General features: G+C 42.8%; 46 protein-coding genes and 1 tRNA gene (2 of these 47 running past the window's edge). 42 read left to right on the top strand and 5 right to left on the bottom strand.

The features are described from left to right. Positions 1 to 290, top strand: the 3' end of a protein-coding gene (locus ABMY45_RS06610; protein WP_193522304.1) for an alkaline phosphatase. 1,375 nt of this gene lie to the left of the window's left edge; the window shows 290 of its 1,665 coding nt (coding positions 1,376–1,665); the start codon falls outside the window, past its left edge; the stop codon is at positions 288 to 290. Between the two features lie 30 nt (positions 291 to 320). Here ABMY45_RS06610 and ABMY45_RS06605 read toward each other — a convergent pair whose 3' ends face one another. Beyond that, on the bottom strand, positions 321 to 3,314 hold the full coding sequence (locus ABMY45_RS06605) for an EAL domain-containing protein (RefSeq protein ID WP_349288619.1): 2,994 nt from the start codon (positions 3,312 to 3,314) through the stop codon (positions 321 to 323). A gap of 429 nt (positions 3,315 to 3,743) precedes the next feature. On the opposite strand from ABMY45_RS06605, the gene mraZ reads away from it, so the two are divergent. The 16 genes from mraZ (at position 3,744) to lpxC (ending at position 21,414) form a co-directional block, all read left to right on the top strand. Next, entirely contained in the window at positions 3,744 to 4,202 is a 459-nt protein-coding gene (mraZ, locus tag ABMY45_RS06600) for a division/cell wall cluster transcriptional repressor MraZ (protein ID WP_010368661.1), read from the top strand. 14 nt (positions 4,203 to 4,216) lie between these two features. Then, positions 4,217 to 5,149, top strand: coding sequence for a 16S rRNA (cytosine(1402)-N(4))-methyltransferase RsmH (gene rsmH, locus ABMY45_RS06595; protein WP_039494187.1), 933 nt, complete (start codon positions 4,217 to 4,219; stop codon positions 5,147 to 5,149). Beyond that, entirely contained in the window at positions 5,149 to 5,472 is a 324-nt protein-coding gene (gene ftsL, locus ABMY45_RS06590; protein ID WP_010368658.1) for a cell division protein FtsL, read from the top strand. Before rsmH ends, ftsL begins: the two co-directional genes overlap by 1 nt. Then, positions 5,469 to 7,283 (top strand): peptidoglycan glycosyltransferase FtsI, encoded by a 1,815-nt coding sequence (locus ABMY45_RS06585; protein ID WP_017217169.1) that lies wholly within the window; start codon positions 5,469 to 5,471, stop codon positions 7,281 to 7,283. Before ftsL ends, ABMY45_RS06585 begins: the two co-directional genes overlap by 4 nt. After that, positions 7,276 to 8,739 (top strand): UDP-N-acetylmuramoyl-L-alanyl-D-glutamate--2,6-diaminopimelate ligase, encoded by a 1,464-nt coding sequence (gene murE / locus ABMY45_RS06580; protein WP_349288618.1) that lies wholly within the window; start codon positions 7,276 to 7,278, stop codon positions 8,737 to 8,739. The genes ABMY45_RS06585 and murE overlap by 8 nt, the downstream gene beginning before the upstream one ends. Further along, positions 8,736 to 10,130, top strand: a complete 1,395-nt coding sequence (murF, locus tag ABMY45_RS06575) for a UDP-N-acetylmuramoyl-tripeptide--D-alanyl-D-alanine ligase (protein ID WP_349288617.1) — start codon at positions 8,736 to 8,738, stop codon at positions 10,128 to 10,130. Before murE ends, murF begins: the two co-directional genes overlap by 4 nt. Continuing rightward, positions 10,124 to 11,206 (top strand): phospho-N-acetylmuramoyl-pentapeptide-transferase, encoded by a 1,083-nt coding sequence (gene mraY / locus ABMY45_RS06570; protein WP_010368649.1) that lies wholly within the window; start codon positions 10,124 to 10,126, stop codon positions 11,204 to 11,206. Before murF ends, mraY begins: the two co-directional genes overlap by 7 nt. Next, complete coding sequence (gene murD, locus ABMY45_RS06565; protein WP_349288616.1) at positions 11,206 to 12,528, top strand: UDP-N-acetylmuramoyl-L-alanine--D-glutamate ligase; 1,323 nt, start codon at positions 11,206 to 11,208, stop codon at positions 12,526 to 12,528. Before mraY ends, murD begins: the two co-directional genes overlap by 1 nt. Beyond that, positions 12,525 to 13,700, top strand: a complete 1,176-nt coding sequence (gene ftsW, locus ABMY45_RS06560; RefSeq protein ID WP_010368646.1) for a cell division protein FtsW — start codon at positions 12,525 to 12,527, stop codon at positions 13,698 to 13,700. The genes murD and ftsW overlap by 4 nt, the downstream gene beginning before the upstream one ends. Then, on the top strand, positions 13,697 to 14,764 hold the full coding sequence (gene murG / locus ABMY45_RS06555; protein ID WP_349288615.1) for an undecaprenyldiphospho-muramoylpentapeptide beta-N-acetylglucosaminyltransferase: 1,068 nt from the start codon (positions 13,697 to 13,699) through the stop codon (positions 14,762 to 14,764). The genes ftsW and murG overlap by 4 nt, the downstream gene beginning before the upstream one ends. A gap of 8 nt (positions 14,765 to 14,772) precedes the next feature. Then, positions 14,773 to 16,206, top strand: a complete 1,434-nt coding sequence (gene murC, locus ABMY45_RS06550) for a UDP-N-acetylmuramate--L-alanine ligase (protein WP_349288614.1) — start codon at positions 14,773 to 14,775, stop codon at positions 16,204 to 16,206. Next, the gene (locus ABMY45_RS06545) at positions 16,203 to 17,114 is read left to right on the top strand and encodes a D-alanine--D-alanine ligase (RefSeq protein ID WP_010605800.1); all 912 of its coding nucleotides are present in this window, start codon (positions 16,203 to 16,205) and stop codon (positions 17,112 to 17,114) included. Before murC ends, ABMY45_RS06545 begins: the two co-directional genes overlap by 4 nt. Position 17,115: 1 nt before the next feature. Continuing rightward, positions 17,116 to 17,901 (top strand): cell division protein FtsQ/DivIB, encoded by a 786-nt coding sequence (locus ABMY45_RS06540; protein ID WP_010368642.1) that lies wholly within the window; start codon positions 17,116 to 17,118, stop codon positions 17,899 to 17,901. Further along, entirely contained in the window at positions 17,898 to 19,130 is a 1,233-nt protein-coding gene (gene ftsA / locus ABMY45_RS06535) for a cell division protein FtsA (protein WP_010605798.1), read from the top strand. The genes ABMY45_RS06540 and ftsA overlap by 4 nt, the downstream gene beginning before the upstream one ends. 21 nt (positions 19,131 to 19,151) lie before the next feature. Beyond that, positions 19,152 to 20,402 carry a cell division protein FtsZ gene (gene ftsZ, locus ABMY45_RS06530; protein WP_206471224.1) on the top strand — a complete coding sequence of 417 codons (1,251 nt, stop codon included), beginning with the start codon at positions 19,152 to 19,154 and terminating at the stop codon, positions 20,400 to 20,402. A gap of 88 nt (positions 20,403 to 20,490) precedes the next feature. Then, positions 20,491 to 21,414: a UDP-3-O-acyl-N-acetylglucosamine deacetylase gene (lpxC, locus tag ABMY45_RS06525; protein ID WP_010368639.1), complete on the top strand. Its 924-nt coding sequence runs from the start codon at positions 20,491 to 20,493 to the stop codon at positions 21,412 to 21,414. Between the two features lie 44 nt (positions 21,415 to 21,458). Here the strand turns inward: lpxC and ABMY45_RS06520 are convergent, their stop codons facing one another. Beyond that, positions 21,459 to 21,944 (bottom strand): DciA family protein, encoded by a 486-nt coding sequence (locus ABMY45_RS06520; RefSeq protein WP_227387496.1) that lies wholly within the window; start codon positions 21,942 to 21,944, stop codon positions 21,459 to 21,461. A 483-nt stretch (positions 21,945 to 22,427) separates the two neighbouring features. Here ABMY45_RS06520 and secA point away from each other — a divergent pair, with 483 nt between their 5' ends. The 5 genes from secA (at position 22,428) to ABMY45_RS06495 (ending at position 32,348) form a co-directional block, all read left to right on the top strand. Beyond that, on the top strand, positions 22,428 to 25,136 hold the full coding sequence (gene secA, locus ABMY45_RS06515; RefSeq protein WP_102056081.1) for a preprotein translocase subunit SecA: 2,709 nt from the start codon (positions 22,428 to 22,430) through the stop codon (positions 25,134 to 25,136). A 63-nt stretch (positions 25,137 to 25,199) separates the two neighbouring features. Beyond that, positions 25,200 to 25,598: an 8-oxo-dGTP diphosphatase MutT gene (gene mutT, locus ABMY45_RS06510; RefSeq protein ID WP_010605794.1), complete on the top strand. Its 399-nt coding sequence runs from the start codon at positions 25,200 to 25,202 to the stop codon at positions 25,596 to 25,598. Positions 25,599 to 25,869: 271 nt separating this feature from the next. Beyond that, a complete protein-coding gene (locus tag ABMY45_RS06505; RefSeq protein ID WP_174170435.1) occupies positions 25,870 to 27,942 on the top strand; it encodes a M13 family metallopeptidase in 2,073 nt (690 codons plus the stop codon). Between the two features lie 325 nt (positions 27,943 to 28,267). Further along, on the top strand, positions 28,268 to 30,859 hold the full coding sequence (locus ABMY45_RS06500) for a family 20 glycosylhydrolase (RefSeq protein ID WP_174170434.1): 2,592 nt from the start codon (positions 28,268 to 28,270) through the stop codon (positions 30,857 to 30,859). A gap of 247 nt (positions 30,860 to 31,106) precedes the next feature. After that, positions 31,107 to 32,348, top strand: coding sequence for a sugar MFS transporter (locus ABMY45_RS06495; RefSeq protein ID WP_171039497.1), 1,242 nt, complete (start codon positions 31,107 to 31,109; stop codon positions 32,346 to 32,348). A 1,136-nt stretch (positions 32,349 to 33,484) separates the two neighbouring features. Here the strand turns inward: ABMY45_RS06495 and ABMY45_RS06490 are convergent. Then, positions 33,485 to 33,560 (bottom strand) — tRNA-His (locus tag ABMY45_RS06490). A gap of 201 nt (positions 33,561 to 33,761) precedes the next feature. Here ABMY45_RS06490 and ABMY45_RS06485 point away from each other — a divergent pair. From ABMY45_RS06485 to ABMY45_RS06400, 18 genes are all read left to right on the top strand, one after another. Continuing rightward, positions 33,762 to 34,580 (top strand): mechanosensitive ion channel domain-containing protein, encoded by an 819-nt coding sequence (locus ABMY45_RS06485; protein WP_010605790.1) that lies wholly within the window; start codon positions 33,762 to 33,764, stop codon positions 34,578 to 34,580. A 14-nt stretch (positions 34,581 to 34,594) separates the two neighbouring features. Further along, positions 34,595 to 35,386 (top strand): DUF481 domain-containing protein, encoded by a 792-nt coding sequence (locus tag ABMY45_RS06480; protein WP_010605789.1) that lies wholly within the window; start codon positions 34,595 to 34,597, stop codon positions 35,384 to 35,386. Between the two features lie 85 nt (positions 35,387 to 35,471). Further along, positions 35,472 to 38,147, top strand: a complete 2,676-nt coding sequence (locus ABMY45_RS06475) for an SLBB domain-containing protein (protein ID WP_206471503.1) — start codon at positions 35,472 to 35,474, stop codon at positions 38,145 to 38,147. Between the two features lie 62 nt (positions 38,148 to 38,209). Next, a complete protein-coding gene (locus ABMY45_RS06470; protein WP_349288613.1) occupies positions 38,210 to 39,259 on the top strand; it encodes a nitroreductase family protein in 1,050 nt (349 codons plus the stop codon). Positions 39,260 to 39,305: 46 nt separating this feature from the next. Beyond that, positions 39,306 to 40,418 (top strand): polysaccharide pyruvyl transferase family protein, encoded by a 1,113-nt coding sequence (locus ABMY45_RS06465; protein WP_211200835.1) that lies wholly within the window; start codon positions 39,306 to 39,308, stop codon positions 40,416 to 40,418. Positions 40,419 to 40,527: 109 nt separating this feature from the next. After that, the gene (gene gspG / locus ABMY45_RS06460; RefSeq protein WP_211867732.1) at positions 40,528 to 40,923 is read left to right on the top strand and encodes a type II secretion system major pseudopilin GspG; all 396 of its coding nucleotides are present in this window, start codon (positions 40,528 to 40,530) and stop codon (positions 40,921 to 40,923) included. Continuing rightward, positions 40,920 to 42,581 (top strand): GspE/PulE family protein, encoded by a 1,662-nt coding sequence (locus ABMY45_RS06455; protein ID WP_349288612.1) that lies wholly within the window; start codon positions 40,920 to 40,922, stop codon positions 42,579 to 42,581. The genes gspG and ABMY45_RS06455 overlap by 4 nt, the downstream gene beginning before the upstream one ends. Continuing rightward, on the top strand, positions 42,581 to 43,780 hold the full coding sequence (locus ABMY45_RS06450; RefSeq protein ID WP_211867736.1) for a type II secretion system F family protein: 1,200 nt from the start codon (positions 42,581 to 42,583) through the stop codon (positions 43,778 to 43,780). Before ABMY45_RS06455 ends, ABMY45_RS06450 begins: the two co-directional genes overlap by 1 nt. Further along, the gene (locus tag ABMY45_RS06445) at positions 43,764 to 44,174 is read left to right on the top strand and encodes a type II secretion system protein (protein ID WP_227387493.1); all 411 of its coding nucleotides are present in this window, start codon (positions 43,764 to 43,766) and stop codon (positions 44,172 to 44,174) included. The genes ABMY45_RS06450 and ABMY45_RS06445 overlap by 17 nt, the downstream gene beginning before the upstream one ends. Continuing rightward, a complete protein-coding gene (locus tag ABMY45_RS06440) occupies positions 44,110 to 44,556 on the top strand; it encodes a prepilin-type N-terminal cleavage/methylation domain-containing protein (protein ID WP_349288611.1) in 447 nt (148 codons plus the stop codon). The genes ABMY45_RS06445 and ABMY45_RS06440 overlap by 65 nt, the downstream gene beginning before the upstream one ends. Next, complete coding sequence (locus tag ABMY45_RS06435) at positions 44,550 to 45,245, top strand: prepilin-type N-terminal cleavage/methylation domain-containing protein (RefSeq protein WP_211867742.1); 696 nt, start codon at positions 44,550 to 44,552, stop codon at positions 45,243 to 45,245. The genes ABMY45_RS06440 and ABMY45_RS06435 overlap by 7 nt, the downstream gene beginning before the upstream one ends. Position 45,246: 1 nt before the next feature. After that, positions 45,247 to 46,137 carry a hypothetical protein gene (locus ABMY45_RS06430; protein ID WP_349288610.1) on the top strand — a complete coding sequence of 297 codons (891 nt, stop codon included), beginning with the start codon at positions 45,247 to 45,249 and terminating at the stop codon, positions 46,135 to 46,137. Then, positions 46,134 to 47,240 carry a hypothetical protein gene (locus tag ABMY45_RS06425; protein WP_349288609.1) on the top strand — a complete coding sequence of 369 codons (1,107 nt, stop codon included), beginning with the start codon at positions 46,134 to 46,136 and terminating at the stop codon, positions 47,238 to 47,240. Before ABMY45_RS06430 ends, ABMY45_RS06425 begins: the two co-directional genes overlap by 4 nt. Next, the gene (locus ABMY45_RS06420; RefSeq protein WP_211867750.1) at positions 47,230 to 47,787 is read left to right on the top strand and encodes a hypothetical protein; all 558 of its coding nucleotides are present in this window, start codon (positions 47,230 to 47,232) and stop codon (positions 47,785 to 47,787) included. Before ABMY45_RS06425 ends, ABMY45_RS06420 begins: the two co-directional genes overlap by 11 nt. After that, on the top strand, positions 47,784 to 48,251 hold the full coding sequence (locus ABMY45_RS06415; RefSeq protein ID WP_227387490.1) for a hypothetical protein: 468 nt from the start codon (positions 47,784 to 47,786) through the stop codon (positions 48,249 to 48,251). The genes ABMY45_RS06420 and ABMY45_RS06415 overlap by 4 nt, the downstream gene beginning before the upstream one ends. After that, on the top strand, positions 48,244 to 50,304 hold the full coding sequence (locus tag ABMY45_RS06410; protein ID WP_349288608.1) for a secretin N-terminal domain-containing protein: 2,061 nt from the start codon (positions 48,244 to 48,246) through the stop codon (positions 50,302 to 50,304). The genes ABMY45_RS06415 and ABMY45_RS06410 overlap by 8 nt, the downstream gene beginning before the upstream one ends. A gap of 393 nt (positions 50,305 to 50,697) precedes the next feature. After that, a complete protein-coding gene (locus ABMY45_RS06405) occupies positions 50,698 to 52,131 on the top strand; it encodes a hypothetical protein (RefSeq protein WP_349288607.1) in 1,434 nt (477 codons plus the stop codon). 67 nt (positions 52,132 to 52,198) lie between these two features. Continuing rightward, positions 52,199 to 52,729: a hypothetical protein gene (locus ABMY45_RS06400; protein ID WP_211867760.1), complete on the top strand. Its 531-nt coding sequence runs from the start codon at positions 52,199 to 52,201 to the stop codon at positions 52,727 to 52,729. 185 nt (positions 52,730 to 52,914) lie between these two features. Here ABMY45_RS06400 and ABMY45_RS06395 read toward each other — a convergent pair whose 3' ends face one another. Both ABMY45_RS06395 and ABMY45_RS06390 read right to left on the bottom strand, forming a co-directional pair. Then, positions 52,915 to 54,171, bottom strand: a complete 1,257-nt coding sequence (locus tag ABMY45_RS06395) for a flippase (protein WP_349288606.1) — start codon at positions 54,169 to 54,171, stop codon at positions 52,915 to 52,917. Continuing rightward, positions 54,168 to 55,067, bottom strand: coding sequence for a hypothetical protein (locus ABMY45_RS06390; protein ID WP_206471486.1), 900 nt, complete (start codon positions 55,065 to 55,067; stop codon positions 54,168 to 54,170). Before ABMY45_RS06390 ends, ABMY45_RS06395 begins: the two co-directional genes overlap by 4 nt. Before the next feature lie 199 nt (positions 55,068 to 55,266). Between ABMY45_RS06390 and wecA the strand changes: the two genes are divergently transcribed. Continuing rightward, positions 55,267 to 56,361 (top strand): UDP-N-acetylglucosamine--undecaprenyl-phosphate N-acetylglucosaminephosphotransferase, encoded by a 1,095-nt coding sequence (gene wecA / locus ABMY45_RS06385; RefSeq protein ID WP_206471485.1) that lies wholly within the window; start codon positions 55,267 to 55,269, stop codon positions 56,359 to 56,361. A gap of 56 nt (positions 56,362 to 56,417) precedes the next feature. Continuing rightward, positions 56,418 to 57,671, top strand: the 5' portion of a protein-coding gene (locus ABMY45_RS06380) for an oligosaccharide flippase family protein (protein WP_206471484.1). 9 nt of this gene lie beyond the right edge of the window; only the first 1,254 of its 1,263 coding nucleotides appear in the window; it begins with the start codon at positions 56,418 to 56,420; its stop codon lies off the right edge, out of view.

Raw genomic sequence — 57,671 nt, 5'->3', positions numbered from 1 at the left:
ATGCAGAGAAGGTTGGTCAAAGTGTTTATGACGACAAAGATGCAACGATGATCCCTGCGTTTGAGGACTTCGGTGACTTCTATGTATACGCTAAAGAAGATTACACTGGAAAAATCGCTCGCGCGATTGCCTCAGAGCAAAGCGTAGTGTGGGGTACTGGTACGCATACGGCTGCGCCAGTACCGGTTTATACTTTCGGTCCTGCGGGCGTAACTAAGCAGTTCTCAACCATGCAGCACCATGTGGACGTTGCAAACAAAATGATGACTGCGCTTGGTTTAACTGAATAAGCCAAGCACCTAGATTTTAAGTAACTTCAGTTAAGCCACAGCAATGTGGCTTTTTTCTGTCATTAAGGTCAGAAACTCGCGTTGTGGTAGCGGCTTTGAATAGTAATAACCCTGACCAAAATCACATCCAGCCTGTTTTAACAGCTGATGCTGAGTCGCGGTCTCAACGCCTTCAGCGATGACTTTTAAGCCTAGGCGGTGAGCCATCAAAATAATGGTTTCACATAGGGTTAAATCGTCTGCATTGGTTGCAATGCCATCGACGAAGCGTTTATCAATTTTCACAAAGTGACAATCTAATTGTTTTAGATACGCAAGTGACGAGTAACCCGTGCCAAAGTCATCTAACGCAAATTGAAAACCTTGCTGCTTTAAGCGTTCAACCCGCTGTTTTGTGCGGCTATCATTGTGCATCATCATTCCCTCTGTGACTTCTAAAACCACGTGCTCAGGGGGGATCTCAAGCGTCGTGAGTTTGTCACTCCAACTTGCTAAAGTACAATTTTTAGCAGCAAATTGGACCGGTGACACATTGATGCTAATTTGTGTTGTATGGCCTAAGTGCTGTAGTTGTGTCAATGTATCAACAGACTGCGAAAATGCTAAATCACCAATATGATGAATGAGCTGGGTTTCTTCGGCTAATGGAATAAACTCGGCTGGACTCACCATGCCTTGCTCTGGGTGTCGCCAGCGGATCAAGGCCTCGGCTTTGGCGACGCGATTATCGTCAAGTGATACGATAGGCTGGTAGTGCATTTCAAATTGATTGTTATGCAGTGCAGTACGAATACCTTTGAGCATGTGCATTCTAGATTCTGCGACTTTGCGTAAAGCGTCATCAAAAATCACATAGCCGTTACGACCTTGCTGCTTTGCTCGATACATTGCTTGATCGGCAGCCTTTAATAGGGCTTCTGCACCATTACCATCTGTTGGTGCGGTGGCAATCCCCATACTTGCGGTGATATGGCATTGTTCATCTTGGATCTCAAAAGGCTGTTTGAATGCGGACTGGATCTGAGCTGCTAGTGCTTTGCACTTTGCTTTATGTTCGTCATCCTCCAACACAAAGACAAACTCATCACCTCCAATGCGGGATAAAAACGCATGCGGAGCCATACTCTTTAAACGTTGTGCGACTAACTTCAAGAGTAAGTCGCCGTAATAATGGCCTAATGTGTCGTTAATATCTTTAAAATTGTCGAGATCGAGTAATAACACGGCGGTTTGTTGTTGTCCGCTGGCAACCTGTTTTTTTAAGTGTTTTTTAAGTCCCACACGATTATGAAGATCGGTTAATTCGTCAAAATGTGCTTGTTTCCAGATCAGCGCATCTTTACGCTTTACTTCGGTTATATCGGTGAAGATCGCGACGCGGCGGTAGATCTCACGGTTGCTATCGTAAACGCTATCAATAGTCAGCCATTCGGTGTAAAGCTCGCCATTTTTCTTACGGTTGACAATCTCACCTTGCCAACGGCCGTGTTCGTTGAGCTGCTGCCACATCAATTCGTAAAAGCTACGGTCATGTTGACCCGATCCTAACATGGCAGTGGACTTACCCAGCACCTCTGAGCGTGAGTAACCAGTTACACGCGTAAAGGCAAGGTTGACGTCCAAGATAAAGCCATTGGCATCCGTGATGATCATACATTCGCTGCTATTGTTGTACACCAATGCTGCAAGGTTTAGTGCTTCTTCTTGATGCTTACGTTGGCTAATATCACGGAAAATCAACAACGCCTGTGGATGTGACTCAATGGCACATAGGCGACATTCAACCACTTGATTACTGGTTGGTGAAAACTCAAGTTGCACATAGGTTTTGTCATTCAACAGCGCAAGCTCTGCGCGGATCCGTTTATAGATATGTTCTGGGAGCAATTCCCTAAGCGTTTGTGCTTTGTCTGTGTAATCGCCATAACGAGATAAGATCTGAGCCTGTTGATCTAAGCGCACATAGCTATCGGGGAGTGCATTAATCAGGGCTTTTACAACGGCAAGTCTATGATTTGCATTGTCTTCAGCGGCTAAGCGTGTTTGCGCCATATGAGCAAAACGCTCGGCGATATGCTCAAATTCACTGGGCACTTTGGTTGCGTTAAAACGGCGATCTTGCTTGCCCGATTCAAGTTGTGCAATAGCATGCTTGAGTGCGCCAAGCGGTTTTAAAAGTTGTTGCTTTAATTGCCAATGTGTTTGCCAAAACAAAATAGACACAAGCGCCAAAAATATTCCTAGAAAGAGTGCAAAACGCTTATCTATGCTGCTCAACTGGGACTCAAAATCGAAACTAAAGTAGATTTGTAACGCTCGGTTGCTGTTATTGAGTGATTGCTTTACATACACCAAGCGATTGCCTTCTGGGGTGTTTAGTAGCGTCGCCTGTGTGCCTAAATTGCTTGGCCAAGAACTGCTAACAGCACGGCCAAGTTCTGCATTTGCTGCTGGATATTGCGCAATGATTTGCGCTTTAGCGTCGGCAATCATTACCCGAGTACCAACAGGAAGAGGCAGTTTTGCAAGGGTCTGGCTCCAATGCGTTAAGCCTTTGACCGCGACAAGCATAAATAAAAATTGCTGTTTATCATCGTAAATTGGTAGCGCGAAGTTGACTGTTGCACGCTGCATGCTGCGGTCAATTTGATACTCACCAATACTAAACTGGGCAGTGCGCATTGCGGTTTTAAAGTAACCACGATCGGCGATATTGATCTCGCGTTGATCTGCTTGATGCGTAGTACAAAGTACGTTCCCTTGTGCGTCAACTATGCCAAGGTTAGCTAGGTTGGGGCTGAGCAGCATCGCGTGATAAAGCAGCGGCGGGCATTTGCCGTGCTCTACGGTAAGATGATCAATACGGGTCGACAGTTGCTGTAAGACTTGTTCTGTATCTGCGAGCTCTACCTGCTGGATCGCCGCAACTTGTTTGGCGTAATGCAGCGCCTGTTGTGACTGTTGTGTTAATGCCTGCTGACGTTGCTCACATAATAGAAATAAAATAATGATCAGACATGGCAAGCACAGTAGAACGAGTAAGCGATAAAATCGAAACTGTATTGAAGATTTCAGAATAATCCCACCTATGGAGCTGATCAGAGAGCGCGAATGATACCGAATCGAGTAGGGACAACCAAGCTAATTTGCATAAATAATTCAGCTGCAAAAGCATCCTTAAACAAGGGTTAACAAATGGAATTTTTAATTTCTAATTTGAAAGTATGACGTGATTATCCGGCCAAAAAATATGGCATTTTTTCATCTCTCCACTTTTTTCCACAAAATTCATGATCTTCCACAAATCCCGCGATTTTTCTGGCTTTCAAAGGCGTTAAAGGTACCGACTGAGCTTGACAAAAGTGCTTGTCAAGCCCTAGACTGTTCTTCTGTGGTAAAAAGTGGGTTTTAGTGGATCAAACTGGATCAACCAACTTAGAAATAGGATCACGCATGTTTCGAGGTGCAAGTTCGCTAGCTTTGGATGACAAAGGGCGTTTTGCGGTACCGACTAAGTACCGTCAACCGCTGCTGTCCGAAGATCAGGGAACTGTTATTTGTACTATTGCGATCAACGAACCGTGCTTGTGGCTCTACCCACTCTCCGAATGGCTAGAAATTGAGACCAAACTAAGTCGCATCTCTAATACCAATCCCAGAGTGAGACGTTGGCAGCGGATGTTGCTAGGTCATGCTACAGAATACCAACTAGACAAAAATGGCCGAATTTTACTGGCGCCTTCATTGCGATCCCATGCGCAATTAGGCAAAAAGATCATGCTAGTTGGGTTACTCAATAAATTTGAAATTTGGGACGAAGAACGCTGGTATCAGCAAATGCAGGCAGATACCGAAATTGAACACTCAGGAAACTTTGAGGAAAGCCCTGAACTGGAAAACTTTTCCTTGTAGGGGTAAACAAATTAATGAGCGAAGAGTTTAAGCATATTTCGGTATTAATGACCGAAACCCTAGATGCCCTAGCAATTAACCCTGAAGGTATATATATCGATGGGACGTTTGGTCGTGGTGGGCATTCAGGTGAAATCCTCAAAAGGTTGTCGACTGGGCGTTTACAAGCCATAGATCAAGACCCTCAAGCGATTAAAGCGGCTGAAAAGTTTGCTGATGATACACGTTTCTCTATAGCGCGAAGCCGCTTCTCGCAAATTAAATCTGTCGCGGAACAAGCCGGTATCTTAGGTCAGGTTGATGGCATCTTGTTGGACATTGGTGTGTCTTCACCTCAGCTTGATGATGCAGACCGTGGCTTTAGCTTTATGAAAGACGGGCCACTGGATATGCGTATGGATCCCGACTCAGGTCGCAGCGCTGCACAGTGGCTAGCTGAAGCTGAACTTGAAGAAATGGTATTCGTGATCAAAAAGTATGGCGAAGAAAAGTTTGCTACTCGTATTGCTCGTAAAGTCATTGAAGTGCGCGAGCACACCGCGATTACTACGACAGCGCAATTAGCACAACTGATTGATGAAGCTGTGCCTGTCAAAGATAAACACAAGCATCCTGCAACACGTACTTTCCAAGCTATTCGTATTTATATTAACAGTGAGTTAGAAGAAATTCAGACTGCATTGCAAGCGTCGCTTGAGGTGTTAAAACCTGGTGGTCGGTTAGTGGTGATCTCGTTTCATTCTCTAGAAGATCGCATTGTAAAGCAGTTTATCAAGAAGCAGAGTAAGGGAGAGGCGATACCCAGAGGTCTGCCTTTAACGGATGAACAACTTAAACAAAATCTCACCTTAAAGGCAGTGGGTAAAGCCATTAAGCCTAGCGATGCAGAGATTGCACAAAATCCACGCTCGCGAAGCTCAGTATTAAGAGTGGCGGAGAAGCTCTAATGAATGCAAGTAAGCAACGTCAACCGAATCTATTTGTAGAAATAGGCTATTACATCATTGCGAATAAGTTGACTGCATTCTTGCTACTTACGATTTTGATTTCTGCACTCGCCGTAGTGCAAATTACCCATTTAACTCGCCAGCAACTGATACAGCAGGATGAGTTATTGCAACAGCGCGATGAGCTAGACCTACAATGGCGATATCTCGTTGTGGAAGAAGAGTTTTACTCCCAGCATGCAAGGATTGAAGAGATAGCCAAGATGCAGTTAGAGATGAAACGCCCAACCAGTAAAGATGAACAGGTGATTGTGCTGCCATGAATAAACAAAAGCAAAAAACTCAATCTATTATCACCTGGCGCTTTGCTCTAGTTTGCGGCGTAATGCTCACCGTTTTTATGACGCTGGTTGCACGCGCTGCATTTTTGCAAGTAATTGAGCCTGATAAGGCCATTGAAGAAAACGATAAGCGCACCGTACGGGTTGAGAAACTCAATGTCCAACGAGGCATGATCTTCGACCGTAATGGCAAAGAGCTGGCAGTGAGTGTGCCGGTTGTGAGCGTTTATGCAGATCCCCTTGCCATTGATAAGGCACTTGCCAAAAAAGTGTTACGTAAAGCCCGTAAAGAAGGTGAAGATTATAAAGCGTTAGAGCAAAACGATGCTGAGCTGAAAATACGGAAACAAGCTTGGTACGATGATGAGCTCAGGTGGAAAGAGCTTGCAGATGTGCTCAGACTTAAACCAGAAAATGTCGATGAACGGCTTAGGGGAGACCCAAGCCGTCGTTTTGTCTATTTGAAGCGTCAAGTGACGGCGGTTGTTGCCAACTATATTCGTCAAATGCGCCTGCCGGGCGTGCACTTGCTTGACGAGTCCAAACGTTTTTACCCAAGCGGCGAAGTAACGGCGCACATGATTGGCGTAACCGATATTGATGGCAAAGGTATCGAAGGCGTCGAGCGTATGTTCGACTCTGCATTAACCGGTACGGCTGGTAAACGCACCATTCGAAAAGATGCGCAAGGTCGTGAAGTACAAGTACTTTCAGAAGAACAGCGTGTCGAGCCAGAAGATGTTTACCTGAGTATTGATTTACGGATCCAAGCCATTGCCTACCGCGCGTTAAAGTCGGCGGTACTGAGCTATAAAGCTACCTCTGGTTCGGCGATAGTTGTTGATGTACACACTGGCGAGATTTTAGCTTTGGTGAATAGCCCAAGCTTTAATCCTAACGACCTAAGTACTGCTGCACCTTATAAACGTCGTAATCGTGCTATGACTGACCTATTTGAACCCGGTTCAACCTTAAAGCCTTTAGCGGTATTGGCTGGTTTAAATTATGGTGCAGTTAAGGCAACAGACACGATAGATACTTATCCGGGCTGGATGAACTTAAGCGGTGGCTTGGTGAAAGACACTCGCAACAATGGTGAGCTGAGCTTAAGAGAGATCCTTAAAATCTCCAGTAACATGGGGGTTGCGAAGATCTCGCAAATGTTACCAAAGGAATACTTTATCAATTTATACCAAGAAGTGGGCTTTGGTGAGCCAACGGGCTCAAACATGATTGGTGAAAGCGCAGGTTTGTTTTATCCAAACCGCCGTTGGTCTAACTTTGAAATCGCAACACTATCCTATGGTTATGCGGTATCAGTAAGTACCGCACAAATGGCGAGACTTTACGCCATGTTTGGAGCCGGTGGTATCTTGCGACCACTCACTATTGTGAAGCAAGATGAAATTCCTGAAGGTAAGCGTATTTTTAGCGAGCAAGATACACATGCCGTGGTAGAGATGATGGAGTCAGTATTTGAACGTGGTGGTACAGCCCACAACGTAAAAGTTGATGGATACCGTGCCGCTGGTAAAACAGGTACTTCAGAAAAAGCCGTGGCGGGTGGTTATGGTGATGAGTACGTTGGTTACTTTGCGGGCGTTGCACCGGTAAGTGACCCAAGGCTTGCGGTTGTGGTGATGGTTAATGAACCGGCGGGAGATGTTTACTATGGCGGTCAAACCGCAGGGCCTGCTTTTGCTGAAATTATGTCTAATGCACTGAGAATTCTAAACGTAGCACCTGATAAAGAGCGTGTAGCTTATATTTCGGGAGCAGATAACGATGCGTGATCTGGCTCAGGTACTCAGTGATTATGGTGTCAATATTGTCGCTGTTGAGGTTGAGCACCTACGCATAGATAGTCGAGCGATTGAGCCGGGTGATTGTTTTGTTGCACTGCAAGGCCATGCCCAAGATGGTGCTAAATATGCCGCTAGTGCCGTTGCGCAAGGCGCTAAATGTGTGCTTGCAGAAACGGGAAGCGAGCTTAATATTGCCCCAGAGCAAGCGATTTTTATCGATAATCTTGCCGATAAGTTGGCGGCAATTGCAGCGCAGTTTTATGCATACCCGAGTAAAAAGCTCAAACTCACAGGCGTTACTGGCACCAATGGTAAATCTACCACGACAGCAATGATTGCCAATTTAGCTAGCCTAACCGGTAGTGCAGGGGCTGTGATAGGTACGCTTGGTTATGGTCAACCAGACAGTCTTATTCCGCTGGCAAACACCACGCCGTCAAACGTAGATTTACAACGTATTTTGGCGTTTTTACAGCAACAGTATGATCAAGTCGCGATGGAGGTCTCTTCCCATGGCTTGGTGCAAGGTCGAGTTGACGAATGCGACTTTGATGTGGCTGTTTTCACCAACTTGACGCGCGATCACTTAGATTATCACGGTGATATGCAAAGCTATGCAGAAGCTAAGAAACTGCTATTCACTCGCTGTGCGCCAAATCACAAAGTCATCAATATTGACGATGAAGTGGGTGCAAGTTGGGCCGCTGAGTTTAATGACGATACAGTGGTTGTTTACGGTCGCTGGAGTGAAAAAAATAGCTACCAACAATATGTATTCTTTGATGCCGTGTCGGCACACCCAAATGGTTTGACGGCGACATTAAAAACCAGCTGGGGTGAATGTGAAGTCAGTGTGCCACTGTATGGTGAGTTTAATCTTTATAATTTAGCTGCTGCGATTGCGACTTTACTATTGCAAGGCGCAAGTCTTGAAGCATTAAGCGAAGCTTGCAGCCAGCTCGCGCCAGTTGCAGGCCGCATGCAGCCATTTAGTGCCCCTGAAAAGCCTACGTGTATTGTTGATTATGCCCATACCCCAGACGCTTTGGCACTTGCACTACAAGCCTTGCGAGCACATGTTCCGGGCAATCTTATCTGTGTGTTTGGTTGCGGTGGTGATAGAGATAAAGGTAAGCGTCCTGAAATGGCGCGAGCTGCAGAGAAATATGCAGATAAACTGGTGATCACCAGTGATAATCCACGAAGCGAAGATCCCAATTTAATCATTGACGACGTTAAGGCAGGACTCATCCACCCTGAGTATGCTGTCTGCCAGCCAGATAGAGGGCTAGCCATTCAACACGCGATAGACCTAGCTGATGAAAACAGCGTGGTGCTGATTGCGGGGAAAGGGCACGAGGATTATCAAATTATAGGTACTGAGCGCATTGATTTTTGTGATAGGCAATGCGTTGCAGCGATTTTACGAGGGGAAAAGGCATGATCAAGATGGATTTTTCTTGGCTTGCAGCAGTCTTAAAAACCCCTTACGACGGGGAGAATTTGGCAGTCGCCAATATTAATACTGATACCAGAACAATACAGTCTGGAGAGGTATTTCTAGCACTTAAAGGGCCTAACTTTGACGGCCACCGTTTCTTGGGTGTGGCCAAAGCACATGGTGCTATCGCAGCTATTGTTTCTGAGCACGATGAAGATATCGATTTACCACAGTTTGTTGTTACAGATACGCGCATTGCTTTAGGCCAAATTGGCCGAGCAGTGATTGAAACTGTCGCCCCTAAAACCATTGCAATTACCGGCAGTGTCGGTAAAACCACAGTGAAAGAAATGTGTGCGGCGATTTTGGCGCAAAAAGGCAAAGTCCTTGCGACGAAAGGTAATTTTAATAACGACATCGGGGTACCGTTGACGCTATTGCGCTTAAGTGAAGATGATGAATATGCGGTGATAGAACTCGGCGCTAACCACTTGGGTGAAATTGCTTATACCACTGCATTAGTAAGTCCAGACGTGGCGACAGTATGTAACGTCGCACCAGCCCACATCGAAGGGTTTGGTTCAATTGATGGCGTAGGAAAAGCGAAAGGTGAGATTTTCTCAGGCCTAAAAGCTGACGGTGTCGCAGTCATCAATGCGGATAGCGATTATGCTCAGATGTGGCAGGAAAACTTAGCTGTTTCTAAAGTGAAACGTTATAGCTTAAATGCTCAGCTTGATATTTGGGTGGAAGCAATTGAGTTGGATGAGCTAGCTCGCCCTACCTTCACGCTATGCCTGGGAGAAGAGCGCACCACCATTAGTTTACCGCTTAGTGGCCAGCACAACGTTGGCAATGCGTTGATTGCGGCTGCATTGACAACCGAGCTTGGCGCAAGCTTAAGTGAGGTGGCAACGGGTCTTGGAAAAATGGCTGAAGTAAAGGGCCGTGTCAACATGATCCAAGTCTCGGACACGTTGCGTGTCGTCGATGACACCTACAATGCAAACGTGAAATCTGTCAACGCGGCGATTGATTTACTGGCGTCTATGTCTGGCTATAAAGTATTGGCGTTGGGCGATATGGCAGAACTGGGTGAAGATGCTCGCGAATATCACCGTGAAGTCGGCGAGTATGCTAAGCAGCAAGGCATTGATGAATTGTTTTCATTGGGGGTGCTGAGTAGTAGCGCAAGCAATGTATTTGAAAAGCCAAATCGTCATTTCTCGACTCGCGAGAATTTAATGAAGGCGTTACGGGTTGTATTGGCCGAGCAATCAGGACAATGCACCGTTATCGTTAAAGGATCACGTAGTGCGCGGATGGAACTGCTCGTTGAAGAATTAGTAAACGCTGGCCAGTCGGATAGCGAGACAGGAGAAGTATCATGTTAGTTTGGCTAGCCGAGTATCTTACCCAATATTATTCTGGGTTTAACGTATTTTCTTACCTTACCCTGAGGGCGATTTTAGGCATTTTAACGGCCTTAATGATTTCGTTGTATTTTGGCCCTAAACTCATCGCTGCATTACAGCGCATGCAGATTGGTCAGACCGTACGTGATGATGGCCCTGAATCGCACTTGTCTAAGTCGGGTACCCCAACTATGGGTGGACTGTTAATTCTTGCTGCGATCTTTACCAGTACGCTACTGTGGGGCGACCTTAGCAACAAATATGTATGGGTGACGTTATTTGTCATTGGCAGCTTAGGTATTGTTGGGTTTGTGGATGATTACCGCAAGGTGATCAGAAAAGACAGTAAAGGCCTAATTGCACGTTGGAAATACTTTTGGCAGTCGGTCATTGCGATATCTACGGCGGCATTTTTGTACTTTACGTCTACCAGCGCTGCGGAAACCACGCTAGTCGTGCCATTTTTGAAAGATGTATTACCACAACTTGGTTTGTTCTATTTGGTCATGAGTTACTTTGTGATTGTGGGTACGTCAAACGCAGTTAACCTGACTGATGGTTTGGATGGTCTTGCCATTGTTCCGACCATTTTGGTTGCCTCAGCTCTCGCTATTATTGCTTACGTTACTGGTAACGCGAATTTCTCAAGCTACCTGCATATTCCTCATTTACCACTCACGAGTGAACTGGTTGTGGTATGTACGGCGATTGTTGGTGCAGGCCTTGGTTTCCTATGGTTTAACACCTATCCGGCACAAGTTTTTATGGGCGATGTGGGTTCATTGGCGTTGGGTGGTGCACTCGGGATCATCGCTATTTTAGTACGCCAAGAGTTAGTGCTGATCATTATGGGCGGTGTATTTGTGATGGAGGCATTATCCGTGATTTTACAGGTAGGGTCTTACAAACTCAGAGGTCAGCGGATCTTTAGAATGGCCCCCATTCACCATCATTACGAATTAAAAGGATGGCCTGAGCCGCGCGTGATAGTCCGTTTTTGGATCATCTCGATTATCTTGGTTTTGGCCGGTCTTGCGACGTTGAAGATTAGATAATGACGTATATTGAGCAATTACAGAAAAAGCATGTCACGGTACTGGGACTTGGAGTCACAGGACAGGGGATTGTGCGTTTTCTGCTGTCGCACGGTATTAATCCAAAAGTGGTTGATAGTCGTCCAGTGCCTCCGGGCTCGGACTGGCTAAGTCACAACGCACCTGAATGTGAAGCGGTATTTGGCAATCTTGCTGATGCCGCTTTGGCGCAAACGGATCTGATTATCATCAGCCCAGGGATCCCGTTATTTGAACAAAGCGTTGCCGCTGCCATTGCCGAAGGCGTTGAAGTCATCGGCGATATTGAGCTATTTGCACGCCTTAATACCCGTCCGGTGATTGCCGTTACGGGCTCGAACGGTAAGTCCACCGTTGTTACGCTCGCGACAGAAGTATTGAAAGCCGCAGGCTTAAAAGTTGGGCTTGGCGGCAATATTGGCACGTCTGTGCTGTCGTTGTTAGAGCAGCCGCATGATGTTTATGTACTTGAGCTGTCTAGTTTTCAGCTTGAAACTACTCATAGCTTGGCTTGTTTGTCGGCAATGATCCTCAATATTACTGAAGATCACATGGATCGCTATCCTGATTTTCAAGCTTATATTGAAGCGAAGCAACGTATTTACCAGCATGTTGAACATATTGTCTTTAATGCTGAAGATCATTATACCTTTGCGCAGCATGGGCAAGGCAGCAGTGTATCTCTCACTGAGGGGGATTATCACTTAATGACCTTTGACGGTGAGGCGTATTTCGCACACAAACAAACACCACTTCTAGCGGTAAAAACGTTGGCGATGGTGGGGCGACATAATCAATTTAACGCCTTGGCGGTATTAGCATTATTAGCGCCGATGCAATTGTCTATGCAGGCATTTGCCAGCGCGTTTGCGAGTTTCACGGGGTTACCTCATCGTTGTCAGTTGGTTGCCGATGTTGCTGGGGTTCGCTACTTCAACGATTCGAAGGCAACGAATGTTGGCTCGACGGTCGCTGCTATTGATTCTTTAGCTTCAGGTCGCAAAAATATTATTTTGATCGTGGGTGGTGATGCGAAAGGGGCAGATCTTTCTCCACTCAAGACGTCACTCACTACGCATTGCAAAGCGCTATTTTGTTTCGGGCAAGACGGTGCACAGTTTATGCCACTGCTGCGCAATAGCCATCAAGTCAACAATCTGGAAGAAGCCGTGTTGGCGGCAAAAACGATAGCGACCAATGGTGATATTGTGCTATTAGCACCAGCCTGTGCCAGCATAGACATGTATCCAAACTATATGGCGCGTGGGGATGAGTTCGTCCGTTTAGTGGGGGAACATGCTTGATTAACGTCGCTGATATCAAAGAGGCGCTAACGCCTCGCCAGTCCGAGAGCTTATTTGACGTACCTTTGATGTACTGCATGCTCATGCTTATTGGAGTGGGATTTGTGATGGTGACAAGTGCTTCTATGCCGGTTGCCGAGCGACTATTTGATAACCCTTTTCACTTTACCATTCGCCACGTTATCTTTTTAGTGGGCTCGTTTATTCTCTTTTGGTTCGCGACAAGTGTGCCAATGACTTGGTGGAAACGCAGTAATCCATATTTGCTGCTTTTTGGCTTGGTACTGTTAGTGGCGGTACTCATTATTGGTCGCGAAGTAAATGGTGCAAGACGCTGGATCCCGCTTGGTCCTTTTGGTTTGCAAGTAGCAGAGGCATCTAAGCTATTTTTCTTCAGCTATATTGCCGGCTACTTGGTACGTAAACGCGATGAAGTACAAGAAAACATCAAAGGCTTCGCCAAGCCAATGATTGTGTTTGCGGTGTATGCGTTCTTAATTTTGATGCAACCAGATTTAGGTACTGTGGTAGTCATGTTTGTGACGACCGTTGGCCTGTTGTTTTTAGCCGGTGCAAGGCTTTGGCAGTTTTTTACCTTAATGCTTACCGGTGTCTCTTTGGTGGTACTGCTTATCATCATTGAGCCATATCGTATGAAGCGTGTCGTGGGCTTTTTAAACCCTTGGGAAGATCCATTTGGCGCCGGTTATCAATTGGTACAATCCCTAATGGCATACGGCCAAGGTGGCTGGTTTGGTCAAGGCTTGGGTAATAGCATACAAAAGCTACAGTATTTGCCGGAAGCACATAATGACTTTATTTTTGCTGTAATAGCGGAAGAACTGGGCTTTATTGGGGTATTTAGCATTATTATTGTACTCGGCGTATTGGTTACTCGAGCGCTTTTTATCGGGCAAAAGGCCCTTAAAGCAGGTAAAGAATACGAAGGGTATTTTGCCTTGGGCATTGGTATTTGGTTTGCCTTTCAGGCAGTCGTTAATATTGGTGCGAGCGCTGGCATTTTACCCACTAAAGGTTTAACACTGCCATTTGTTTCTTACGGTGGCTCTAGCCTTTGGGTGATGACAATTGCGGCAGGCATTCTACAACGTATAGATTTTGAGACAAAAATGTCGACAAGGCAGGCAACATCCCGTGGAGGTAGGCGATGACAAAACGTCTTCTAGTGGTCGCGGGCGGTACAGGTGGACATATTTTTCCAGGTATTGCAGTGGCACAATTTTTACAGGCGCAGGCTTGGCAAGTGAGCTGGGTTGGCACTGCGGACCGAATGGAAGCCGATGTGGTGCCGCGTTACGGTTTTGAAATTGATTTTATTGCCATGAAAGGCGTCCGTGGTAACGGGGTCAAACGATTACTAACCGCACCATTTATGGTTTTAAAAGCGATACTTGCAGCAAAGCGTATTTTACAACAGCGCAAACCTGATGTGGTGTTAGCCATGGGCGGTTATGTAACTGGCCCTGTAGGTGTTGCTGCGAAACTGCTTGGGATCCCTTTGGTGATCCATGAGCAAAATGCGGTTGCGGGTATGAGCAATAAGTTGCTGGCGAAAATTGCAAGTCGCGTATTAGCGGGTTTTCCCGGCGCATTCAATGAAAAGCTCGCTCAGGTTGTGGGGAATCCGGTACGTGCAAGTGTTGCTGAGATTAGCGATAAACCCGTTTCAGTGCCGTTAAATCTATTAATTGTCGGTGGTTCATTGGGAGCAAAAGCACTGAATGAAACCGTGCCAGAAGGACTCAAGTTACTAAAGCTACAGGTGGCCAGTATCGGATTAAATATTCGCCATCAAAGCGGTAAACATAACCAAGACGATACACAACAACGATATGAAAGTGCAGGCATTAATGCTGAGGTCAGCGAGTTCATTCATGATATGGATGCCGCATACGCTTGGGCTGACTTGGTTATTTGCCGTGCCGGTGCGCTTACCGTGAGTGAGATAGCCGCAGCTGGGAAAACGGCGATTTTTGTGCCTTTCCCACATGCCGTTGACGATCACCAGACGGCTAACGCGCAATTTTTAGTGTCTGCTGGGGCGGCTTTTATATTGCAGCAAACTGCACTGACGCCAGAAACGCTAGCAACTACACTGCAGCCACTTGTTATTGAGCCGCAAAAAATTGCGACCATGGCAGCAAAAGCGAGACAATGCGGTAAGTCGGAGGCAACAGCGAAAGTTGCCCAAATTTGTACAGAATTATCGAACTAGGATATTAAATGGAAGCTTCAAGCAGAAGAGCAATGCGACGTATCAACACCATCCACTTTATCGGGATTGGTGGTGCTGGTATGGGTGGGATTGCAGAAGTGCTGGCCTTTGAAGGTTACCGAATTACAGGCTCAGATATCGCCAAAAGTACGATGACAGATCGATTAACAAATATCGGCGCCGAGATCTTTATCGGCCACCAAGCTGAAAATGTAAAAATGGCCGATGTGGTTGTGGTATCGAGTGCAATCAACGACCAAAACCCAGAGATCCAAGCGGCGAAGGCAAACCGTACGCCAATCGTTCGTCGCGCCGAAATGCTCGCCGAGTTGATGCGCTTTCGTCACGGGATTGCGGTAGCTGGAACACATGGTAAGACCACAACGACGAGCCTGATTGCGAGTATTTTTGCGCGGGCTGAGCTGGATCCAACCTTTATTATCGGTGGCTTGCTCAATAGTGCTGGTAGTAATGCCAAAGTGGGCAGCAGTGAATACCTTATCGCAGAAGCGGATGAGAGTGATGCATCGTTTTTGCATTTGCAGCCGATGGTGTCGGTGGTAACAAATATCGAAGAAGATCACATGGATACTTACGACGGTGACTTCGAAAAAATGAAAGACACCTACATCGAGTTTATCCATAACTTACCATTTTATGGACTGGCGGTGGTGTGTATCGATTCGCCAGTCGTGAGAGAATTATTGCCACGCTTTGCAAGGCCGACAATCACGTATGGTGAGGCTAACGATGCGGATTATCAGTTATTGGACTTCAAGCAAACACAAAGTGAATCACACTTTAAAGTCAGAACCAAAGATGGTGAGTTACTTGAAGTGAAGCTAAATATGCCAGGTAAGCACAACGCATTGAATGCGCTGGCATCTATTGCGGTTGCAAAAGATCACAATATTGAAAACGAAGCGATTTATCAGGCGTTAGCCAATTTTGAAGGCGTAGGACGTCGCTTCCAGCATTACGGCTCATTCAATAATGAAGTGGGTGAGGTGATGCTGGTTGATGATTATGGTCACCATCCGTCTGAAGTTGCGATGACGATAAAAGCAGCTAAATCTGGTTGGCCTGATAAGCGTTTGGTTATGATTTATCAGCCACATCGCTATAGTCGAACACGCGATTTATATGAAGATTTCGTAAAAGTGCTTTGCGATGTTGATAAACTACTGCTGTTAGATGTATATAGTGCCGGTGAAGCGCCCATCGTTGGTGCGGATAGTAAAAGTTTGTGCCGTAGTCTCCGTCAACGTGGCGTTGAGCCGATCCATATCAGTGACCATGGTGAATTGGCGAAAGTGTTGGCAAGCACCATGGAAGATGGTGATTTAGTGTTGACGCAAGGGGCCGGCAATATAGGTCAAATCGTGAAGCAGTTAGCCGCCACCGGGCTATCGATAGCGCAGTTAAAACAGAGTGAATTATGAGTAGTCAGTTTGGAAAAGTAGCCGTATTACTTGGCGGTAGTTCAGCAGAGCGAGAGGTGTCGCTAAAATCCGGTAATGCAGTGCTAAATGCCTTCGTTAATCAAGGTATAGATGCGATTGCTTTTGATCCAGCAGAACGTAATTTATGGCAACTTAAAGACCTAGGTGTGGATCGCGTATTCATTGCACTGCATGGCCGTGGCGGTGAAGATGGTACTATTCAAGGTGCGCTTGAGTTTATGGGAATACCATATACAGGAAGCGGTGTACTTGGTAGTGCGCTTGCAATGGATAAAGTCCGCTGTAAGCATCTGTTTCAGTCTGCCAAGTTAAGTACGGCACCTTATGCTGTCGTAAGCAAAGAGACGGGTTTTGACGCTAAGGCGCTAATCGCTGAGTTTGGCAAAGTCATGGTAAAGCCAAGTCACGAAGGCTCGAGCATAGGTATGGCTCAGGCAGACAGCGAAGAAACCCTGACTGCGGCATTAAATAATGCCTTTAAGTTTGACGATCAAGTTCTCGTTGAACAATGGATCACTGGACGTGAGTTTACCGTGTCTATGCTTGGTAAAGAGGCATTGCCTGTTATTGAAATGCGTACGCCTCGTGGTTTTTACGATTATGAAGCGAAATACCAAGTCAACAGTACCGAGTATTATTGTCCGGCGGATATTAGCGCTGCACACACTGAGCAATTACAAGTGATGGCAAAGCACGCTTTTGAATTGGTTGGTGCCACTGGTTGGGGACGTGTTGACGCCATGCAAGATGAGCAAGGTCATTTCTATCTACTCGAGGTAAATACTGTACCTGGTATGACTGAAAAGTCGTTGGTGCCGATGGCAGCAAAAGCAACGGGTGTAAGTTTTGAACAATTAGTTGTTCGCATTTTGGAGCAAACGCTTTAATATGCGAGCATTTTTGGCAGGGTTGAAGCTGATCGGTTCAAGAGTGAACTGGCCCCTTTTTTGGGGACTTAGCTTCTTCTTTGTGGTGATTTTTACATTGGTAAGAGGAACATACTGGGTAAGTGATTGGTTAGTTGCGCATCATGATGCGCAAATAAAAACACTCAAAGTGCTCGGTAAACCGCATTATACCAATGAAGATGACATTGTGGCGGCAATTAAAACCGCAGATTTAAATAGTTTTTTTGAGCTTGATGTAAAAGCAGTCCACAAGGCAGTAAAGTCTTTACCTTGGATTGCGACAGTGTCAGTCAGAAAACAATGGCCGGATACGCTGCAAGTCTATGTAGTGGAACATCAGCCGGTTGCGCATTGGAATAGCGATTCATTACTCAATGATGATGGCGAAGTATTCCAAGCGAGTAGTAACAAATTGCCGCAAGGGCTGCCTGAATTATATGGCCCTGAAGGAAGTGCTGAAGAAGCATGGCAAACATTTAAGCAGTTTAAAGCCTTGTTGGCGGTAAATCAGTTTACGTTGGAAAGTTTAGCGCTTTCAGAACGATTTGCTTGGCAGCTATGGCTGGACAATGGGATCCGCTTAAATTTAGGGCGTGAAGATAAAGCCAAACGAGTACAACGTTTTATCGACGTGTATCCACGTATGGAACGCCCTGAAGGTAAAGTAATCGATGTCATTGATTTACGCTACGACACGGGACTGGCAGTGAGTTGGAAAGAACCTACTGAGCAGCAAGAACAACAAAATAACAAGAGTGAAGCATGACAAAGTCGGCAGAAAGAAACTTAGTGATTGGATTAGATGTTGGCACATCAAAGGTCGTCGCCACAGTTGGGGAGATCACTGTGGACAATCAACTTAGTATTGTCGGTGTCGGACGCCAAGAGTCTCACGGCATGGATAAGGGCGGGGTAAACGATTTAGACCTCGTTTCTGAGTCTATTAAACGCGCTGTAGATGAAGCAGAGCTAATGGCCGATTGCAGAATAAGCTCGGTTTATTTGGGGATCTCAGGCAAACATATTCAGTGTCAAAACGAAAGTGGCGTGGTGGCAATAAACAATGCTGAAGTCACAGACGATGATATTGCCAATGTTATTCACATTGCACGCTCTGTGCCTATGTCTGCCGAACGCAAAATGCTGCACTCATTGCCGCAAGAATATAGCATCGACATGCAAGAGGGGATCAAAAACCCTCTGGGTATGAGTGGCGTAAGGATGGAAGCGAAAGCACATATCATTACGTGTTCGAATGACATGGCAAAGAATATTGAAAAGTGTGTTGAACGCTGTGGTTTGCAGGTAGACCAATTAACGTTTAACGCCTTGGCGTCATGTTACTCAGTGTTGACTGAAGACGAAAAAGAGCTTGGTGTTGCGGTATTAGATATCGGTGGTGGCACCATGGATATTGCGATTTATGTGAATGGAGCGTTGCGCCATACTGCCGTGATCCCAGTTGCGGGCAATCAGGTCACAGGCGATATAGCAAAAATATTTAGAACACCTATTTCGCATGCCGAGTCTCTGAAAGTACAATATGCCTTCGCGTCGAGCCAAATGGCATCAAGTGAAGAAACCATCGAAGTACCAAGTGTTGGTGGGCGTCCTGCTCGGGTAATGTCTCGTCATACTTTGTCTGAAGTGGTAGAGCCAAGATTTAGAGAACTGTTTGAGCTTGCACAAGAAGAATTACGTCGCTCAGGTTTTGAAGATCAAATTGCGGCAGGTCTTGTTATCACAGGCGGTAGCGCCAAGATGCAAGGTGCACAAGAAGTCGCAGAAGATATATTCCAAATGCCAGTAAGAATAGGGAAACCAATTGGCATTAAGGGATTAACAGATTATGTGGATGACCCTGCATATGCAACGGCGGTAGGTTTGTTACAATACGGCCGTTCACTACAATCGATGAATGCACAGAAGTCGAAAGTAGATGCAGAGGGGAGTTGGTGGAACCGTGTTACAAAATGGTTCCAAGGCGAGTTTTAATACTCAAGTCGGAGAGTGAAGATGTTTGATATTATGGAACAGCACAGCGAAGAAGCTGTCATTAAAGTCATCGGTGTCGGTGGCGGCGGCGGTAACGCCGTAGAACACATGGTAAACCAAGAAATTGAAGGCGTACGTTTTATCGTAGCGAATACGGACGCACAAGCGTTACGCCGTTCGTCTGCGGATATTACCGTACAGCTGGGTACTCAGATTACCTCAGGTCTTGGAGCTGGCGCAAACCCAGAAGTGGGCCGCAGCGCAGCAGAAGAAGATCTAGAAACCATCAAGAGCAGCCTTGAAGGCGCAGACATGGTATTTATCGCAGCCGGTATGGGCGGCGGTACAGGTACCGGTGCCGCACCTGTTGTTGCACGCGCAGCAAAAGAACTAGGTATTTTGACTGTGGCTGTAGTAACGCGTCCTTTCGATCTCGAGGGTAAAAAGCGCATGGCTGCGGCTGAGCAAGGTATTGCTGAGTTGTCAGAAATTGTAGATTCACTTATTACAATTCCAAACAACAAATTGCTTAAAGTTCTTGGTAAAGGGACTACACTGCTAGATGCCTTCGCTAAAGCAAATGATGTGCTTTATGGCGCGGTACAAGGTATTGCAGAGCTGATCACACGCTCAGGTCTAATCAACGTTGACTTTGCGGATGTGAGAACTGTAATGTCAGCAATGGGTACTGCAATGATGGGGACGGCTTCGGCGACAGGTCCTGATCGTGCACAAGAAGCAGCGGAAGCCGCGATTTCTAGCCCGCTTTTAGAAGATGTTGATCTAACTGGCGCGAAAGGCATTTTGGTGAATATCACCGCTGGCATGGACATTACTATCGAAGAATTTGAGGTCGTTGGTAACCATGTTAAAGCGTTAGCGTCTGAGAACGCGACTGTGGTAGTGGGTGCTGTTATTGACCCTGAAATGAGCGAAGAGCTTAGAGTGACCGTGGTTGCTACTGGCTTAGGTGGTGACCGTCGTCCGCAATTTGGTATTGTAGACAATGGCTTTAGACAAGCTTCAGGCTCAGATGCGGTAGGTGGCACTCAAACTAGCTCACAAACGAGCATGTATGTGCCAAGCTTTACGCAACCGCAAACGTCAGCGGCAGAACCTGAGCAACCAGCTGAAGCGCCTGCACCGCAAGTGCAAGTGCAAGAGCAGAAGCCACAACAAGCTTCTAGTTCAGCAAGCGCAAAAGGCAGCGACAGTAAAGAAAAAGGTGACTACTTCGATATTCCGGCTTTTTTACGTAAGCAGTCAGACTAAAGTTGGTATAAAAAATAAACAAAGATTGGCAGTTTGGTGGAACTATGTTATACTCCGCCGCCTATCTAGAATTTAAGTGGGCGAATATATGATTAAACAACGTACGATTGCACAAGTCGTTAAAGCCACAGGTGTAGGTTTACACAAAGGTGAAAAGGTCACGATCACTCTCCGACCAGCTGGTGTGAATACAGGTGTTGTATTTCGCCGCGTTGATCTAGACCCTGTTGTTGATTTTGAAACAACACCGGAAGCTGTGGGCGACACGCAACTGTGTACGTGTTTAACAAATAAAGACGGCGTTCGCTTGTCTACTACCGAGCATTTGATTGCCGCGGTAGCTGCGCTTGGGATTGATAACCTCATCGTAGAGCTAGACAGCGCCGAAGTGCCTATTATGGATGGCAGTGCATTGCCATTCATCTACTTAATTCAAAAAGGCGGTATTGAAGAGCAAAACGCTGCCAAGCGCTTTATTCGCATCAAAGAAAAAGTGCGTGTTGAAGATGGCGACAAGTGGGCTGAAATTGAGCCTTACGATGGTTTTCACATCGACTTTGAAATCGACTTCAATCACCCTGCGATCAACGCTAGCCGCCAACGTATTGGATTAGACATTACCGCTCAAAGCTTTACTGAAGAGATCAGTCGTGCTCGCACTTTTGGTTTTATGCGTGATATCGAATACATGCATGCAAACAACCTAGCCTTAGGTGGCAGCATGGATAATGCGGTTGTTTTAGACCAGTTTAAAGTATTAAATCCTGATGGCCTACGCTATGCGGATGAGTTTGTTAAACACAAGATCTTAGACTGTGTGGGTGATATGTTTATGGCAGGTCACAACATTTTAGGTAAGATCTCATGCTATAAATCAGGTCACGGCCTAAACAATATGTTGCTTCGTGAAATCATGGCAACTGAGTCAGCGTGGGAGTGGGCAACGTTCGAAGAGCCAGTCAGTATGCCAGCGCCAGGAATGGAAGCGGGTATCAATACCGCAACGGCATAAGCCTCTTAGGCTAATACAGTTTGATAAAAAATGACGCAAAGGCGTCATTTTTTTTGCGTTGTGTTTGCGTGTTTAGCGAGTCTTTCTAGTTTCGCCTTAAGCGATGGTGGAGCGGACTGCGCCAGCGCTAGCAAATGCTCGCCAGTGGCTTGGCTCATACTGCGATTGGCTTGATAGGTCGAAGATTGGGATTCCACCTTGTTGGTGAGACGCTGCTGAGCTTCTGGATTGGTGGTAATTTTAACCAATGCACAGTCATGTAATCCAACTTTTCTAAATGCACTGAGAATATCCATTTTCAAAAAGTTTAACCGAGTAGCAAGCGTTGCTGAAGCAGCTTCTATTGTTAGTGTCCCTTCTTTGTAGTGAGCGACACGGCATTTCTTACTCAGGATAGGGCCTAGAGTCTCTTCCAAGCAGCTCTGTAACTGTGCCGCTTGGGCGCTTTTTTGGCCATATTGATTGAGTTTATCTGACCACCCACCCATCACTTCATCAAGCGGCTTTGGATTGTAGCGATTTTTAGCCAATGACTTACTTCCCATAGGTTGAAAAATAAAAAATAACCGCCATATCGGGATAATACGGAGTCAAATTACTCCGCACTGGTGGTTTCTCAGTCTTCTAAGTATATCAGAGACAAATTTTTGAGAAATCCAAAAGTACCAACATTTGTTGTCGAAAGCGCTTAGCTCTGTACTCGAATAACTGAGTCGAGTTAGATGCTAACTAAACTTTATCACTTGCAACGGTACGCTTACGCCCAACAGTAAAGATTTCTTGCAATTGAACTTGGTATTATTTACCCAATAAGGTTTGCAGAAACAAAGAGTCTGGTATGATAGGGCATAATTTTAACTCGGCAAGATACAAAATGCTCACTCCTAAATTGGCAAAATGAAAACCGGAATTTAGGAACGCTTTTGTCGCCAACAGGACAAGCGCGACCCAGCCTTAACCACATTGGCTTAGAGAAATGGGTCAGCCAATACACAGAGTGAAACGGTTTAAACATGTTAGCAAATATTTTTACCAAAATTTTTGGTAGTCGTAATGATCGCACCATCAAAAACCTAAGAAAAACAGTCGCTTTAATCAATGCGTTAGAAGAGCAATATGGCAAATTAAGCGATGATGAACTAAAAGCAAAAACGGCTGAATTTAAACAGCGTATTGAGCAAGGTTCAAGTCTAGATGATTTATTACCAGAGGCGTTCGCTACGGTGCGTGAGGCATCTAAGCGCGTATTTGGAATGCGTCATTTCGATGTGCAAATGATTGGTGGTATGGTGCTTCACCAAGGTCGTATTTCAGAAATGAGAACGGGTGAAGGTAAAACACTAACAGCAACATTACCTGCGTATTTAAATGCGGTTTCAGGTAAGGGTGTTCACGTTATTACCGTCAACGACTACTTAGCTAAGCGTGATGCTGAGACCAACCGTCCACTCTTTGAATTCTTAGGCCTTACTGTAGGTTGTAACGTACCAGGCATGATGCCACAGCAGAAAAAGCAAGCCTATGCTGCGGATATCACTTACGGCACCAATAACGAGTTCGGCTTTGATTACTTGCGCGATAACATGGCGTTTAGTGTTGAAGAACGTGTACAACGTCCACTTAACTATGCGGTTGTGGATGAAGTGGATTCAATCCTAATCGATGAAGCGCGTACACCACTGATCATTTCTGGTCCTGCTGAAGATAGCTCTGAGCTTTATGCCGAAATCAATAAAATTGTGCCTGATCTTGTACAGCAAGAAAAAGAAGACGAAGAAGGCGTGGAAGGCGATGGCGATTTCACCATTGATGAAAAAGGTAAACAAGTTCACCTTACCGAGCGTGGTCAAATCAAAGTTGAAGAGTTACTGACTGAGCGTGGTTTGATTGAAGAAGGTGACTCGCTTTACTCAGCAGGTAATATTTCATTACTAAGCCATGTTTACGCGGCACTTCGTGCTCACAAGTTATATCAAAAAGACGTTGATTATGTTGTGAAAGATAACGAAGTTATCATCGTTGACGAGCACACTGGCCGTACGATGGAAGGACGTCGTTGGTCAGAGGGTCTTCACCAAGCCGTTGAAGCGAAAGAAGGGGTTCGTATTCAGAACGAAAACCAAACCTTGGCTTCAATCACATTCCAGAATTACTTCCGTTTATATAACAAGCTTGCAGGTATGACAGGTACAGCGGACACTGAAGCGTTCGAATTCCAGTCAATCTATGGCCTAGATACCGTAGTTATCCCAACCAACAAACCTATGGTTCGTGATGACCGTGCGGATCTTGTATATTTGACGCAAGAAGAGAAATTTGAAGCAATTCTTGAAGACATTCGTTCTTGCCAAGAACGTGGTCAGCCAGTGTTGGTGGGGACGGTGTCTATCGAAAGTTCTGAGTATCTTTCTCACTTCCTTCGCAAAGAAAAAATTGAACATAATGTACTGAATGCGAAATTCCACGCGCAAGAAGCGGATATTATCGCGGACGCGGGTCTACCGGGCAAGGTAACGATTGCGACGAATATGGCTGGTCGTGGTACGGATATCGTACTGGGTGGCAGCTGGCAGTCGGATGTTGAAAAATTAGAAAATCCGTCGGAAGAGCAAATAGCAGAAATTAAAGCCGCTTGGAAAGCGCGCCATGATGCAGTACTGGCTTCAGGTGGTTTACATATTATTGGTACTGAGCGTCACGAATCTCGCCGTATCGACAACCAGTTGCGTGGTCGTGCAGGTCGTCAAGGTGATGCTGGTTCAAGCCGCTTCTACCTATCGATGGATGACGCATTGATGCGTATCTTCGCAGGTGAGCGTATGACTAACATGATGCGCAAACTAGGTATGCAACGTGGTGAAGCTATTGAGCACCCATGGGTTAACCGTGCCATTGAAAATGCACAGCGTAAAGTAGAAGCGCGTAACTTTGATATTCGTAAACAATTACTTGAGTACGACGATGTTGCTAACGACCAGCGTAAAGTGGTTTACGAACAGCGTAACGAACTACTTGAAGAAGGCGATATCTCAGAGACTATCACCGCTATTCGTGAAGATGTATTGAATGCGACTATTGATCAGTATATTCCACCGCAAAGTCTGGCGGAAATGTGGGACATCCCAGCACTTGAAGAGCGCTTGAAAAATGACTTCCATGTTGAACTTCCGATTGCAAAATGGCTTGAAGAAGACAGTAAACTATATGAAGAAGTGCTACGCGATCGTATCGTAGAAGACGTTGATAAGGCGTACAAACAAAAAGAAGAGATGGTAGGCCCAGATGTATTACGCCACTTTGAAAAGGCAGTTATGCTACAAAGCCTAGATCAGCATTGGAAAGATCACTTAGCGGCAATGGATCATCTTCGTCAAGGTATTCATCTACGTGGTTATGCACAGAAGAATCCGAAGCAAGAATATAAGCGTGAGTCGTTTGAGTTATTCTCACAAATGCTTGAAAACTTAAAGATTGACGTTGTTAGCGTACTAAGTAAAGTTCAGGTTCGTGCTGAGGAAGATGTTGAGAAAGTTGAAGAGCAACATCGTAAGAGTGAGCAAGCACCACGTGAATATCAACACGAAGAGGTTGAGCGCGTAGGTGGTGATGCACCAGAAGGCGTGTCTGTTGCTCATAGAAATGAGCCAAAAGTAGGTCGTAATGATCCTTGTCCTTGCCAATCAGGCAAGAAGTTTAAGCAGTGTTGCGGAAAACTAAAATAACAGGCCCTAAATCTAAATTTGTATAAAAAGCGACGCTAAGTCGCTTTTTTTATGGAGTAAATGATGCAAAAAAAACGTGTTGAAGTCGCCGTTGGTGTGATTGAAAAAAATCAGAAAATCTTTGTATGCTTGAGAGGTGAAGATCAACATCAAGGTGGGCTTTGGGAATTCCCTGGTGGGAAAATGGAAGCCGGTGAAGATGTCTTTTCGGCATTGAAACGTGAGCTGCAAGAAGAGGTAGGCATTGAGATCTATAACTCATCTGAGCTAATGCGTATTGAGCATGACTATGCTGATAAAGCCGTATGCTTATACATTCATCATGTTGAGGACTTTTCTGGTGAAGCTCATGGCGCAGAAGGGCAGCCTTCTCAATGGGTTGCAGTTGAACAGTTGCATGAGCTCACGTTTCCTGAGGCCAATAAGGCGATTGTTGAATTATTACAAACGCGCAAAAATTAGTGACAAACTTTGTTACTAAATTAAGCACTCAGAGTCATAGTCATTCACTATGTGCATCGGTAGACTAGTGAATGACCGCTTACGTGTAAATAAACATCAGCTAACGACTTTCGTTGCTCTGAAGTTTGAGAGGACACACAGTTAGAAGGAATTCTTTTCAAGCCATCAGGTTATGTCTATATTCAATTCATTTGTATGTAATTTGAGCATTATTTTATCTAGATGAATGGGATACGACGTTTACAAGCGAAACTCTATCAGGGGAATAAAAATGAAAAAACTATCATTGACCGCTGCAAGTGTTGCACTTGCATTGGGATTGATTGGTTGTAGCGAACAACCGCAAACACAACAACAAAAACCAGCGGAACAAGCCGAAGCACAAAAGGCGGTTTTGAATTCTGGTATCGAATTGGAAAATATTGATAAATCAGTGCGTGCACAAGATGATTTTTACTTTCACGTTAATGGTCATTGGTTAGAGAAAACCAAAATCCCAGCAGACAAATCAAATTATGGTTCTTTCTCTCAGCTTTATGATGAGTCACAAAAAGCGCTGCGTAAAGTGCTTGAGAATGCTGCTAGCAACGGCTCAGCTAAAGTAGGTAGCGATGAGCAAAAGTTGGGTGCGTTTTATCAAAGTTATATGGACGAGGGCGCGAGAAACGAGTTGGGCTTAAACCCTGTTAAGCCTTATCTGAAAGAAATTCTAGACTTGAAGAGTAAATCGGAGCTACCAGCTATCTTTGCTAAAATGCGTTTAACCGGTGCTAGCACTCCATTCGGTTGGTATGTTAATAATGACGCTAAAAACTCAAGTGAAAATGCACTCTACATGTTCCAGTCAGGGCTTGGTCTACCTGATCGCGACTACTACCTGAAAGATGACGAAAAGTTTAGTAAAATTCGCGAGCAGTATCAGCGCTATATCGAACAATTGTTAGCTAAGGCTGGCCATAAAAATCCGGGCCAAGCTGCACTAAATATTATTGAGTTAGAAAAGCAAATTGCCGAGGCGCAATGGACACGTGTTGAAAGCCGCGACGCGACTAAAACCTATAACAAGCTAAGCAATGATGCGTTTAATCAATTAATGCCTGACTTTGATACATCAGCATTTTTAAGCGCACTTGGTATTAAAGCTGATTCACTTATTGTAAGCCAACCAAGTTTCTTTGAAGCGCTGTCTAAAATCATTGCAGATTCAAAGCTAGAAGCATGGCAAGACTACTTAACATTCCACTTTACCAATGACTACGCTGAGTTACTAAGTAAAGATGTAGTTGACCTTAAGTTTGGTTTCTTTGGTAAAACATTGACGGGTGTAGAAGAACAAGCGCCAACATGGAAAAAGGCGGTGGATGCAAGTAATTCAGTACTGGGTGAAATGCTAGGCAAGATATACGTTAAGTCGTATTTCCCACCAGAAGCTAAGGCTAGAATGGAAGAATTAGTCGCAAACCTTATTAAAGGGTTTGATCAAGCGATTGATGGCCTTGAGTGGATGAGTGCTGAAACTAAGATAGCTGCAAAAGATAAGCTCAATAAGTTTACGCCAAAGATTGGTTATCCTGACAAATGGAAAGATTATTCCGCACTTGAGATCAATCCTGATGATCTAGTCGGTAACTACGTACGTTATAGTCAATTTGCGAATCAGGAGATGATCGATAAATTAGGCAAGCCTGTGGACCGTAGCGAGTGGTTGATGACACCACAAACGGTGAATGCGTACTATAACCCAGTGAATAACGAGATTGTATTCCCTGCTGCGATTCTACAACCACCATTCTTTAACTTAGAAGCGGATGATGCTGTAAACTACGGCGCAATCGGTGCGGTTATCGGTCACGAATTAGGTCACGGCTTTGACGACCAAGGTGCGAAGTACGATGGTGATGGTAACCTACGTAATTGGTGGAGTGAGTCTGACCTTTCACAATTCGAAGCGCGTAGCCAAAAGTTGGTTGAACAATTTAATGGTTTTAAACCATTTGAAGACGCTGGTGTTAATGGTCAACTGACACTGGGTGAAAATATTGGTGATTTAGGCGGATTAACTGTCGCTTATAAAGCGTACCAAATTTCACTAGGTGATCAAAAAGCGCCTGTTATTGACGGTTACACTGGGGAGCAGCGCTTCTTTATGGGCTGGTCACAAATTTGGCGTCGCAAATACCGCGATGAAGAGCTGCGTAATCGTCTAATGACAGATCCGCATTCACCAAGTCATTATCGAGTGATTGGTGTGCTGCCGAATATGCCAGAGTTTTATAAGGCATTTGATGTGAAAGAAGGCGATAAGATGTACCTTAAACCAGAAGATAGAGTGAAAATCTGGTAATTTCACATTTTGAATTCGTGGCGGTTTTATTGTGTTCCTGCAGTAAATCCGCCGCTTTTACGACATTCAATTACAATCCTCTGAACTTCTCACAAAATACCACACTCAATTCAGCACTTTCTGCAAACACTCACTATTTCCAAGGTTTAGTTCATCGCTATTTGATGGTATTTACAGCCAAATCAGAGTAGCTTCATTTTGTCTAACACAAGGATATGAAAAAATAATGATAGCGCTGTCATTTTAACTTTTATATGATGTTTAGGAACAATAAGTGATTAAATGATGTTCATTTAGAATTGAACATGAAGACTGGGAGCAAAAGATGAGAATAAAAACGACTTTGCTTGGGGCGATAATTGCTGGGTGCTCGTTCTATACACACGCATCATTTACGCAGCAGCAGTTAGCGCAATTTGCAAGTGACACGCATTTTGAATTTGCGGTAGAAAATAACTTCAGTAATGGTGCTGGGGGCTTTAGCGGTGCTATTACACTGACTAACAATTCAAAAGTTGATCTACCAAAAGGACAAAGTGATTGGCAAATCTATTTGCACTCAGTTCGTCATATTTCAACGGAAACCGCTGAAGGTTTGCGCTTTGAGCATATTAATGGCGACCTTCATCGTATAACTCCTACCGATTCGTTTGCTGGCTTAAAAGCCGGTGAAAAGCTCAAGTTAGCTTTTGATGGTTCGGCTTGGGTTGCTGCATACAGCGATTTTATGCCGCGTGCCTTTATTGTGTCAGGTAAAAATAAGCCGGTCATTTTTGCAAATACTGATACAGAAGACATGACACAGTTCGTTGCGCCATTTGAGCGTGAGAACCAACTGAAAAGATACAATACACCTACCGATTACACGCAGATAGCGAATGCAGCGCTGCGTTTTGAACGTAATCAAAGCAATATTTCGGTCTCAAAAGAAGATGCGCTAAGACGTATCATTCCAAAGCCTGAGCACATCGACTTTAATCGTGGCGAAATCACCCTTAACAAAAACTGGCAGATCCGCTTTGCCGGACGTTTGAAGTCAGAAGTCGCCGTTTTTCAAGAAGACTTATCAGAGTATGGGCTGAATTTAAAAGCGGAAGCTAATCACGTGCCTGAAGGGAATATCCCGACGATCCGCCTTAAAGTTGCGAAAAGTTTAGGGCGCGATTATGACTACAACCAAGCTGGGTCATATACATTAGATATTGATGATGACGTGATTGAAATCACGGGTATTGATAACGCAGGTGTGTTTTACGGTATTCAAAGTTTGCTTGCGCTATTTCCTGCCGATAGTAAAAATGAAATTACTTTGTCTCACGTAGAGATCAAAGACTCTCCGCGCTTTAGCTGGCGTGGTATGCATTACGACAATGCCCGTAACTATCATGGTAAAGATGCGTTATTTAAATTAATTGAACAGATGGCGCGTTATAAGTTAAATAAATTCCATTGGCACTTCTCAGATGATGAAGGTTGGCGACTAGAGATCCCAGGGCTCCCTGAGTTAACAGAAGTCGGCGCATTCCGTTGTTTTGATTTACAAGAGCGTGAGTGCTTACTGACTCAACTGGGCACAGGTCCTTTCAAAACGGGAAGTGGAAATGGTTTCCTTTCTCGCGAGGACTTTGTCGAGTTACTTAAATTTGCCACTGCACGTCATATTGAGATCATTCCAGAAATCGAAAGCCCCGGGCATGCTCGTGCTGCGATTAAGTCGATGGAAGCGCGTTATCACAAATTGATGGAAGCAGGTAAAGCGCAAGAGGCCAAAGCCTATCTCCTGAACGATATTGATGACACTTCAAAGTATCTAACCGTGCAACTCTATACTGATAACTCTATTAATGTTTGCTTGGACTCAAGCTATGCCTTTATGGAGAAGGTGGTATATGAACTGCAGGAAATGTATCGCGATGCTGGCACTATGTTAACGACAGTCCATTTTGGTGGCGATGAGGTTGGAAAGGGCTCATGGACTGAATCACCAGCATGTAATGATCTATTTGCGGTCGCCGACAACGGAGTGGCTGGACCCAATGATTTAAAACCATACTTTACTCAAAAAGTTGCAAAGTTGCTTGCTAAGCGTGGGATCACCCCTGCCGCTTGGGAAGATGGCTTAATGTATAACACCACAACGACCTTTAAACGTGATGAATTCCCAAATCCACAGTTTTTGGTAAATACTTGGGATAACATTTGGGAGTGGGGCGTTGCAGACAGAGCCCACCGTTTTGCAAACAACAATTACCAAGTTATTTTGTCTCACGGTACACATTTGTACTTTGATCACCCTTACGAAGCGCACCCTGAAGAGCGCGGCTATTATTGGGCAACTCGTTACACAGATACGAAAAAAGCATTTTCGTATATGCCAGATAATATTTATGCAAATGCGGACTTCACGCGAAACCGTGAGCCTATCGTGAACCTAGAAGCCTTAGTTGGTCGAGAGTTGCCCGCGCTTAAAAAACCGCAAAATATCCTTGGTATGCAAGGGCAAATATGGAGTGAGACCATTCGCTCGGAAGACCAAGTGTTACGATTGATTTTCCCTCGTTTGCTTTCGCTTGCGGAGCGTGCTTGGCATAAAGCGGATTGGGAAGGGCGTCGTATTAACCAAAAAGAGTTAAACAAGGACTTCTCAACCTTTGCCGCAGCCTTGTCTTTAAAAGAGATTGCAAAGTTACAAAACGATGGCATTAAGCCAAACCTTCCAGTTCCTGGTGCCAAGGTGGTGCTGGGTAAACTTGAAGCGAATAGTGCGTTCCCTTATCTTACAATTGAAGTGAGCTTAGACAATGGCGAATCTTGGCAGCCTTATACTGATCAGATGAGTGTCTCAGATGAAAGTAAGGTATTGTTGAGAACGCGAGCCGGAGAAAAAAATACGAGCCGTGTCACAGGGTTGAAATAAACCCTCGTATTCAGTTTATCGCAAAAAAGGGCACTGGCCCTTTTTTGGTGATAGTTTTGCTCAAATTCTAACTGGTAATGAAATAGATTTTAACGTAAAGTTAAATGTCAGCGCTGTCATTTTTGTAAAGAAAGCAGTGAGCAAAGCAAAAAATAACAAGGCAAAAAGCCATACAAACAATAAACGATGAGTAATGTTTATGGAAGCTACCGTGTCGAATACAACAAAACGAAGTAACGCGATCCCTATGGCAATTGTCGCCGCCATGTTTTTTATTCTTGGCTTTGTGACTTGGCTTAATGGGTCGCTAATGCCATATTTGGAGCAAGTATTAAAACTAACTCCTCTCCAATCTTCATTTATTCTTTTCTCTTTTTATATTGCGGTGACATTTACCGCGGTTCCTTCTGCCCTAGTTATCCGCAAGGTGGGTTATAAAAATGGTATGGCCATCGCAATTGCGATGATGATGTGTGCGGCGTTGCTATATATTCCAGCGGCTAAAACACAAATGTTTGCATTGTTTTTGTTTGCTCAATTTACTATGGGTATTGGGCAAACATTATTACAAACTGCTGTAAATCCTTATGTGGTGCGTATTGGACCTGAAGAGTCAGCAGCTGTGCGCGTAAGTATTATGGGTATACTGAATAAAGGTGCTGGTATTGTTGCGCCGCTTGTATTTACCGCGTTGGTGCTGAGTAACTTTACTGATATGGCAGGTAAAGAGCTGACTCAAGCTGATATCGATGCAATGGCAAACGGTCTTATCGGGCCATATTTAGGCTTGGCTGCATTTATTGGTATTTTTGCCTTGGGTATTAAGTTTGCACCACTACCTGAAATAGAAAAAGATGATGAAGAAGAACATGGCTCAGTGAGAGAAGCGCTATCTCATCCTAATCTAAAGCTTGGTGTGATCGCACTGTTTTTGTATGTTGCGGTTGAAGTGATTGCTGGTGATACGATTGGTTCATTTGCGTTAGCGCTGGGTGTTGAAAAATATAGTGTGATGACCTCTTATACTATGGCTTGTATGGTTACGGGCTATATTTTGGGTATTATATTGATCCCGAGAGTAATATCGCAGGAGAGGGCGTTAACAGCATCTGCCGTGCTTGGTGTGCTTCTCACGCTCGCAATTTCATTTGGCAGCCCAGACTCATTTGTCATTTCAAATCTATTTGGATTATCAGCGTTGCCTGATATTCTATTGATGGTCGCTATTTTAGGTTTAGCAAATGCCATTATGTGGCCTGCTATTTGGCCGCTCGCATTATCTGGACTTGGCAAGCTAACCAGTGTAGGCTCTGGTTTATTGGTTATGGGTATTGCCGGTGGTGCATTCGGTCCAGTATTCTTAGGTTTAGCTAAGGGCACATCTGGCACAGTGGAATCACAGCAAATTGCACACCTTGTAATGTTACCTTGTTATCTATTTATAATCTTCTACGCTGTGAAAGGTCATAAGATCAAAAAGAAAGCGTAGCAAGAAAATGTAAAGCATTTCTATGTATGTAGAAATAATCCCGTGTGTGATGCCACCTGAATAAGGTGGCATTTTTTTATGCCTAAATCACTCCCTTACCTGCAAAACCGGCTTAATGCTGAGATCTTTTTCGCGATGTAAAATCGCTGCTACGCTGCTGTCTGGTGCTTATTGTTTGGTGTTGGTCGTGTAGGAGCTACTTTATGTAGCAAGGGTTTTATTCTTAAGTCGCGATATAAAATCGCTGCTACACAGATATTTAGTGCTTATTGTTTGGTGTTGGTCGTGTAGGAGCTACTTTATGTAGCAAGGGTTTTATTCTTAAGTCGCGATATAAAATCGCTGCTACGCTGATGTTTGGTGCTTGTTGCGTGTTGCTTGTTGTTTAGTGTTGGTCGTGTAGGAGCTACTTTATGTAGCGAGGGTTTTATTCTCAGTCGCGATATAAAATCGCTGCTACGCTGATGTCTGGTGCTTATTGTTTGGTGTTGGTCGTGTAGGAGCTACTTTATGTAGCGAGGGTTTTATTCTTAAGTCGCGATATAAAATCGCTGCTACGCTGGTGTTTAGTGCTTATTGTTTGGTGTTTGCCGTGTAGGAGCTACTTTATGTAGCAAGGGTTTTATTCTTAAGTCGCGATATAAAATCGCTGCTACGCTGATGTTTGGTGCTTGTTGCGTGTTGCTTGTTGTTTGGTGTTTGCCGTGTAGGAGCTACTTTATGTAGCGAGGGTTTTATTCTCAGTCGCGATATAAAATCGCTGCTACGCTGGTGTCTGGTGCTTATTGTTTGGTGTTGGTCGTGTAGGAGCTACTTTATGTAGCAAGGATTTTATTCTTAAGTCGCGATATAAAATCGCTGCTACGCTGATGTTTAGTGCTTGTTGTTTGGTGTTGGTCGTGTAGGAGCTACTTTATGTAGCAAGGGTTTTATTCTTAAGTCGCGATATAAAATCGCTGTTGCTTGTTGCTTGTTGCTTGTTGTTTAGTGTTGGTCGTGTAGGAGCTACTTTATGTAGCGAGGGTTTTATTCTTAAGTCGCGATATAAAATCGCTGCTACGCAGATGTTTGGTGTTTATTGTGTAGGAGTGATGTGTGCGTAAAAATATAAAATGGGAATGAATTTATAAAAAGAGTGGGGCGACTGATGGGACTTGAACCCACGACAACCGGAATCACAATCCAGGGCTCTACCAACTGAGCTACAGCCGCCACAAAAGACTTGAACACCTTGTCTGGTGTGGCGCGCATAATACATAAGTTTTTTCCAAATGCAAAGGGAAATATCGAAAAAACTTAATAAAAATTTTTTTTCGGAGATTATTTCCGCATACAGCAAATATTCATATATCCTATGTATGATCCAGCCGATCTAATGATAAATAACTGCTTAATATAAAAAGGGGGATGAGTATGGAAGCTGTTTGGAAATGGGTTAATGAGAACTCAGATTTAATCTTACACTATGTGCTTCAAGGCGTTATAGCACTAATAATTTTCTTCGTTGGCTTAAAACTAGCTAAGCTTAGTGCTGATCTCACTGAAAAAGCATTTGGTAAACGCAAAGTAGATAAAGCGGTAGGCTCATTCGTTGCCAATATTGCTTATGCGATTGTTTTTGCCGCGACGCTGCTTATGGCATTATCTCAGGTAGGTATCGAAACCACCTCATTCATTGCTATTTTAGGTGCCGCAGGCTTGGCTGTTGGTCTTGCCCTGCAAGGCTCACTTTCTAATTTTGCATCTGGCGTACTTATTATTATGCTGCGTCCGTTCAAGTCAGGAGACTATATTGAAGCTGGCGGCAAAGCCGGTAGTGTACAAAAGATAGAAATCTTCTCTACAGAGCTTCGTACTCCTGATAACAAAGTAATTGTAATGCCAAACTCTGCCATTATGTCCGGTGCGATCGTTAACTACTCACGCGAAAAAACACGTCGTATTGACCTTGTAATTGGTGTTGGCTACGACGCCGATCTACGAGAAGCAAAAGCGGTATTAAAGTCTGTACTAGACAATGAATCACGTATTTTGAAAGAGCCAGCTTATACGGTAGCAGTGCTGGAGCTTGCCGACTCAAGTGTTAACTTTGTTGTTCGTCCTTGGGTTAAAACAGAAGAGTACTGGCCAACGTATTTCACGCTTGTGGAAAATATTAAGATTGCGCTAGACGAAGCTAATATTACCATTCCATTCCCGCAAATGGATGTTCACCTACACAAAGATCAGTAAAAGGTTAGTTAGAAATGAAATTGAAGGTTTTAACCTGTTGTATTCTTATGGCTGCCAGCGCTAATGCTGCAGCAGAAGGTAAAGCTAAGAAACCACAGAAAGTTTGGGATGTAACCAGTGAAGTTGGTGCGATAATCACCAGTGGTAACACTGAGACAACAACGCTTAAAGGCGGGATCAAAGCTAAACACAATCTAACTAACTGGAACAATGAGTACAAGTTAGATGGCTTCTATAAAGAAGACACGCGTGAAAACGATGCTGGTGTAGACATTACATCTCGTACCAATGAAAAATACTCCGCGTCAGTTCAAGGCAACTATAAGTTAAACGAAGATAATAGCCACCTATTTGTGTTTGGTTCTTATGTTTCAGATTATTTTGGTGCTTACCGTAGCGAAGCAGTTATTTCAGTGGGTTACGGTCAACGTTTATTCGAAAATGACGATATGTATCTTAACGCTGAAATCGGTCCTGGTGTAAAGCGCTTCGAGCACCAAGACGATAGCACTGAACTTGACGATGATGGTGAATTGTTAGCAGGTACTTCTGAAAGCGAGTTCATTGGTGTTGGTAAACTAGATTACCAGTGGCAAATCTCAGAAAATGCGCGTTTTACACAGCTTATCGCGATTGAATACGGTGATACAAATACTAAGACAACCTCTGAAACGGCGCTGTTAACCAAAATAAATGGTTCGCTTCAAATGAAAGTGGCATATAACATTATCCACAACTCTGACGTAGCGGATGGCAAAGAAAATACTGATACAGAAACTTCACTTACTTTGGTTTACAGTTTCTAACAAGTATCTTCCCAAAGGGCACTCATGTGCCCTTTTAATTCTTCCAAACTTCGGTAGAATGCTCAAAGTTTAACAAAAGTCTATAATGGAAGAGATTTCAGTGAAGTTCTTCAGAATAATATTGCTCTCAGTTTTTATTCTTATATCGCATCAATCAGTTGCGATGACACCAAGCAAACAGCAAATAGAACAGTTCAAAAAGCTCCCTAAAGCTCAGCAGGAAGCCCTTGCGAAGCGCTATGGCATCGATCTAAGTACTTTAGATAGCAAAACATTAGGCAATAAAGAGAAAGAAGAAAAAGATACTTCGATTCAACCTCGAAACAAAAATGGATTGCTGGAAGAGGAAGAAGAGGAAGATAAGTTTAAGCCGAAGCAGGAAGAGCTAAAGCCTTTTGGTTATGAGCTTTTTGCAGGTGAGCCTTTAACATTTATGCCTTCTGAGTTGGCTGCAATTCCTGATACTTATTTGTTGGGTATTGGCGATCTGGTGAAGATCAATTTGTATGGTAAAACCAACGAAGAACATGAAGTTCAAATTGACAGAGAAGGGCGTCTTGCAATTCCAAACCTGAGCCCGGTTCACGTTATTGGTTTGTCATTTAAAGAGCTAAAAGCACTGATCACAAAAAAAATATCAGAAGAAATGATCGGAGTTCAAGCTTTTGTCTCGATGGGTGAGCTAAACCCTATGCGCATTATGGTAGTGGGTGAAGCATACAAGCCTGGTAGTTATACGGTTTCACCGCTTGCGACAGTGACCCATGCGCTATTTGTTTCTGGCGGTGTAAGTGATAGTGGTTCGCTTAGAAAAATTCAAGTAAAGCGAGCGGGTAAGCTAGTTACCACATTTGATTTATACGACTTATTGCTGTTTGGTGATAGCTCTGATGATGTAGTCCTAAAGCCTGGCGATGTTGTATTTATCCCGCCTGCAGCTAAGAAGATTAAAGTAAAAGGTGAAGTTAACCGCCAAGCCATCTTTGAGCTTAAAGAGTCAGACACGCTTGAGAGTGTGATGGCGATGTCAGGTGGTTTCAAAGCGAACGCAAACAAGTCAAAAGTAGTCGTATCACGTTACAACGGTGATGGAAGGCGCATTACCCTGAACTACAACTTTACTGAAAATACCAGTTATAAGCCGCAGAACGGTGATGAAATATCAGTCAATGCCGCATCAACTCGTTTTCAAAACACTGTAACTGTGGTTGGTGCAGTAACTAGCCCAGGGCATTATGAATGGCACCAAGGTAAGACGCTAAAGGATGTATTTAGTGCGCCAAGGGAAGATTTGTTATCTATCGCCGACTTCGGGTACTCACTGATTATCCGTGAAGTAAACTTTGAAGGCGACATCGCTATCCATCAGTTTTCTTTACAAGATATTTTTAACGGTAAAGCGGGTGATATAGAGCTCGCGTCTAACGATACAATCGTCGTATTTAGCCGCTACCAGCTTAAAGAAGAAGAAGAACAGTTATTAGAAGACCTCGCGTATAACAAAGAGCAACTAAAATTGCGTGAAAATGTAAAGCTATGGGAGCAGTTTGAGCGTGATGAATTTTTAAAATATATCGGCTTAAAAGAAGATGAGCTGTTCGAACTTGAGGAAGAAGTTGAACTGATCACAAGTATTGATGCATTGTTCCAAGAGCCAAAAGAAGTAGAAGACGAAGAGTATGCGGTTTTTAGTCGTCAAAAGCTATTAGCGCCTATTCTAGCTAAACTTCAAAGACAGGCAACCCCAACGGAACCAGCGCAATTATTTGCTATAAATGGCCAAGTTAAGTTTCCAGGTGTGTATCCTTTATCAAAAAATGCGAACTTCCAAAAGGCGGTACGGGCTGGCGGTGGATTTCTTGAAGCGGCTTATCTTGAGCAAGTTGAGTTAACACGAGTTGTATACGACGATGGTAAACAGGTTGAGCATATCCAGTTTAATGGTGTAAATGAACTGGCGGATCCGACACAGGCGTTAACCAGCAAAGATACTGTAAACATCTTCCCTAGACCTAATTGGCAGGAAAGGCTTCAAGTTAAAGTTGTGGGTGAAGTTAAATTCCCTGGCACCTATACCATCAAGCGTGGTGAGACGCTTGATAGCCTGCTTGAAAGAGTGGGTGGTTTTAACCAGTTTGCACATAAAGAAGCGGCTATTTTTACTCGTGAGTCCATTAAGCGTAAAGAAACTTCACAAATTCAACGTTTAACGCAAGAGCTAAGACGCGATATTATCACTAATACTTTTCAGAAGAGCGCGACTGCGAATACCTCAATGCCATATGAAGATATGGATAAGATTTTGAGAGATTTATCTAAAGTTGAAGCGTTAGGACGTCTTGTTATTGATTTAGACAAACGCTCGACACAAGCATTACAGCTAGAAGATGGAGATGCGCTATATATTCCTGCGATGCAAGACTCTGTCAGTGTTATTGGTGAGGTCAACTTGGCAGCAACGCACTTATTTGATTCGTCTAAATCAGTTGATGACTATATTAAAGCGAGTGGTGGTCTAAAACAAAAAGCGGATGATGAACGGATCTATATTATCAAAGCTAATGGTTCAGTAGAGCTCCCAGGCTCAGGGACTTGGTTTGCTGTGAGTAGTCATGCTAACCAACTAGCTCCTGGTGATACGATTGTTGTACCGCTTGATGCTCAACATATTGATAGTCTGACGCTATGGAGTACAGCAACACAGATTATCTATCAACTAGGTCTGGCAGCCGCGTCGATTGCTACGTTGAACAATAATTAGTAATTAACAAAATTTGATTAAAAAAGGATACGGGAAACGTTTGTTTCCCGTATTTACGTTTTATGCAGAAATTAAAAAAGCTCATCATTAAGCTAATTGAAACGACACAGCGTATCGTGAGACCTTTGTTCATAGGCTCTCCAACGCTAAGCCGTCTTTACTACCTTCTCTTTGACAGAGCATTTGGGTATGAGCAGCAAGCAATACTAAAAGCCAAGATCCAGTATGAAAAACATCAAGGTATTCAAGATAACTCAAGTGCTTTGCTGCGTCGTAATATTCATCGTCTAGAGAAGGGCTTGATCATGCGCCCTCGCAAAAAGGTTTTTGCATTAGATTATATTGAAGAAACGGTTTCTGTTTATTTGCGAGCTGTGAGCCTTGCGCATTTTGAGCGAAGTGACTTGATTTGGGCTCACTCAGTTTTGTGCCAATTTTTTGCTGTTTGTGACGTCGAACATCCAATTATTAAAGCCAGTTTTGCAGCTTTTAAAGCAGTTGACTTTGATGGGGAGAGTAGCTCTGTACCGTACTCTAGTAGTGAAAGAGCGGCCCACGAGATTAGCCCAAAGCAATTTAAAGCACTATGTAAAACAAGGTGCTCAGTTCGATGGTTTGAGCAACGAGAGGTTGAAAGGGAACTCCTTATTGAAGCTTTATCTATGGCCACTGAAGCACCAAGTGCATGTAATCGACAGGCTTTTGAATTTATGTGGATAGATGACGAAGCCACAAAGCAACAAGCGGTCAAATTACCCGGAGGCACAGCGGGGTTCGCATCTCAAATCCCCTGTCTACTGGCGGTAGTTGGAGATTTGTCGGCATACCCGTTTGAAAGAGATCGTCATGTTATTTATATTGATGCTTCACTAGCGAGTATGCAGTTTATGTTGGCATGTGAAACATTAGGACTTTCTACTTGCGCGCTAAACTGGCCAGAGCTACACACTTTAGATAAGCGAGCTGCAAAATTGCTTAACCTGCCACAACATAAGCGGATCGTGATGTTTATTGCGGTGGGATACGCTCTTGAAGAAGGGGGAATTCCATTTTCAAATAAAAAGTCGCCAGAAAAGTTACTTACACACCCGGATTTAAACAAACGTGATTAATATTGAAATAAAAGGTGTTCAGTTCTCGAATAAAGGGGCTGAGCTAATGTTGCTGTCTATTTTAGCGCAACTAGAAAAAGAAATAGGTGAATATAATTTAGTATTGTCACCTGGGCCCAACTTACCTTATAAAAAAAGAGCGCAACTAGGGGCCTTTCAAAAGCTAAGTTTCAGAAGGGGGTCTGTCGATCTAACGGGTTTGTTCGGTAAACTGCCTCACATTATCAAGCGTTTACTTAAGCGTTATGGCATAGTAACAGAGGCTGATGTAGATGTTATTCTAAATGCAAGTGGGTTTTCTTATGGAGATCAGTGGCCGCTAAATGATCTGAAAAACGCAGCGAAAGAAGCGGTTAGATTCAAAAAAGCGGGCAAGCCATATATGGTGCTACCGCAAGCGCTAGGTCCATTTAAAAAAGCCGACCACGCAGCAGCAGCACGTACACTGATCAATGCGGCATCAAAAGTGTATCCTAGAGATAAAGCTTCGTTTCAAGCGTGTGAGGCCTTAAATAGTAGTGGCTCTTTACAGCAAAGCCCTGACTTTACTGCACTAATTGAACCGGAAATAATTGAACCATTTGCAACTAAAACAGTCTGTTTTATTCCGAATAATAAAGTTGTTTCAAGCTATCACCATGAAACTGCTCAAAGTGGTACTGAAGCGTATATTGGATTTTGGCGTCATCAAGTCGAGCTTTTTCAGCAATCTGGTTTTGATGTGGTTTTACTTAATCATGAAGGTGTGGAAGATAGGTTACTGTGTGAGACAATAGCCAAAGGTATAGAAAGCAAAGTAGATATCGTCGACGGCCTAGGTGCAATCGAGATAAAAGCATTTTTGGGGCGTTGTGATGCCGTCGTCAGTAGTCGCTTTCATGGTTGTGTAAGTGCACTATCACAAGGTGTTCCTTGTCTTGCGACGAGCTGGAGTCATAAGTACGAAATGCTGTTCGAAGAGTATGGTATTGAGGAGAATATTCTTGATTACCTTGCAAGCACTGAAGAGGTAAGTGCTAAAGTTGAGCAATTTATAAATGGGCTAGACGAGCAGAAAAATGCAAGTAGCGCTCACGCTGCACAGGTCAAGAATGAAAATAACGCCATGTGGCAAAGTGTAATTGCTGAAATTAATAGTTATCAGTCGAAATTAAGCTGATAGAATAGTCGAAATATACACCTATAGGCATGGTTGCTAAATTTCGTAGCGATGAAGATTACTTGTAGGTAAAAACATATACTTTTCATCAAATATATAGGAGCTGAAGATGAAGAAACAACGAGGTTTTAGCTTAATGGAGCTGTTAATCGTATTGATTATTCTAGGGTTATTAGGTTCCTTGGTTGCTCCAAAGCTATTCTCTAAGGTCAGTTCTTCTAAGAAGAAAACAGCAGTAGCACAAATGCAAATGTTTGAAACGGCTATTGATACTTATCGATTAGACATGGGGACTGTTCCAGCCACACTAGAAGAATTAAGAAATAGCAATGCGGCGAACTGGGACGGCCCTTATTTACCAAAAGATATCCCCTTAGATCCTTGGGGTAAGCCTTACGTTTATACTGTTCCTGGTGCCCAGAACCGTCCTTACGACATAATGTCTTACGGCTTGGATGGTAAAGAAGGTGGTGATGGTGAAAGTGAGGATATAATTCATAAATGAATGAGTTAGAGAAAGTACTGCTTGAAGACTTTCATGTGGCAGTCAATGACCTTGAAAAGGCGAAATCATACCAAAGTCGCTTTAATGGGCGTCTTGAGCAAATACTCGTGAATATGGGGTGTTTGTCTGAAGATGAGTTATGTTCATTATTTTCAAAAGTTTTTGGTTACGAACCATTTAGACCAGATGAATATTCACAATGGAAAATTCCTGAAGGGTTGGATCCAGAGAAGCTTGAGCGACTAAAGCAGGTTGGTGCGCTGCTTCTTGAGTACAATGAAAGTAACTGGATCATTGCGTGCAAAGACCCGCTATCGATGGGCCTTGCTCATATAGTTGAAGAGGCTTCTGTAAGTTTAACAATATATGTCGCGACTGAGTCGCAACTACAAGAGTTTTTTTTCGAGATAGAGAGCAAAAAAGATTCTCAAGCGATTGAAGAACATTTGACTGGCGATGAAGAGGCTAGGTTACGAGAGCTAGCTTCAGAAGCTCCGATAGTTAACCTTCTTAATTCATTAATTACAAAAGCGTTAGCACGAAATGCTTCTGATATGCATTTGGAACCACATAAAAATAGGTATAGAGTTCGTTATCGTGTTGATGGCGTGCTTCATGAAGTGGATTCATTGGCTCCAAAGATGCAGCTTCCTATTACCACTAGGCTTAAAATTCTTTCTGGTATGGATATCGCAGAGAAGCGTCGTCCCCAAGATGGAAAAATAGAGCTACGTATTGCCAATCAAGAATTGGATATCCGTGTCTCTGCGCTTCCTCTAAACGAGGGGGAAAGTATCGTCCTGCGTTTTTTGAGAAAAGACTCAATTAGATATGATATGTCGGTGCTCGGTTTGTCTGAAGATACTCAGGGACTGATTAGTCAAGATCTGAAAAAGACAACTGGGGTGATATTGTTAACAGGCCCTACAGGGTCAGGTAAAACAACAACATTATATACGTTTCTCAATGAACTAAATACCGAAGACGTAAAAATTATTACGCTAGAGGATCCCGTTGAGTATCAACTTGAAGGGATCAATCAAGTTCAGGTTAACCCAGATATTGGTTTTGACTTTGCAGCAGGTTTACGCTCCATAGTTCGTCAAGACCCAGATATCATCATGGTTGGTGAGATCCGAGACAAAGAAACAGCACAAATTGCTCTACAGTCTGCATTAACCGGGCATTTAGTGTTCAGCACGGTGCATACCAATGATGCGGCAGGGGCATACACTCGATTACTCGATTTGGGCGTAGAGGAGTTTTTACTTAACGCCGCACTTGTGTCTGTCGTTGCGCAGCGATTAGCAAGACGTTTATGTTCGCATTGTGCAGAGCCTGCAGACAATGCAGAGGAACTGATCAATAAATACCCGCTGCAAGAAATAGCAGATATGGCAGGAATTAAAACGCTTAATTTAAAACAGCCTAAAGGGTGCGAGCATTGCAATAACTCCGGCTTTAAGGGGCGTATAGCAGTAAATGAGTATCTTCGCTGTGACGATGAAATCAAGGCGATCCCTAAAAATGATCAGTTTATTGGTAAGGCAAAAGCGCACAATAGGAAATTACAGCGAAGAGATTTAATGGAAGATGGTCTCTTTAAAGTTATTACTGGTGTTACCACAATCGACGAAGTATTAAGGGTTGCAGGGTAATGGAATTTGAGTATAAGGCGATCGACAGCAATGGCTCTCGGCATCAAGGCACAATTGAGGCAAATGATCTAGCGCAAGCTCAACAGCGTCTCAATGCAGATGGCCTTAGCCCGATTGAAATTAAAGCAATTGCTAAAGGAACCGCATTTTCTGGTTTATTTTCACAAAAGGTCACCTTAGATCAGCTTGAGTTTTTTACCAGCGAACTATCTTTGTTGCTAGAAAGCGGCGTTCGAGTAGATAAAGGGATCGATATTATTCGCCAATCCAACACTAACCCTGCTCTGAGTCGGTTGTTAAACCAAATTGCCGGTTCGATCAAAAAAGGAGATTCACTCAGCCAAGCGTTTTCTAAACATGAAGCCTTGTTTGGGCCTTTATACATTAGCCTGCTTAAAATTGGTGAAACATCAGGTAATTTGCCTGAGGTACTAAAGCGCTTAGCCGCGGATCTTAAATTTCAAAAAGATCTTAAGTCTCAGGTTAGCACGGCATTGACTTACCCTAGTGTGATTTTCTTTGTCTGTATGATGGCCGTATATTTTGTACTTACTTTTATCGTGCCGAAAATGGCTGGTATTTTCACTGATCTAAGCCAAGCACCGTGGTATACTCAGATGATAATTGGGATCAGTCAATTTTTTATTGAGTATCAAGCTCTTATTCTTATCGGTGTGACTTTGTCCGTTGTTCTTTCTGTATACGCTCTACAGAAACCAGACGTAAAAAACTGGTGTTATATACAAGTTAGTAAGCTACCTGGAGTAGGGCGCATAATCACAACTTCAGAAAGAATAAGGTTTGCTCAATCTATGTCAATGATGTTGGAGGCTGGACTGCAACTAGATACTACTTTAGAACTAACAGCCGAAACATTGAAGCATCCCGACTTTCGACGAGATTCTAAACAAGCTCTTCGACAGCTAAAGTCTGGGAAGCAATTAGCTGAAGTGCTAGGGAAAACGAGAATATTTCCTGATTTCTTTTTATCTATCATCAAGGTTGGTGAAGAAACTGGCCGCTTACCAACGGTCTTTCAAGAGGTGGCATCACGCTCTCGAAATGATCTAGAACTAGTGATAAAAAAGCTGACAACAATGCTAGAACCACTAATGCTACTTTTCATGGGGGGATTCGTTGGAGGTATAGTCATAACAATGTTGATGAGTATGGTTTCCATAAATGATGTCCCACTGTAAAAAAACATCTGGCTTTTCTTTAATTGAGTTAATGGTAGTGCTTGCTATTGTTAGCTCATTGATGATGCTTACTGGGGGGCTAGTTGTCGAGAGTATCGCAAAGCAAACTCGGATAGTTGAGTTGAAAAAGGTTCAAAATATATTTAAGGTTTTGAGCTACAAGGCTTATTACGGTGGATATAGCTTTGAAATAGAGTTAATTGGTGATCAAATTCATGTGAAGTCGGAAACGGAGGAAAATACTATCAAGTTTAAAGAGCTCCGATTCAAGAACTCTAAAATTGTAATATCAACGAAAGCAAGTATTTCACCTCACAGTTTTATAATACTTGAAAAAAGTCATGAAAGAGAAGTTCAGATTGCTCCGCTATTCGAAACATATAACCAAGGTTAAGGGCTTCACTCTAATAGAAGTGCTCATTGCAGCGATTATTTTATTCAGTTCAATTGCTTTGGTTTCACAATTATTTAAAAGTGCTTTGGTCTTTTCTAGTAAAGCAGCCGAAGTAGCTCAGTTTTACCAATTAGCACCGAGCTTAGTAACATCTATAAAGTCTGAACTAAGATTAGTTGCTTCAACTAAGGAGGCAAACTATGAAGGAAAAGTAGAGCTATTAGGAGAGCGGTTTAACTGGCAAGCACGAAGAATTTTGTTCAATAATGAGCAAGGACGAGAAGATTTTTTTAAGAAAAACCAGCGCTTTGCAGTTTATAACGTGATGGTTACGGGTAGTAAAGCCAATGAGCAATTTGAGTTTGAGGTTGCCACATGGTAGCTAAAACTAAAGGCTTTACTTTAATTGAGTTACTAATTGCGACCAGTATTCTTACTATTGTGATGTTTTCAGGTTATTACAGTTACAGTGTATTTTCAAATCAGTGGAAGTCACGAACAGACTATTACTGGAAAGTAACCCAACGTTCTTTGGCTTTTGATGCAATATCAAGAGTGATCGAGTCAGCTTACCCTTATGTTGTGACCTCTGATAAGGGGGAACCTGCGCTGTATCTATCTGGTGATCAAGATAGGTTAATGTTTATTTCGCGCTCACCACTTTTTAGCCCAGAGAGTGCACTAGTCGAATTTAAACTAATTAATCGAGGGGAAAGTTTTGATCTTGCTTACAATGAATCACCTATGAGCGAACATTTAATTTTAAATCAATCTGATGAAGTTGAATGGAAGTATCAAGCTATATTGTTATCGGGTTTGTCTGATATCAAATTCTCTTATATAGGGTGGGGAGGGCTAGATGAAACCCTCAAAGCTGTATCAACAGATTCAGACCAGCAAGCAAATATTGATTTTAAAACTTACAGGCAGCATGTAATGGAAGATATGAGAATACTACCGTTACAAATTAGAATAGCCATAGAATCAGACGAAGGTAAAAGTGAAATGCATATTGCTTTACCTAATGGTTCCTATGCTGCTTTATTAGCATACTTAAGGGAAGAAGTTTAACGTGGAGAAGGTAAAGGGTATTGCCTTAATTCAGGTGCTTATTATTTCCTTGGTCTTATCGCTGCTAGGTATTTTTATATTACAAACAGGTCAAGAGCAGGTTAAAACATCATCGCAAATAAAAAAGTCATTTGAGTTGCGTCTTCAGCTTGAAAGTACAGAAGCCCTTTTGACGAATGCATTATTAACTGCACCTAATTACAATGATCCCAACAATGTAAATGAAATAGCGACGATTTGGAATTTTCATGGTTCGGTGTTTAAGATTAACGGTGTTGAAGTTTCAATCCAAGATCTAGGTGGTTTAATAAGTTTAAATACAACCGGAGGAGATCTCATTGGAGACTTTCTTGTTTACATGGGGAGTGAGCAAGCGCAAGCTAAGGAGTTTGTAGATTCACTCCGAGATTGGAAGGATGAAGATTCGAGAGTTTTTAGGCAAGGAGCTGAAAGCGAGTACTATAGGAATAGTAATTTAAAAGGTGTCCGTAATGGATATCTCCAGTCTTTAGGAGAGGTGCTGCATATTAAGGGTGCAAAAAAAAATCGCCTAGATAAGTTGCTTCAGTACTTTACCGTTGAGCACGTCTCTGGTTTCAATCCGCTAAACGCTCCTAAAGAGGTAATGGCCTCATTTGTTAAAAACAAATCTACTGTGGAAAAGCTTTTAGAACTGCGTGATAATGGCCAGCTTAGTGCGAATGTTTTCTATAAATATACAGGTTTCTCCAGTGGTGAGTCTCTTACGTTTTCGACTGGAAACTTACTTAGAATAACCATGAGGGTTAAATCCGATGACCAAACGCTTTCTAAGCAATTTATTGTAAATTTGCGTGTAAGGTCAAAACATCGTCCTTTTGTAATGACAGATGTCAGTTGGAATCTTGAATGAAGTTTATAAACGATATCACAAAATATTTAGGTGTTCATAAGTTAGTTCGTAACCATGTTGGGTATTATTGCGATAGTATCTATTCACTTTCGGACAGTGGGTTTGTCGAAGCACCCTCTACCCCAAAAGTGTTAATTTTAGCAAGAAAGCATTTTAAGGAAACGTGGCAAACATATCCCTCAGTTAGTCATAATGAACTTAGGTCGATACTAAGCTTACAAACTGAGTTGGAATCAGGATTAGTCAAATTTATACACAAAAAAAATGATGTTCAAGAAGGGTTTGATGTTCAAACTCTTGTCATCGATAAAGAGCTTGTAGATTATTATCCTCACTGTATCTATATCCCGGAAACAGAATTGGTAGGGAGTATGAAAGGAGAAAATGAAAGGGTTTATGAGCTAGAAACACCTATAGGAGTGCTTTATTATTCTTCTGGGGGGAAAAGTTCTAGTGTGTACGAGAATGCATTAGTGAGCAATATAGATCGGTTTTGTTTATCAATGGGCATCTCAGATTCGAAGGAAAAAGTCCGGCTAAATCAGAACGACTACTCAGGTTATTTAGTAAAAAAAATAGAAAATATCAATTTAACCGAGCTAATTAATTTGGCTGTATTCGATAGCAAAAGAATCTTTAATTGGAATTACGTCCATGGGCTATACCTTGTTCCTCTTTTTACTGCACTTTTAGTTGCTGTGGGGGCAAAAGTTTTTACTAGTATTGAGTTATCAAAACTGAATTCAGAAATTACTGAAAACTCTGCTCAAATTGAAAACTTGCTGTCGCAAAGCAACAAAGTGGAGCAGCTTAAAAGATATGTAATTCAGACCAATAATAACTTTAGTCAGTATCCGCAAGTGCATAAAAACTGGCAGATCGCATTTGAAGCCATAAATAGTGGAATGGACATTCAGCAGTTTTCTGGTGAAGATAATAACGTTACGATTAGAGGGTTTGCGGATTCAGCCTCTCAAGTTTTAGAGTCTATAGCTCGCTCCTCGATGATAGAGAGTGCTCAGTTTTCTGGTTCGGTTATGAAATCTGGAAAGAGAGATTATTTTGTATTAGAGCTTAAGGTTAAGAAGACGAATGAAAACTGAGCTTTTAAAGTATAGGCATTACCTATTAGTACTTTTTGGCTTATTGCTATACATGTATGTAATAGAGCCTTTGTGGTACTCCGTAAAAGAAGATATTCAAGAGCAAGTTTTATTAGCACAAAGAACACAGAAAATTAATTACTTAGTTAATTCTCAAAAAGAAATTGAGAGCAATCTAAGTGCATTACTAACTAGTAGTGCACAGATAAAAGATTACGTATATCCGTATTCGAGCGAGTCTGATTTTAAGCTTAAAGCCCAAAGCCGTGTTGAAAGGTTGCTTACTTCACTGGATTGCCAAGTTGAAAGTGTCGGGTGGGGCGGGCGTGATGAACTAATTGATAAAGTTGAATGGTACTTGGATGTTAGATTTCGAGGTACACCTGATTGTGCTTTACGGTTTACAAGAGAATTTGAATCTCAAACGCCCCTAGGTAGAATTAAAAGTTATTCTTATGCTGGAAGAGAAGTATCCGGCAAGCCAAACAACCGCATGGTCATCATGTTAAAGTTGGTATTTTGGCAAAATAATAGGGAAACACTATGAAGTGGTTTTTAGTGTTGTTGAGCGTTAGTACGGTTGTGTTTATGTTATCTGGGCTTGAACTCGCTGGCCAACAAAGTAAAGACAAAGAGTTACCTGATAACTCTACTACTATAAATTTCGTGCTGCCAACTCAAGTTGCAGAATTAGAAGTTGAGCAACAGTGGCTTTTTCGGGATAAATTACCCGAAGAAAGTGCCGAAAAGAACGATAAAGAGATGAAACCTGCAGAAGTAGAGGGGGGGCTCTTGATAGCCGGAGAAAGTTATCAATTTTTAGGTATTTTTCAAAAAGGTAAGAACCCTTTTGTAGTTTTGAAATCGAAGGATGCTGAGCTATTTAAGTTAGAAAAGGGAGACGAATTCAAAAGCTCTAAGCTTGTTGATATCAAGGGTAATGAAATTACTGTGATTAACAGCGAGAAAGAGTATAAGTTTAAATTGTTTGAGAGAAGTAACAATGGCTAAGACAATAACTAAATCGACAATCATGCTGGTGCTTGCCTTTAGCCTATCAGGGTGCAATTCGACTATAGATCGTAACAAGGAAGTGAAGCAGGTTGTTGTCGAGACCTCCTATTTGAATACAGATAAAGTCGCTATGGAGAGTCAGGCGTTTGAGACAACGAATGAACAGGATAAAAAAGGTGGTATTCAAAGATTAAGCTCTCTTTCTGATATAACCTCGAATGGCAATTTAAATATAGACTTAGCTCGAGACTTTAGCGATAAAGTCGAGCGTAAAATATCAGTCAATGCACTGCCTTTAAATGACTTTATCCATTACACTTTTGGTGAATTGCTGGATGTTTCTTATCTCGTTGAAGCCAAGGTTAAAACGACTGAAACACCAGTTACGCTGGAGTTGAAAGAAAGTGTGTCAGAACAAAAGCTATTTGGCTTGATTTTGCAGGTACTATCTCAAAATAATGTTGCTGTATCAAAAAGTGAGGGGGTGTATTATCTTCATCACTTAGCTAGCGATGGTCGTCAGAATCGAGCGTTTGGCTTTGGCCGCAACCCGAGTGATGTACCTAATGTGGCTACTGAAGTCGTACAGCTAGTGCCGATTCGATATGGGATGCCTCCAAATTTAATTAATATTCTTTCGCAACTTGTTGATGCTGAAGTTTTGTTTGATAACGTGCAGTCAATGCTTACTATTCAGGGAAAAAGAGAGCAAGTTTCGCGCGCTATTTCGCTAGTGTCACTTCTTGATAGCCCCGTTGTTTACAATAAAGCCACAGCTATGCTGACTTTTGAATATATTAGTTCAGAATCTTTTATTGAGAAAGTAACGGGGATCTTGAAAGAAGAAGGTATAATTGTAGCTGATAATTTAAGGCAGGCGAGTGTAAAATTCATACCGCTCGAACATTTGGGGAAAGTTGTAGTATTTGCCACCAGTGATCAAATTATTGATCGCATTAGTTATTGGAGAAATGAGCTAGATAAACCTTCAGTGGGGGCTGAGCAAAGTTTTTATATATATCATCCAAAGTTTGCTAGGGCGTCAGACCTAGGTGAAAGTTTAGCACCGCTATTAGGAGGGAGCTACTCGAAGAATGATAGAGGGTTTGACGAAAATAGTTCAAGTAGTTCAGCATCTACTCGTTCTAATAATACGAGACAAAGTTCATCAAATAAAAGTAGTGAAGCTATAGAAGGTGAGCAGATACGTTTAGTTGTGGACGAAAGAGCTAATGCGCTAATTTTTTACTCGACGGGGCGCCATTATCAAGAGCTACTGCCAATAATCAATAAGCTAGATATCATGCCTAAGCAGGTAATGATGGAAGTAGTGATTGCTGAGGTGAAGTTAACTGGGTCGTTCTCAAAAGGGGTTGAATATGCGCTGCGAAGTGGAGCCAGCTCATCTTCAGAGCGCTTTAACTTTAACTCAAAGGACGGCTTTAACTACTCTATCGTTGGCTTGCCTGGGACGTTTAGCATTAATCTGAATCAATCTAATGGGCTAGTGAATGTTTTATCAAGACCTTCTTTATTAGTTAGAGATGGGGTATCTGCTAATATAAGTGTAGGGGATGACATTCCAACGGTTGGAAGTACTACAACTGACCCAATTAGTGGAGACCGGCAGACTACAGAGCTACAATATCGAAAAACTGGAGTTAATTTAACTGTCACACCTACGGTCAATGCAAAAGGTACGGTAATTATGAGTATCGAGCAGAATATCTCAAATGTATCACCGGACAGTAGTGGGGCCGCTGGAAATCCCGCAATTTTCGAACGAACATTATCAACAGAAGTTGTAGCATCAGATGGCCAAACTGTAATGTTAGGTGGTCTGATTAGTGAAAACTCCTCAAAAGGAGCTACCTCTATTCCTCTTTTGGGTGATGTACCACTTCTTGGGCATTTATTTAGAAGTGATAATTCGTCTAGTGATAAGACCGAGCTTGTGATTTTAGTTACTCCAAAAATTGTTCATGACACAGCCGATTGGGAAAGAGTCAAAGAGAGCTTCCTTCTAGGGCTAGAAAATGTGAAGTTTTAAAAAAAAAGCTAATTTGAGTTGAAAGTTCTGTAGTTAAACGCTAAGTTAGAGGCCAGTTTATGGTGGCAATAGCTAAAACAACTTTGTGCAGAACAATAAAGCTAAGGCCAAATAAGACTAACATTCGAGTCGTAATAAAATTTTAACCTACAGAGAGTAGGGTCTATTGTTGCGCTTGAGTTTTGACACGAAAAATAAAGAGCGAGTTACTTAAATAACTTGCTGTGTAAAAAGTAAGCAAAACGCGTTGTTTATGTGTTAATTACTTGACATGTATAGATACACGCCTTAAATTTGCAATGCTCCGGCAAAACTCCAGCTGGAAATAATAAATTTGGCTTTATGTATTCATTAGCATAAAGTCAGTTTCATGAAACTAGGAGAATGGAAATAATGAAACTATTCAAAAAAGCACTAGTAGCAACAGCAGTTGTAGGTGCATTCGGTGCGCAAGCAGCGACTATCTCAAGTGATGCGCTTAAAGTATCTTCTGAAGGTATTGCAGCTAAAGTTGCAAGTTCTGCAAGCAAAGTATCTTTTGACATCGTTGTAGATAAAGAGCACCCATCTTCGTCTGTTATCACTTTATCTTTTGATAAGAACGTAGACTTAATGAGCACGCTTGGTTGTACTGGTACAGTTACTCAAACAGTTAGCGGTGGTAAAGCTTTCTGTGGTAGCATCGGTTTTGATTACGGTACAGGTAGCTTTACATTTGATAACGTAACAGTTAAAAATGGTGACGCATCTAAAGGCGAAACTGATTCAATCAGCTTCAAAGTAAACCTAGGTAACCCACTAACAGCTAACTCAGCATTCCGTGTAGTACTAGGTCAGCACGATTTCGATACTACTACAACTGGTACAGATACGGTGCACGTACTAGGTGCTTCAACGCTTTCTTATAAGTCTGAAAAAGCTGATAAGACAGTTATTGAAACAGGTACTGGCGTTCTTGCTGTTGAAGCAAATCAGTTTGCGTTTGACGTAACAACAAAGCTTGACGGTGTTATTGAGCGTAATGACGCGACAGCTTGGAAAACGACTGGCTCTGTAGCTGGTAACGAAGTTGATGAACTTAAGTATACATTCACTAACAAAAGTACACTTCTACGTGCAATCGCTGTAAACAGCGTAGTAGCGAACTTTGCTGGTAACTTTAAAAATGTAGATAACTTCGCTGACGGTGGAGCTTCAGGTCTAGCTTCAGTTAAGGGTACTGTAACAACATCAGCTACTGCACCTTCTACAGATGCAGATAAAGTAACTGTTACTTTCGCTAATACAAACTTCACTGGCGAGCAGAAAGATACGCTATCTTTCACTAACAAGCTTAACGGTGCTGGTACTCCTGTAAAACAATCTATCCCAGTAACTGGTGATGTGACAGGTTCAGTAGTAATTACTGGTACTAACGCAACACTTCCTGCTGGCGGTTTAACTGTCGAAAGCGGCGTAGATGCTGGTAAGTGGGTGATTGATGCAACTATCATCAACGTTCCTTACGTTCCTGTAAACTATGAAGATACTGATACATTCATCCACTTCGCTAATGAAACTAGCAAAGAAGTTGATGTTATTGTTACAGCTATCGACCAAAATGGTGTTGAATACGGTCCACTTAACTACGGTAAACTAGCTGCTAACACAGTAACTAAGCTTCCTGAGCCTAAGATGGACGAAATCTTCAAGCTAAATGGCGCGAAGACAAAACTAAGCGTTACATTTAACATCGATGCTAACAAAGGCGATGTTACTGCTTACGCTGTTAGCCAAAACAGCAAAGGCCGTACAGAGATCTCTACATCTCAACAACGCGGTAACTAATCTTTACGATTAAAAAAAACCCGGCTTTTGCCGGGTTTTTTGTTTTATCAGAACCTGGAGGTAAAGTTTGTACAAACTGACTATTTTTATTGCGTTATTGTTGTCACCACTGCACTCAAAAGCTCATTGTGAATATGACATAAGTTTTCTTACCAATCCCATTAAAAAACAACAGAGTATAAACCTCTCAGATAAAACAACGCTCCATATTCAACAGCAGCTTTCTAAACAGACAGTGAACAATGCTGTCATTGCGAGTAATGTCACATGTCAAGTACTTGAAGGGGCGAGTTTTTCTGGTGATCAAGCAGAGTTCAAAAAGTTACTAAATAATACTGTTCATGGTCTTATTAGTGCTGAGGCTCAGGACTTGAAAGTGACACTTGTTGGTTCTGACGATGCAGTTTATCAAGGAAAGCATCCAAACTTAGAATATACTTTATCAACAACATTAAGTGGAAATGAGCAAATTATTTATAATCTAACTTTTGTGAACAAGCTGAAAAATGAATCTTTGACTGTTTCAGTAAGCGGTAACATTATAAATAAGGAATTATTAGAGAGTGAGTTTACTCGCATATTATCGAGTTTAGAGTAAGCATTGCGAGTTCATGTTGGCTGAGAGTTAACACAATTATTTTATCTAATTGAGCCATCTTTTTGAAAAGTCAAAGAGGTGGTCAATATTAATGTGTGACTTTGCTATCTAGAATTAAAAAAGAAGGCTTGTTAAGTTGCAAAAAGTAAACAGCTTGAATCTGCGGATAAGCGCTCGTATCAAAACTAATGGCTGATGAGGGATTTTAAATAACTACGTGTCGGAGCAAAAAACACCATAAATCCAATACCTGCAACACCATAAGCAACGACACTGGCAATGGCTGCCCCAACACCTCCATAGTGTGGTATCAATAATATATTAAGCAATACATTCACAACCGCCCCCATTAAGTGGCTATGTAGGCTTAACTTGTGATTGTTGGATAAAATCAACCAGCGGCTCATAAACGCACGACTAAAAATAAAGAGGCAGCCAAAAATATGTACCTGCAAAATAGCAATGCTGCTGCGATATGCGTCACCAAACAAGAACAAGATGATTGGCTCTGCAAGCCACAGTGTCAGCGTTATCACTGCGACTGCCGCAACGGTCGAATAAGCGTAAAAGTGTCGCTGTAATCGCCAATACTGAAATTTATTAGCATGATAGAGGCTAACGAGCCTAGGCATAAATACATTAGCAATTAACACAGGTAAGACATACCAAAACTCAGAAAGCTTCGCCGCAGCGGCATAATAAGCCACTTCCTGATCGCCTATCATACTTGCCAGCATGACTTGATCGATTTTTAAATACATCACGGCGGCAAGACTTGAAAGTAGTAACCACTTTCCTCGGTGAAGTAAGATACCTGCACCTTTGTACATGCGTTTGGCTGTATTAAGTTGTACTTTTTTTAAAGGTGGCTGGCGGCGCAGCAAAAACAGATACGCCATTGCCAGCAGTGCATATTCGGCACCGCTCAAGAGCACCCAAATCACAATCGGCGATTCCCATAGGATTGCTAATATAAGTGCGAGTTTACAGCTAAGCTTTATTAGCAGTCGTGGAACAAGCGTTGTTGCTACTTCCTGCTTAGCGATGAAGAAAAATTCAATAACGGTAGCGGCATTACCTACTTGCAATGCCACGAGCAATGCCACTAGAGCGGCCTCAGTTGAGTCGAGCGCGAGTAACCCGCATAAATAGGCGAGTGGAATGATAGCAACTGAAAATACGAGCCGAACCCCAATGGCTGCAAATAGATAAAACGCTGTATTATTAGGGTAGAGGGTAAAGTATTTGCTGCTGACGTTGTTTAACCCCATTTGGGTAAACACTAAAAACAACGAACCAAAAGCGACAATACTGGAAAATTGACCAAAAAGTTCAGCGCCCGCATATCTCGCCATTAATAGGGCGCTGGCAAAACTAAAAAATAAGACGGTGAAACGTTCAACTACTAATAGCGAGCTATTAATGAGTAGTTTACGCTTCACTCAAATTTCTCCCTTGCCACGTCAATATTTATTTTCTCTTGCTCACACAGTTTAGTTAGGTGGGTTTTGATTTTTTTAGAATTAAAATACTCAGATAGGATGTCTACCGTGTGTTGATTTGCACTACTCACCTGAGCCTGGGTTGAGTTTTGCTGTTCAATAGCGAGCTGACGGCTAAACTTATGTTCAAATCGCTGTCTAAAACTGGCAAGGTTATCAAGAAAGCCAACGAGTGCGAATAATTCTAAATTTTCTATGAATAGATTGTGATTATCCTTCGCTTCAGCCATCGATTTTGGGTAATGCCCGTAAATAAAGGCACTCTGTGTGTTTGCCATTTGCCAACCCCTTTCGCCAAAGATGATGGCATCGGCTTCTGCGATTAAGTCATCTGTTGGGTGGTTGGTTGGCGGCATTATCTTTAAATTATTCGTAAGCTTATTAAAGATATAATTTGATTTTAGTCTAGCTACCGGATCTCTAAGTACAGTGATGAATTGTACTTGGCGATATTCATCTAAAATCGCTCTGTTGAGCCCCCAATGGCCGCTAATATAACCACGCTCAAGAGAGAGAAAATAGCGCATTAAGCCTTGGAGTTGAGTGAGGTGATGATGTCCAAATTCGCATTGGTCTTCAAGTGTGTTGATGTCTCTGCCAAAACTTCCAATGCTCGCCGCGATACTTGTATCTCTACATAAACGGTTGTCAGAAGGCGTGGCCAATGCTTTTCGCAGGGCATGATCAATGGCGCTGCCACCACATTTTCCAATATGAACAAATGCTGCTCGTTGTTGTATTGGCGTATTAGTAACAGGCGTAACGGTAAGGTGATAGCCAAAATGGTTGGCGGCATTTCTGACAAGCTGTTTCAGCATAATTAGGAATAACAACATTAAATTTTTCGCTATTCTACCACTTTAGGCGTCAAGCAGAAATAGCCAGTCTCCAACTGGATACTTTCCATTTAAGGATTTTTTTATACAAATTTGAGACATTCTACATAAGTGACTCTTATAAGCGCTTGCTATATAATGCGTCCTTGCTTGCGCCTATCCGGCAAGTGATGAATTATTCTCATATAGGTCATTTTAAGTGGTATTAAGTAACATTATCATTTTTTTTGCAGCTTTTCTTAGTCTGTTTTTTTTCAGAAAGCTGGCAAAAATTATCAATTTAGTTGACGCGCCAAATGAGCGAAAAAATCATAAAGGTCGCATCCCTTTAGTAGGGGGAGTTGCTATTTTCGTTATTGTGTTTTGTTACTTGTGGCTATCTGGCAATGGTATGACCAATGTAGATGTTTATCTTATTTGCGCCGTTAGCTTACTTATCATTGGTGTTATTGACGATTTAATTGACGTTTCATTTAAGTTGCGCCTGATTGTGCAAGCTGGTGTCGCCTTTACGATGATTTTCTTTGCTGATTTAATGCTCTCTCAGGTTGGTCAGTTACTTGGATCTTTTGCTCTTAATATTGGCACGTTTGGAGTAGCTGCTACGGTGATTGCTGTCGTTGGAGCCATCAACGCATTTAATATGGTCGATGGTATCGATGGCTTGTTAGGTGGGCTGGCGACGGTCTCCTTTAGTTCCATGGCTGCGTTGTTTTATCTTGCAGGACTTACTGAACTATTTGCATTTTCTATCGCGATTGTGGTGGCGACATTACCTTATATTTTAATGAATTTAGGGATCCCATTAGGTCGAAGATTCAAAGTATTTATGGGCGATGCCGGTAGTACGGTGATTGGTTTTACTGTGGTTTGGCTGCTACTTGAGGGATCTCAAGGCGAGATTATCGCCATCAATCCAGTGACCGCGTTGTGGATTGCTGCAATCCCGATCATGGATGCTATCTCCACCATAATGAGAAGAATTAAAAAAGGGCAGTCGCCTTTTAAACCAGATCGTGAGCATCTGCATCATATTTTACAACGACTAGGTGTTGGACCAAAAATGACTCTGCTTGTTATTTGTTCAATTGCTAGTCTCTTTGCGCTCATTGGTATACTCGCCCAACTTAATGAGATCCCTGATTACTTCATGTTTTATGGCTTTATTCTTTGCCAGGTAGTTTACAACCAAATTATGCTCAATATTTGGAAGTTAACTGTATTTGCACGCAAACTATTAGGTATTTCGCAAAAACAAGAACAAAACGAAAGTGAAGAAAGCACTGGGCTGTAAGGCTAATTACAGGCTTTCTCCACTGGCTTCTTTTCTGAACGAAAAATAGAACGACTATGCTACAAAAACTAATTCGTCAGGCGGGGATCCTGTTAGGTGGTAACCTATCAGCGTCTATTCTTAACTTTTTATCCGTTGCCATCTCATTAAAAGCCCTAGGGGTTAAATCCTTTGGTGAAGTGACCTTATTGCAAGCATACATATTGGTTATTAGCTTGTGCTTCAACCCTCAGGCATGGCAGGGATTGATACGTTATTTTAGCCTCGAAAGCGATAAAGCAAGATTAATTGTAGCAACGCTCAAATATGATTTTTTGTGTGCGGTTGCAGGTACGGGGATCGCTGTTCTATTTGCTGAGCTCTACGCTGCTAGCTTTGGGCTTGGTGAGTACAGCGAGTTACTAAAGTGGTGTTCGATATATATATTGCTAAACCAAACCAGTGTCGCAATTGGTATACTACGCTACCAAGAGCGTTATAAAGCGTTAGCGTTACAGAGCGTGATTAGTGCAGTACTCTTTTTTGCCTGTGCCTTAGTTGGCTATTGGAAAAACTTAACGGTGAGTTTTTACGTTGCAACCTATCTCATCACCTTAGGGTTGGGCGTCGTTTTTATTCAGTGCTTATGCTTGAGCCAAGTGGTTTCTTTATTAAAGAACAAAGAGAGTACAATCGAAGCGCTCTCTCTGGCGCGAATAAAAGAGTTCACACGCTTCAATTTCACTGTTCATATGACTGCACTGGCAGATATCCCTGTCAAACAGCTCGATAATATCTTAGTGGGTGCGGTGGTATCTGTAGGAGCCGCAGGCGCTTATCGCGTGATAAAACAAATCGCGACGATTTCAACAAAAGTGACAGGTCCCTTGAATCAAGTGCTGTACCCTGAAGTGAATGCGTTATTAGCAAAGAAAGCTTATAGCAAAGTTAAAGGCGCAATGCAGAAAATCATCCTGCTTTTACTCCTCCCTTCTTTGGTTGTTGTCGCGTTGGCAAGTTTTACGACAAATTATTGGATACCGGCAATCTTTTCAGAAGAGTTACTGGCTTATCAGTGGCATATTATTACGTTTTTGTTTATTCACGCGGTTGCGACGGCTTTTACACCAATACATCCGATATTCTTAGCATTAGGGTATGTGAAGCGGTTATTTATGATCACGCTTTTCTCTAATATCATATTATGTATAGGTATTTTAATACTAGGTACACAGATTGAGTTGTGGGGCGTGGTGATCTCGATTTTTATTCAGTATTTACTGACAATTATATGCAAGTTACCGCTGATTTTAACGCGACTAGCAAAGGAA

Origin of the sequence: Pseudoalteromonas sp. XMcav11-Q, from assembly GCF_040104525.1 — a bacterium.
Taxonomy (GTDB): domain Bacteria; phylum Pseudomonadota; class Gammaproteobacteria; order Enterobacterales; family Alteromonadaceae; genus Pseudoalteromonas.
This window is presented reverse-complemented; position numbering and strand designations above follow the sequence as displayed.

What these genes read in the sequence shown, in the direction of transcription:
- mraZ (WP_010368661.1), top strand. Translation starts at nt 3,744, where the DNA reads ATGTTTCGAGGTGCAAGTTCGCTAGCTTTGGATGACAAAGGGCGTTTT.
- rsmH (WP_039494187.1), top strand. Translation starts at nt 4,217, where the DNA reads ATGAGCGAAGAGTTTAAGCATATTTCGGTATTAATGACCGAAACCCTA.
- ftsL (WP_010368658.1), top strand. Translation starts at nt 5,149, where the DNA reads ATGAATGCAAGTAAGCAACGTCAACCGAATCTATTTGTAGAAATAGGC.
- ABMY45_RS06585 (WP_017217169.1), top strand. Translation starts at nt 5,469, where the DNA reads ATGAATAAACAAAAGCAAAAAACTCAATCTATTATCACCTGGCGCTTT.
- murE (WP_349288618.1), top strand. Translation starts at nt 7,276, where the DNA reads ATGCGTGATCTGGCTCAGGTACTCAGTGATTATGGTGTCAATATTGTC.
- murF (WP_349288617.1), top strand. Translation starts at nt 8,736, where the DNA reads ATGATCAAGATGGATTTTTCTTGGCTTGCAGCAGTCTTAAAAACCCCT.
- mraY (WP_010368649.1), top strand. Translation starts at nt 10,124, where the DNA reads ATGTTAGTTTGGCTAGCCGAGTATCTTACCCAATATTATTCTGGGTTT.
- murD (WP_349288616.1), top strand. Translation starts at nt 11,206, where the DNA reads ATGACGTATATTGAGCAATTACAGAAAAAGCATGTCACGGTACTGGGA.
- murG (WP_349288615.1), top strand. Translation starts at nt 13,697, where the DNA reads ATGACAAAACGTCTTCTAGTGGTCGCGGGCGGTACAGGTGGACATATT.
- murC (WP_349288614.1), top strand. Translation starts at nt 14,773, where the DNA reads ATGGAAGCTTCAAGCAGAAGAGCAATGCGACGTATCAACACCATCCAC.
- ABMY45_RS06545 (WP_010605800.1), top strand. Translation starts at nt 16,203, where the DNA reads ATGAGTAGTCAGTTTGGAAAAGTAGCCGTATTACTTGGCGGTAGTTCA.
- ABMY45_RS06540 (WP_010368642.1), top strand. Translation starts at nt 17,116, where the DNA reads ATGCGAGCATTTTTGGCAGGGTTGAAGCTGATCGGTTCAAGAGTGAAC.
- ftsA (WP_010605798.1), top strand. Translation starts at nt 17,898, where the DNA reads ATGACAAAGTCGGCAGAAAGAAACTTAGTGATTGGATTAGATGTTGGC.
- ftsZ (WP_206471224.1), top strand. Translation starts at nt 19,152, where the DNA reads ATGTTTGATATTATGGAACAGCACAGCGAAGAAGCTGTCATTAAAGTC.
- lpxC (WP_010368639.1), top strand. Translation starts at nt 20,491, where the DNA reads ATGATTAAACAACGTACGATTGCACAAGTCGTTAAAGCCACAGGTGTA.
- secA (WP_102056081.1), top strand. Translation starts at nt 22,428, where the DNA reads ATGTTAGCAAATATTTTTACCAAAATTTTTGGTAGTCGTAATGATCGC.
- mutT (WP_010605794.1), top strand. Translation starts at nt 25,200, where the DNA reads ATGCAAAAAAAACGTGTTGAAGTCGCCGTTGGTGTGATTGAAAAAAAT.
- ABMY45_RS06505 (WP_174170435.1), top strand. Translation starts at nt 25,870, where the DNA reads ATGAAAAAACTATCATTGACCGCTGCAAGTGTTGCACTTGCATTGGGA.
- ABMY45_RS06500 (WP_174170434.1), top strand. Translation starts at nt 28,268, where the DNA reads ATGAGAATAAAAACGACTTTGCTTGGGGCGATAATTGCTGGGTGCTCG.
- ABMY45_RS06495 (WP_171039497.1), top strand. Translation starts at nt 31,107, where the DNA reads ATGGCAATTGTCGCCGCCATGTTTTTTATTCTTGGCTTTGTGACTTGG.
- ABMY45_RS06485 (WP_010605790.1), top strand. Translation starts at nt 33,762, where the DNA reads ATGGAAGCTGTTTGGAAATGGGTTAATGAGAACTCAGATTTAATCTTA.
- ABMY45_RS06480 (WP_010605789.1), top strand. Translation starts at nt 34,595, where the DNA reads ATGAAATTGAAGGTTTTAACCTGTTGTATTCTTATGGCTGCCAGCGCT.
- ABMY45_RS06475 (WP_206471503.1), top strand. Translation starts at nt 35,472, where the DNA reads ATGGAAGAGATTTCAGTGAAGTTCTTCAGAATAATATTGCTCTCAGTT.
- ABMY45_RS06470 (WP_349288613.1), top strand. Translation starts at nt 38,210, where the DNA reads ATGCAGAAATTAAAAAAGCTCATCATTAAGCTAATTGAAACGACACAG.
- ABMY45_RS06465 (WP_211200835.1), top strand. Translation starts at nt 39,306, where the DNA reads ATGTTGCTGTCTATTTTAGCGCAACTAGAAAAAGAAATAGGTGAATAT.
- gspG (WP_211867732.1), top strand. Translation starts at nt 40,528, where the DNA reads ATGAAGAAACAACGAGGTTTTAGCTTAATGGAGCTGTTAATCGTATTG.
- ABMY45_RS06455 (WP_349288612.1), top strand. Translation starts at nt 40,920, where the DNA reads ATGAATGAGTTAGAGAAAGTACTGCTTGAAGACTTTCATGTGGCAGTC.
- ABMY45_RS06450 (WP_211867736.1), top strand. Translation starts at nt 42,581, where the DNA reads ATGGAATTTGAGTATAAGGCGATCGACAGCAATGGCTCTCGGCATCAA.
- ABMY45_RS06445 (WP_227387493.1), top strand. Translation starts at nt 43,764, where the DNA reads ATGATGTCCCACTGTAAAAAAACATCTGGCTTTTCTTTAATTGAGTTA.
- ABMY45_RS06435 (WP_211867742.1), top strand. Translation starts at nt 44,550, where the DNA reads ATGGTAGCTAAAACTAAAGGCTTTACTTTAATTGAGTTACTAATTGCG.
- ABMY45_RS06425 (WP_349288609.1), top strand. Translation starts at nt 46,134, where the DNA reads ATGAAGTTTATAAACGATATCACAAAATATTTAGGTGTTCATAAGTTA.
- ABMY45_RS06420 (WP_211867750.1), top strand. Translation starts at nt 47,230, where the DNA reads ATGAAAACTGAGCTTTTAAAGTATAGGCATTACCTATTAGTACTTTTT.
- ABMY45_RS06415 (WP_227387490.1), top strand. Translation starts at nt 47,784, where the DNA reads ATGAAGTGGTTTTTAGTGTTGTTGAGCGTTAGTACGGTTGTGTTTATG.
- ABMY45_RS06410 (WP_349288608.1), top strand. Translation starts at nt 48,244, where the DNA reads ATGGCTAAGACAATAACTAAATCGACAATCATGCTGGTGCTTGCCTTT.
- ABMY45_RS06405 (WP_349288607.1), top strand. Translation starts at nt 50,698, where the DNA reads ATGAAACTATTCAAAAAAGCACTAGTAGCAACAGCAGTTGTAGGTGCA.
- ABMY45_RS06390 (WP_206471486.1), bottom strand. Translation starts at nt 55,067, where the DNA reads ATGTTGTTATTCCTAATTATGCTGAAACAGCTTGTCAGAAATGCCGCC.